This window comes from Chryseobacterium aahli (assembly GCF_022699665.1).
GTDB lineage: Bacteria > Bacteroidota > Bacteroidia > Flavobacteriales > Weeksellaceae > Chryseobacterium > Chryseobacterium aahli.
Window position 1 is genome coordinate 288357 of the sequence record NZ_JALDNB010000001.1, and the last position, 57671, is coordinate 346027.

42 protein-coding genes (2 of these 42 cut by a window edge) are annotated in these 57671 nt (G+C 36.1%); 31 read left to right on the forward strand and 11 right to left on the reverse strand.

Annotated elements, in window-relative coordinates; all coding sequences use genetic code 11:
• The 6 genes from MQX03_RS01250 to pgl all read left to right on the forward strand — a co-directional run.
• On the forward strand, positions 1 to 118 hold the end of the coding sequence (locus MQX03_RS01250) for a hypothetical protein (protein WP_242800787.1). 194 nt of this gene lie to the left of the window's left edge; only the last 118 of its 312 coding nucleotides appear in the window; its start codon lies off the left edge, out of view; it ends in the stop codon at positions 116 to 118.
• Between the two features lie 9 nt (positions 119 to 127).
• Complete coding sequence (locus tag MQX03_RS01255) at positions 128 to 712, forward strand: Crp/Fnr family transcriptional regulator (protein ID WP_242800812.1); 585 nt, start codon at positions 128 to 130, stop codon at positions 710 to 712.
• Between the two features lie 244 nt (positions 713 to 956).
• Complete coding sequence (locus tag MQX03_RS01260) at positions 957 to 1832, forward strand: pirin family protein (protein ID WP_242800814.1); 876 nt, start codon at positions 957 to 959, stop codon at positions 1830 to 1832.
• 146 nt (positions 1833 to 1978) lie between these two features.
• Positions 1979 to 3397: an NADP-dependent phosphogluconate dehydrogenase gene (gndA, locus tag MQX03_RS01265; RefSeq protein WP_242800816.1), complete on the forward strand. Its 1419-nt coding sequence runs from the start codon at positions 1979 to 1981 to the stop codon at positions 3395 to 3397.
• Between the two features lie 12 nt (positions 3398 to 3409).
• Entirely contained in the window at positions 3410 to 4891 is a 1482-nt protein-coding gene (zwf, locus tag MQX03_RS01270) for a glucose-6-phosphate dehydrogenase (RefSeq protein ID WP_242800818.1), read from the forward strand.
• Between the two features lie 27 nt (positions 4892 to 4918).
• Entirely contained in the window at positions 4919 to 5629 is a 711-nt protein-coding gene (gene pgl / locus MQX03_RS01275) for a 6-phosphogluconolactonase (protein WP_242800820.1), read from the forward strand.
• A 94-nt stretch (positions 5630 to 5723) separates the two neighbouring features.
• Here the strand turns inward: pgl and MQX03_RS01280 are convergent, their stop codons facing one another.
• Positions 5724 to 7259, reverse strand: coding sequence for a peroxidase, FMP-type (locus MQX03_RS01280; RefSeq protein WP_242800822.1), 1536 nt, complete (start codon positions 7257 to 7259; stop codon positions 5724 to 5726).
• A 578-nt stretch (positions 7260 to 7837) separates the two neighbouring features.
• Between MQX03_RS01280 and MQX03_RS01285 the strand changes: the two genes are divergently transcribed.
• The 17 genes from MQX03_RS01285 (at position 7838) to MQX03_RS01365 (ending at position 37361) form a co-directional block, all read left to right on the forward strand.
• Positions 7838 to 9217: a rhamnogalacturonidase gene (locus MQX03_RS01285; RefSeq protein WP_242800824.1), complete on the forward strand. Its 1380-nt coding sequence runs from the start codon at positions 7838 to 7840 to the stop codon at positions 9215 to 9217.
• The gene (locus MQX03_RS01290) at positions 9214 to 12069 is read left to right on the forward strand and encodes a glycoside hydrolase family 2 protein (RefSeq protein WP_242800826.1); all 2856 of its coding nucleotides are present in this window, start codon (positions 9214 to 9216) and stop codon (positions 12067 to 12069) included. The genes MQX03_RS01285 and MQX03_RS01290 overlap by 4 nt, the downstream gene beginning before the upstream one ends.
• Before the next feature lie 2 nt (positions 12070 to 12071).
• A complete protein-coding gene (locus MQX03_RS01295; protein WP_242800828.1) occupies positions 12072 to 13394 on the forward strand; it encodes a rhamnogalacturonan acetylesterase in 1323 nt (440 codons plus the stop codon).
• Between the two features lie 12 nt (positions 13395 to 13406).
• Entirely contained in the window at positions 13407 to 16184 is a 2778-nt protein-coding gene (locus MQX03_RS01300; protein WP_242800830.1) for a glycosyl hydrolase, read from the forward strand.
• 182 nt (positions 16185 to 16366) lie between these two features.
• Positions 16367 to 17173, forward strand: coding sequence for a DUF4350 domain-containing protein (locus MQX03_RS01305; RefSeq protein ID WP_242800832.1), 807 nt, complete (start codon positions 16367 to 16369; stop codon positions 17171 to 17173).
• 279 nt (positions 17174 to 17452) lie between these two features.
• Positions 17453 to 19333: a rhamnogalacturonan lyase gene (locus MQX03_RS01310; RefSeq protein ID WP_242800834.1), complete on the forward strand. Its 1881-nt coding sequence runs from the start codon at positions 17453 to 17455 to the stop codon at positions 19331 to 19333.
• A 9-nt stretch (positions 19334 to 19342) separates the two neighbouring features.
• Entirely contained in the window at positions 19343 to 20119 is a 777-nt protein-coding gene (locus MQX03_RS01315; RefSeq protein ID WP_242800836.1) for a rhamnogalacturonan acetylesterase, read from the forward strand.
• Positions 20120 to 20293: 174 nt separating this feature from the next.
• Positions 20294 to 21454 (forward strand): glycoside hydrolase family 88/105 protein, encoded by a 1161-nt coding sequence (locus MQX03_RS01320; RefSeq protein ID WP_242800838.1) that lies wholly within the window; start codon positions 20294 to 20296, stop codon positions 21452 to 21454.
• A gap of 30 nt (positions 21455 to 21484) precedes the next feature.
• A complete protein-coding gene (locus tag MQX03_RS01325; protein ID WP_242800840.1) occupies positions 21485 to 23299 on the forward strand; it encodes a hypothetical protein in 1815 nt (604 codons plus the stop codon).
• A 257-nt stretch (positions 23300 to 23556) separates the two neighbouring features.
• Positions 23557 to 24648 carry an L-rhamnose/proton symporter RhaT gene (rhaT, locus tag MQX03_RS01330; protein ID WP_242800842.1) on the forward strand — a complete coding sequence of 364 codons (1092 nt, stop codon included), beginning with the start codon at positions 23557 to 23559 and terminating at the stop codon, positions 24646 to 24648.
• Positions 24648 to 24965: an L-rhamnose mutarotase gene (gene rhaM, locus MQX03_RS01335; RefSeq protein ID WP_242800844.1), complete on the forward strand. Its 318-nt coding sequence runs from the start codon at positions 24648 to 24650 to the stop codon at positions 24963 to 24965. Before rhaT ends, rhaM begins: the two co-directional genes overlap by 1 nt.
• Positions 24966 to 25302: 337 nt before the next feature.
• Positions 25303 to 28350: a SusC/RagA family TonB-linked outer membrane protein gene (locus tag MQX03_RS01340; RefSeq protein ID WP_242800846.1), complete on the forward strand. Its 3048-nt coding sequence runs from the start codon at positions 25303 to 25305 to the stop codon at positions 28348 to 28350.
• A 10-nt stretch (positions 28351 to 28360) separates the two neighbouring features.
• Positions 28361 to 30421, forward strand: coding sequence for a RagB/SusD family nutrient uptake outer membrane protein (locus MQX03_RS01345; RefSeq protein WP_242800848.1), 2061 nt, complete (start codon positions 28361 to 28363; stop codon positions 30419 to 30421).
• 285 nt (positions 30422 to 30706) lie between these two features.
• Complete coding sequence (locus MQX03_RS01350) at positions 30707 to 32809, forward strand: bifunctional aldolase/short-chain dehydrogenase (protein ID WP_242800850.1); 2103 nt, start codon at positions 30707 to 30709, stop codon at positions 32807 to 32809.
• 256 nt (positions 32810 to 33065) lie between these two features.
• Positions 33066 to 34343 (forward strand): TIM barrel protein, encoded by a 1278-nt coding sequence (locus MQX03_RS01355; RefSeq protein ID WP_242800852.1) that lies wholly within the window; start codon positions 33066 to 33068, stop codon positions 34341 to 34343.
• A 384-nt stretch (positions 34344 to 34727) separates the two neighbouring features.
• Positions 34728 to 36113 carry an FGGY-family carbohydrate kinase gene (locus MQX03_RS01360; protein WP_056076491.1) on the forward strand — a complete coding sequence of 462 codons (1386 nt, stop codon included), beginning with the start codon at positions 34728 to 34730 and terminating at the stop codon, positions 36111 to 36113.
• Between the two features lie 96 nt (positions 36114 to 36209).
• Positions 36210 to 37361, forward strand: coding sequence for an alpha-hydroxy acid oxidase (locus MQX03_RS01365; RefSeq protein WP_242800854.1), 1152 nt, complete (start codon positions 36210 to 36212; stop codon positions 37359 to 37361).
• Positions 37362 to 37454: 93 nt separating this feature from the next.
• Here the strand turns inward: MQX03_RS01365 and MQX03_RS01370 are convergent, their stop codons facing one another.
• The 6 genes from MQX03_RS01370 to MQX03_RS01395 all read right to left on the reverse strand — a co-directional run bounded on the left by MQX03_RS01370 (position 37455) and on the right by MQX03_RS01395 (position 47603).
• Positions 37455 to 38081, reverse strand: coding sequence for a hypothetical protein (locus tag MQX03_RS01370; protein ID WP_129536761.1), 627 nt, complete (start codon positions 38079 to 38081; stop codon positions 37455 to 37457).
• Between the two features lie 58 nt (positions 38082 to 38139).
• Complete coding sequence (locus MQX03_RS01375) at positions 38140 to 38583, reverse strand: nuclear transport factor 2 family protein (RefSeq protein WP_242800856.1); 444 nt, start codon at positions 38581 to 38583, stop codon at positions 38140 to 38142.
• 344 nt (positions 38584 to 38927) lie between these two features.
• Positions 38928 to 39974 (reverse strand): GntR family transcriptional regulator, encoded by a 1047-nt coding sequence (locus MQX03_RS01380; RefSeq protein ID WP_242800858.1) that lies wholly within the window; start codon positions 39972 to 39974, stop codon positions 38928 to 38930.
• A gap of 340 nt (positions 39975 to 40314) precedes the next feature.
• Positions 40315 to 42450, reverse strand: coding sequence for a hypothetical protein (locus tag MQX03_RS01385; RefSeq protein WP_242800860.1), 2136 nt, complete (start codon positions 42448 to 42450; stop codon positions 40315 to 40317).
• Positions 42451 to 42589: 139 nt separating this feature from the next.
• Positions 42590 to 46198 carry a DUF4450 domain-containing protein gene (locus tag MQX03_RS01390; RefSeq protein ID WP_242800862.1) on the reverse strand — a complete coding sequence of 1203 codons (3609 nt, stop codon included), beginning with the start codon at positions 46196 to 46198 and terminating at the stop codon, positions 42590 to 42592.
• A gap of 4 nt (positions 46199 to 46202) precedes the next feature.
• A complete protein-coding gene (locus MQX03_RS01395) occupies positions 46203 to 47603 on the reverse strand; it encodes a glycoside hydrolase family 28 protein (protein ID WP_242800864.1) in 1401 nt (466 codons plus the stop codon).
• A gap of 538 nt (positions 47604 to 48141) precedes the next feature.
• On the opposite strand from MQX03_RS01395, the gene MQX03_RS01400 reads away from it, so the two are divergent.
• Positions 48142 to 48501, forward strand: a complete 360-nt coding sequence (locus MQX03_RS01400) for an RNA polymerase sigma factor (protein ID WP_242800866.1) — start codon at positions 48142 to 48144, stop codon at positions 48499 to 48501.
• A 159-nt stretch (positions 48502 to 48660) separates the two neighbouring features.
• Here the strand turns inward: MQX03_RS01400 and MQX03_RS01405 are convergent, their stop codons facing one another.
• A complete protein-coding gene (locus tag MQX03_RS01405; protein WP_242800868.1) occupies positions 48661 to 49251 on the reverse strand; it encodes a hypothetical protein in 591 nt (196 codons plus the stop codon).
• 152 nt (positions 49252 to 49403) lie between these two features.
• Here MQX03_RS01405 and MQX03_RS01410 point away from each other — a divergent pair, with 152 nt between their 5' ends.
• The gene (locus tag MQX03_RS01410; RefSeq protein WP_262916896.1) at positions 49404 to 50303 is read left to right on the forward strand and encodes an EamA family transporter; all 900 of its coding nucleotides are present in this window, start codon (positions 49404 to 49406) and stop codon (positions 50301 to 50303) included.
• Positions 50304 to 50360: 57 nt separating this feature from the next.
• Here MQX03_RS01410 and MQX03_RS01415 read toward each other — a convergent pair whose 3' ends face one another.
• Complete coding sequence (locus tag MQX03_RS01415; protein WP_242800870.1) at positions 50361 to 50987, reverse strand: CatA-like O-acetyltransferase; 627 nt, start codon at positions 50985 to 50987, stop codon at positions 50361 to 50363.
• Positions 50988 to 51112: 125 nt separating this feature from the next.
• Between MQX03_RS01415 and MQX03_RS01420 the strand changes: the two genes are divergently transcribed.
• The gene (locus MQX03_RS01420; RefSeq protein WP_242800872.1) at positions 51113 to 51685 is read left to right on the forward strand and encodes a Crp/Fnr family transcriptional regulator; all 573 of its coding nucleotides are present in this window, start codon (positions 51113 to 51115) and stop codon (positions 51683 to 51685) included.
• Between the two features lie 18 nt (positions 51686 to 51703).
• On the opposite strand, the gene MQX03_RS01425 is transcribed toward MQX03_RS01420, so the two are convergent.
• Positions 51704 to 52249 (reverse strand): GNAT family N-acetyltransferase, encoded by a 546-nt coding sequence (locus MQX03_RS01425; RefSeq protein WP_242800874.1) that lies wholly within the window; start codon positions 52247 to 52249, stop codon positions 51704 to 51706.
• Between the two features lie 206 nt (positions 52250 to 52455).
• Between MQX03_RS01425 and MQX03_RS01430 the strand changes: the two genes are divergently transcribed.
• Positions 52456 to 52632 (forward strand): histone H1, encoded by a 177-nt coding sequence (locus MQX03_RS01430; protein WP_047446385.1) that lies wholly within the window; start codon positions 52456 to 52458, stop codon positions 52630 to 52632.
• Between the two features lie 40 nt (positions 52633 to 52672).
• Here MQX03_RS01430 and MQX03_RS01435 read toward each other — a convergent pair whose 3' ends face one another.
• Entirely contained in the window at positions 52673 to 53485 is an 813-nt protein-coding gene (locus tag MQX03_RS01435; RefSeq protein WP_242800876.1) for a helix-turn-helix domain-containing protein, read from the reverse strand.
• Between the two features lie 68 nt (positions 53486 to 53553).
• On the opposite strand from MQX03_RS01435, the gene MQX03_RS01440 reads away from it, so the two are divergent.
• From MQX03_RS01440 to MQX03_RS01455, 4 genes are all read left to right on the forward strand, one after another.
• Complete coding sequence (locus MQX03_RS01440) at positions 53554 to 54696, forward strand: Atu1372/SO_1960 family protein (protein ID WP_242800878.1); 1143 nt, start codon at positions 53554 to 53556, stop codon at positions 54694 to 54696.
• A gap of 124 nt (positions 54697 to 54820) precedes the next feature.
• Entirely contained in the window at positions 54821 to 55969 is a 1149-nt protein-coding gene (locus MQX03_RS01445; protein WP_242800880.1) for a hypothetical protein, read from the forward strand.
• A gap of 6 nt (positions 55970 to 55975) precedes the next feature.
• Complete coding sequence (locus MQX03_RS01450; protein WP_242800882.1) at positions 55976 to 56809, forward strand: GLPGLI family protein; 834 nt, start codon at positions 55976 to 55978, stop codon at positions 56807 to 56809.
• 269 nt (positions 56810 to 57078) lie between these two features.
• A protein-coding gene (locus MQX03_RS01455) for a M20/M25/M40 family metallo-hydrolase (RefSeq protein ID WP_242800884.1) crosses the window boundary here: on the forward strand, positions 57079 to 57671 show its start. Its footprint extends 970 nt past the window's final position; 593 of the gene's 1563 nt are visible here — the first part of the coding sequence; it begins with the start codon at positions 57079 to 57081; the stop codon falls past the right edge of the window.

Below are 57671 nucleotides of genomic sequence, written 5' to 3' on the forward strand. Positions count from 1 at the left end.
AATTAAAGTATTTTGTAAAAATTTAGATAAAGAAATTAAGGTTATCGACCATTACGGCGGAGGAAGCGGACTTTTAAAGAATGAAGTTTACACACTTTTCCCTAATTTGCAGCCGTAAACTTATTTTATGTTTGAAAATATCATCAAGAACGTTACCCGTTTCATCGATCTTAACACTGTTGAAGAAAAATTCTTTACTGATTTATTAGTTTGTGAAACGATTCCCAAGAAAACAATTTTATTGCGTGAAGGAGAAGTTTGTCAGTTTGAAGGCTTCATTCACAAAGGTTGTTTAAGGGCTTACTATCTTGATGATAATGGTTTTGAAGTGACGATTTTGTTTGCCATCGAAGATTGGTGGATTAGTGATATCGCTTCATTCCAAGACCAAAAACCTTCCAATTTATATATAGAAACCATCGAAGATTCAGAGATTTTTATGCTGAATCCGACGACCAAAGAAAAGTTGTTGCAGGAAATTCCGAAATTCGAAAGAGTTTTCAGAATGTTGGTTCAGAGAAATCTTTTTACGCTTCAAAACCGTCTGGTGAATACCATTTCAAAAAGTGCATCAGACCGATACCTGGAATTTATAAAAGTATATCCAACGATTCCACAAAGAGTTGCGCAGTATTATATCGCTTCATATTTGGGCGTTTCTAAAGAATTTGTGAGTACAATTAGAAAGCGTCTGGCGACTAAAGAGAAATAAAATACACGAAATTCCCCTCCAATGGAGGGGGGCGAAAATTTGAAAAATTTTTGACGGGGTGGTTTATACAAAACGTGTAAACTACCCCGTCTTTTTGTTTCACAAAAATCCACCCCTTCAGAGAAGGGGAATTTAAGCTCCATATTTTTTTGCTTTAAATGCATTTATTAAACTAGTTAAATGCACAGCAATTCTCATCACCATAAATTTGTCTTATCAATAACGAATAAACAACAAAACAGATATGGACAGAAAAGATTTTTTAAAGAAAGGATTACTCGGCACAGGAATGTTCGTAGCAACCGCATCATTAGGCAATACAATGAAAAATGAGATTGACGAAATCGAGCCGCTAGAACCTATTGGATACAATCATTTGCCCAATACAGATTCAAAAATCAAAGATAATTCTGTGATTCACAAAGCGGATTCCAGAGGAAAAGCGGATCACGGCTGGTTGGTGAGCAATCATACATTCAGTTTTGCGAATTATCACAATCCTGAAAGAATGCATTTCGGAGTTTTGAGAGTTTTGAATGATGATAAAGTGGAGGCTGGAAGAGGTTTCGGAACGCACCCTCACGATAATATGGAAATCATCAGTATTCCGTTGGAAGGTGATTTGGAGCACAAGGACAGTATGGGGAATTCGGCGATTATCAAGAGTGGAGATATCCAAGTGATGAGCGCAGGAACTGGGATTATGCACAGCGAATTCAATAAAAATAACGACAGTTTGGTGAAGTTTCTTCAAATCTGGGTTTATCCAAACAAGAGAAACGTGACACCAAGATATGACCAGATTACTTTAGACAAATCAAAAGGTCAGAATAAATTTCAGCAAATATTGTCTCCAAATGCTGATGATGAAGGTGTTTGGATTCATCAGGATGCCTGGTTTCACTTAGGAAACTTTGAAAATAACTTCGAAACCAATTATCAAATCAAGAAAAAAGGAAACGGTGTATATGCTTTTATTTTAAAAGGAAGCGCAGAAATCGAAGGACAAATAGTTGAAACGAGAGACGGTTTTGGTGTATGGGATATTTCAGATTTAAATATCAAATCAACAACAGAAGATACAGAAATCTTATTGATGGAAGTTCCAATGACGATGTAAGGAAGTCTGAAGATATTTTGAGTGTTTACAGATTTTTAGTTGATTAAAACTACCATAACCATTGAAAGAAAATTTCGGATAATTTTTTTACTGGTTTGCATTTCCGTAAATTTGACCCGTAAAAATAAAATAAATCTTAAGTAAGAATGGAAAAGTATAATTACGGGGTCATTGGTCTCGGTGTAATGGGGCGAAATCTTCTTTATAATATTGCCGATAACGGCTTTTCAATTGCAGGATTTGATCTTGACGAAAAAAAAATAAAAGATTTACAGGACGGTGCTACTTCAGAAATGAAGGTAAAAGGTACCCAGACTTTACAAGATTTTGTAGCCGCATTAGAAGCTCCGAGGAAAATTATTCTGATGGTTCCTGCCGGAAAGCCCGTAGATGCTGTTTTAGGAAACATCACCCCACTTTTAAGCGGTGGAGACATCGTGATTGATGCAGGAAATTCTTATTTCAAAGATACTGAAAGACGTATTGCTGATTTAGCCTCAAAAAATCTTCACTTCATGGGAATTGGTGTTTCAGGAGGTGAGCAGGGTGCTAGAAGAGGACCTAGCATTATGCCCGGAGGAGATTTGGAAGCTTTCAAATTAATTCAGCCGATGTTGGAAGCCATTTCTGCGAAAGTGAATGGAGAAGCTTGTACAGCCTACATGGGAAAAAGTTCAGCCGGGAACTATGTGAAAATGGTTCACAACGGAATTGAATATGCCATCATGCAACTCATCAGCGAAGCTTACGATTTACTGAGAAAAGGAGCTAAACTGAATAACGATCAACTATACCAAGTTTTCAAAGAGTGGAACAACGGTGAGATGAATTCTTTCTTAATTGAAATCACAAGAGATATTTTCCAGCAAAAAGATGATTTGACAGACGGTTATCTTGTTGACCAGATTTTAGATAAAGCAGGAGCAAAAGGAACCGGAAAATGGACTTCCGAACAAGCCATGGAAATTGGTACTTCTATTCCAACCATTGATATTGCCGTGACTTCAAGAATTTTATCGGCTTACAAAGAAGAGCGAGTAAAAGCTTCTCAATTATATTCTAAAAATGAAATTGCAAGTCCTGAAAATACAGAACAGTTCATCAAAGAAGTTGGTGAAGCGCTTTATTTGGCAACATTAATCAGCTATGCACAAGGTTTGGCATTATTGGTAAAAGCGTCTGAGGAATATCAATTTGAAATTCCATTAAAAGATGTTGTCAAAATATGGAGAGGTGGATGTATTATCCGTTCTGTTTTATTGGAGAAGTTCTATTTGGCTTATACTCAAAATCCAAATTTATCTAATATTTTATTGGACAAAGATATTTCTGAAATCGTTAAAAATAAAATTTCTTCACTAAGAAAAACTGCAGCATTTGCCGCTTCAAACGGAATTTCAAGTTTAGGAATTCAAACCGCTTTAGGATATTTTGATGCGTACACAACAGAATCTCTACCGGTTAATTTAATTCAGGCTCAGCGTGATTATTTCGGAGCACATACGTATCAGAGAACAGACAGAGAAGGTGTTTTTCATGCATCTTGGCAAACTGCAAATAACTAATATTCGGAAAAAATGAGTGAAAATAAAATCCTGCAGCCAACAACAATCATTATTTTTGGTGCAACGGGAGATTTAGCCAAAAGAAAACTCTTTCCGGCGTTTTATAATTTATACATCGATGGCAGAATGCCGAAAGGCTTCAATATTCTGGCACTCGGAAGAGCAGATAACAGCGATGAATATTTTAAAAATTACATTAAAGAAAATCTCGAACAGTTCTCAAGAAAAAAGATTACTTCAGAAGATTGGGCCGGGTTTCAGGCACATATTACCTATTTCCAGCATCAGCTGGATGAGGAGAGTTCTTACAAAGATTTGTACCAGAAATTAGAAAAATTTGACACCGTCTACGGAAAAAGAGGAAACAGATTATTTTATTTATCGATTGGGCCAAATTTCGTTTCTACGATTTCCAATCATATCAAAAATACTTCATTAGCTTCTGATCCCCAGAAAGATCGTATTATTATTGAAAAACCTTTTGGACACGATAAACAATCGGCGATAGAGCTCAACAGTTTGCTGGCCGAGACTTTTGAAGAAGAACAGATTTACCGTATCGATCATTATTTAGGTAAAGAAACAGTACAGAATATATTGGCGTTCAGATTTGGAAATTCTATTTTTGAGCCATTATGGGACTGTAAACATATTGAATCGGTTCAAATTACGGTTGCTGAAGAAGTTGGTGTAGAAACGAGAGGAAGTTTTTACGAACAAACCGGAGCACTTCGTGATATGATTCAAAATCATTTGCTGCAAATCCTTTGTATGGTGGCGATGGAACCACCAGCTTCTTTGGAATCAGGCGAAATCAGAGACCGTAAAGTAGACGTTCTGAAATCGATCCGCAGAATTTCATCCGATAAAGTTGATCATTATGCAGTAAGAGGTCAATATGGAAAAGGTACTGTAAATGGGGTAAAAGCCAAAGGTTATCGTCAGGAAGACGGAATTGCTCCTGAGTCAAATACAGAAACTTTCGCAGCCGTAAAATTCTATCTGGATAACGAAAGATGGCAGGACGTTCCTTTTTACGTACGCACCGGTAAAAAAATGCAGGAAAAACATTCTTATATTACGATTCAGTTTAAACCGCTTCCACATTCTACATTTTCTGAAAGTTCACAATTATTGTCTGCCAACAGATTGATTATCAATATTCAGCCTTTGATGGATATCAGATTGCAGTTTATGGCAAAACAACCCGGGCTTTCTTTGGTTTTGAAGCCAGTAGAAATGATTTTCGATAATTTTGCTTGTCAGGAAGATACTCCGGAAGCTTACGAAACTTTATTGCTGGATGCACTTATTGGTGATCTTACTTTGTTTATGCGTTCGGATCAGGTAGAGGAAGCTTGGGATGTAGTCAAAACAATTCAGGAGACTTGGGAAGGTAGAAAAGATTCATCTTTTCCGGATTATGAAGCAGGAAGCTGGGGACCAGAAGACAGTTTTGCTTTGGTTGAAAGACAAGGCCACAGCTGGGTTTAGGATGATTTAAATTTAAATAAAAAGAAAATGAATATCACGGTATTTGACGATTTAGATATATTATATAAAAAAGCAGCCGATAGTTTTGTTGAATTATCAAAAAAATCGATTGAGAAACATGATCGTTTTACGGTTGCACTAAGCGGAGGATCTTCTCCCAAAGCTATTTTTAATTTATTGGCTACTCAGGAATATGCGGAAAAAATTGAATGGAATAAAGTTTACTTTTTCTGGGTTGACGAACGTTGGGTTTCTTTAAATGACGAAAAAAGCAATGCGAAAATGACTTTCGAAGCGCTTCTTGATAAAGTTCATGTCAATAAAAATCAGATTTTCCCGATGTACAAAGACGGAATTGAGCCTGAAAAGTATGCTAAAGAATATGAACAGGAAATCAGAAATGTTGTCGGTGATGAAGGTGTTTTTGATTTTATTCTTTTAGGAATGGGAGATGACGGTCATACGGCTTCTTTATTTCCTGGCGAAAATATTTTAGATGAAAAGGAAAAATGGGTTGATGCTTACTATCTGAAACCTCAGGAAATGTTCAGAATCACTTTAACTGCTCCGATTATTAACAAAGCGGAAAATATTTTAGTTGTTGCATTCGGAGAGAATAAAAAACATGCTTTGAATGAAGTTTTGAATGGGGAATACAATCCAAAAATGTATCCGTTACAATTAATTAAAAGAAAAGAAGGATTTGAGTTTTTTACGGATGAAAAAGCAATGAGCTGAAAATTATATTGACTAAAATCAATCCTAAGATAAAGCAAACAGCACCATTATAATTCTAGTGGTGCTGTTTTTATTTAAATTTCACAAAAAAGTTTTAACCTTTATGATATGGACAACCCGCTGGCGGATTAACCTCACTTGAAAAAGAATTAATATTTGCTTTCGGACCTTCAAAAAACTGCTCTTCTATCACACGTCTTTGATCTTCAGGAATATCTTCCAGTTTACGAAGAGTATTTACCTGAATGTGAGGCCAGCTTGTAGTACCACCATCATCCCCAAACATAAACTCAAAAAAGATGATTTGCTCATATTGTAACTGAAGGATTTCCTTTCCGTCTTCAATTACCGTTTCAATCCACATCCGCATGTTCATTTCAACCGTGGGCACAAAACGATTCACAAAAGGAACATTTAAAATACCTCCTTGCGCACCGGTTTTGTTTCTTGAAGACATCTGAACGAAAACGTAGTTGCTCACATTTTGCCCGCTTAAAGTATCTCTCAATCGCATATCTGGTCTTACGGAATACGGGTATAAATCGTGAGCTAAAATTCGTTGCGTATAGATTTTATTTTCACCGGGATCATTTTCGTCATTCAATTTTTCATGAACCCAAGCCGGTGCGGGTTGATCAAGATTAATTGGATTTTTAATACTCGCACCAGCTCCGCCCATAGTCGGTGAAATCGCAAGAAAATCAGGATTCCACGTTGCATCGCCTGTCGGAAATTTTGGTGATCCGTCAATCAGATAACCCGATTGATTGGGCACAATATCTCCTAGCAAAGTAATTGTGCTTCCGTGAGGAATAACCCCGCTTCTCGAAATAGAATAATCTGGAATAAAATAAGGGCCTTGATTGCCTGCACCAGGTTTCAACTCTTTTGCAGGGATGATTTCATAATATTCCTGACCTTCTTTTAGATCGCTTAAAAGAATGTACTGTTTGTTATTTTCATCCGATGAAATCTGAACCAAAGGCTCATTTCTGTATTCTCCTTTGTAACCGTAATCTTTAAAATCCTGTTCGTCAAAAGCATGAATTCCGCGGTCTCTTTCAATCGATTCTTTGGTCGCCGCATGATTGTAAACATCACTCAGCCATAGATACATGCCGTTTTCCTCATGAATTGGTGTATATTTTAAAGCAGATTGCCCTTCTACGGTATTCACACTTTGAATGCTTTGCTCGTATTTGATCGCTCCGCAAAACAATTCATTTCCGCCGCCACGATTACGAACGCCGCCGGGAACCAAAGAAAATGTAAGCTTTTCAATATATTCTTCACATTCAAAACTGAATTTTCCGGGAATGCTTCCTGAATTAGTACCCGGAGAAGGCATAATGGTCGTATGAATTCCGCTTCCGTTTAATTTTCTGTCAATATTAGAATTGTAATCAGCGTTGTAGCTTACCCAAGTACCATCCAATACTTTTAAAACACCATAATCTACGTCATTTCCTATTTCCTCAAGATTTTTTTCTTTAAACGGAAATAATGGGTCATCAATCGTAAGTTTAGAATATCCTGACATCAGTTCTTCTAAAACTCCTTTCTGAGTCTGAATAGATTTTTTTAGTAATAAATTTTCGTTTTCAGAACTTTCTTTTTTTCTTTTAAGCATAATGTGTTGTTTTTATGGTTATTAAAAATGTTTTTATCAGCTAAATATATCAGAAACTATTCTTTTCAGAAATGATTTTCTGGTTATTAAAGCGTTCATGGTTATTAGTTTTAGCTATCCAAAATTACTCAGATACCGTTAGAAAAAATTCAGTATTTCTACTTAAATTTTCATTTTTTCATGTCATGATATGGATGAAATATCATATACATATCCAAGATTTAGAAAATTTAAAATTGCAACCATAGTAGAAATCATCTTAAAATCCGCCAACATGAAAGAGCAGGATGCTGTAAGTACATAGAATGTATATTTTTATGAAGATGAAATGAACGAATGATTTTACTTTTGACTGTCCGAATCTATATATAATTAAAAGCCTTTGTACTCTTTGCTGAGTGAAACGCCTTTGTGAACCTTAAAGCATTAAGTAGTAAGAAAAATCTTTGCGAACTTTGCGTTAAAAATTAGCATTATAATAAACTAAAGACAGCCAAATTGAAAGTTATTTTACTGATTTTTGTGTTTTGTAAATAAGTATTCAGAAAAATCAGGTCATACAGCAATATAAATATATTATGAAATTTCAAAATACATCCAAATTCATTGGGTCTCTGTTGATTCTCGCTTTATGTTCGAATGGATTAAAAAGTCAGGACAAATTTCCCGACGGAACAACAATCCCAAAATGGTTTAAAGAAAACAAACCAACAGACATCAACAAATTAGGCAAAAAATACATCCTTACAGAAAATGGTGTGAAGAACGACAGTACAGTTCTTCAGACTAAACAACTTCAGGCAATCATTGATTTGGCAGCTAAAAATGGTGGAGGAGTTGTGGTAGTACCAAAAGGAACTTTTCTCATCAGCTCAGTTTTCTTCAAACAGGGAACGCATTTATATTTAGAAAATGGCGCAAAATTAAAAGGAAGCGACGATATCAATGATTTTCCTGTCGTAACAACAAGAATGGAAGGTCAGACGGTGAAATATTTTCCGGCTTTAATTAATGCTGACGGATTAGACGGTTTCACGATTTCAGGAAAAGGAACACTCGACGGAAACGGGCTTCGTTTCTGGAAATCATTCTGGAAAAGACGCGAGTGGAATCCTAAATGCACCAATATGGATGAAATGAGACCTAGAATTCTTTATGTCTCAAATTCTAAAAATATTCAGGTGGAGGGAATTACGATTAAAAATTCCCCTTTCTGGAGTACACATTACTACAAAAGTGATTTTGTTAAATTATTAAATCTGACCATTCTTGCTCCAAAAGTACCTGTGAAAGCCCCAAGTACAGATGCGGTTGACATCGATGCGTGTACCAATTTCCTGATTAAAAATTGCTATATGTCAGTCAATGACGACGCCATCGCTTTGAAAGGCGGAAAAGGTCCGAAGTCCGATAAAGACCCGAACAACGGCGAAAACAGAAATATTCTCATCGAAGACAACAGTTTCGGATTTTGCCACAGCGTTTTGACTTGCGGAAGCGAATCGATTCACAATTATAATGTGATTTTGCGTAATTCTAAAGTAAACGATGCATCAAGATTATTACATTTAAAAATGCGTCCGGACACGCCTCAACACTACGAATATCTTACAGTTGAAAACATCACCGGAAATGTCAAAACGTTCTTGTATGTAAAAGGCTGGAACCAGTTTTTTGATTTAAAAGGTGAAGAAAGACCGAGAAAAGGATTGGCCAACAATATCATGATAAAAAATATCGATATAAGTTGTGAAACGGCGTTTTCTATTGAAAAATCTGATTTATTCGACTTAAAAGATTTTACATTTGAAAACTTTAAAATAAAAGCTTTAAAACCTGAAATACAAAATTTGAATCACATTCAGAATTTAAAGCAAAAAAATATAAATGTAACGCAAGTTACTTCTCTCACGCAATCTTACGACAAAAAAGACGATTCCGATATTTCTGCTAAATGAGTTTTTATTCCAAGATATTCGTTCTTTTATGCTTTTACTCACAGTTTCTGCATTCTCAATCTAAGGAAATCCAATTCCTGAGCGGGACAGATTCTGAGCATACGAAAGAATGGGATTTCTGGATAACCGGCGGAAGAAAATCCGGAAGCTGGGATAAAATACAAGTTCCGTCACAATGGGAACAGCAGGGATTTGGCTCGTACAATTACGGAAGAGATTACGTCACCTACGGCAAAAATTTTAAATTCAATGATGAAGTAGGTCTTTACAAACACAAGTTTCAAGTTCCCAATTCCTGGAAAGGAAAATCAATCAACATCGTTTTCGAAGGTTCGATGACCGACACCGAAGTTAAAATCAACGGGAAATTGGCGGGAGAAATTCATCAGGGCGCTTTTTATGAATTTAAATATGATATTTCAGATAAATTAATTTTCGGAAAAGAAAATATTCTTGAGGTCAAAGTTTTTAAAATGTCGGCTGATAAATCGGTTAACAACGCAGAACGTCTGGCTGACTATTGGGTTCTGGGCGGTATTTTCAGGCCGGTTTATTTGGAAGCCAGTTCAAAAGAAAATATTTCGTCAACATCTATCGATGCCAAAGCAGATGGGACTTTCCGTTCGAATATTCATTTAAAAGGAATCAATTCTGTCAACAATGTAAAGGTTGAAATTTTTGATGCTAAAAATAATCTCGTTGGAGAATCTCAGATTCAAATTCAGAAAGGTGATACTTTAAAACAAATTCAATTCAATCTTAAAAATCCAAAACTCTGGACAGCAGAAACCCCGAACTTATACAAGGCGAAATTCAGATTAAATAAAAACAGAAAAAACATCTACCAAACCGAAGAAAAATTTGGTTTCCGAACCATTGAAATCCGAAAAAGCGACGGAATTTACGTCAACGGAACCAAAATCAAAATGAAAGGCATCAACCGTCACGTTTGGTGGCCTGAAACGGGAAGAGCAGTCAATGAAAATATAGATTTGATGGACGTTCAGCTCATTAAAGAAATGAATATGAATGCCGTTCGATGTGCTCATTATCCTCCAAATAAATCCTTTTTACAAATTTGCGATTCGTTAGGTTTATATGTTTTGGATGAACTCGCTGGCTGGCAAAAAAAATACAGCACTGAAGTTGGGAAAAAGCTCGTGAAAGAAATGGTGACGAGAGATGCCAATCATCCTTCAATCATTTTTTGGAGCAACGGAAATGAAGGCGGGCATAATTTTGATTTGGATGCAGAATATGCAAAATACGACTTGTCAGACCGTCCTGTAATTCACGCTCATCACAAACCTGGAAACGCTTTTAACGGAATCGACTGCAATCATTACGAAGATTATTACAGTACCAAAAAAATCCTTGAAGGAGAAAATATTTATATGCCGACCGAGTTTCTGCATGCTCAGGATGACGGCGGTGGCGGAACTTCTCTGGCAGATTACTGGGAACTTCACTGGAATTCCAAAAAAGGTGCAGGCGGTTTTCTGTGGGCGTTTGCGGATGAAGGTTTGGTGCGAACAGATTTCAATAATCAGATTGATGTGAACGCAATCAATGCTCCCGATGGAGTGGTGGGCCCACATCGGGAAAAGGAGGGAAGTTTTTATGCTATCAGAGAGATTTACAGTCCGGTAAAAATTGATTTGAAAACATTACCAAATGATTTTAATGGAATCATTCCTGTTGAAAATCGTTATCATTTTACCAATCTGAATGAATGCCAGTTTGAATGGAAATTAGTCAAATTTAAAACTCCATTTTCGTCTGAATCGGGATTTGATGTAATTCAAAAAGGAAAAGCAGAATCTCCGAATATTAAACCGACTGAAAAAGGAAATATTAATTTAAATCTTCCAATCAACTGGAAAGAAAGTGAAGGTTTATTATTAACCGCAACCGATTCTTTTGGTAAAGAAATTTACACTTGGACTTGGAAAATTAAGTCTAATGATGATATTTCAAAACAATTTTCGAAATCGTTAATCAAACAATTTCCGGTTTCAGTTATAGAAAATGATTCATTGTTTATTTTAAAATCAGACGAAAAAGAATTTTCGTTCGGAAAAAAAGACGGATTATTAAAATCAGTCATTTTAGATAAAAAAGGCAAGAAAATGACCTTCCGAAACGGACCGGTTTTCGTGAATGGAAAAACGGAATTATCATCTGTAAAAACTTTTGCAGAAGGACAAAATCAAGTCATTCAGATTTCCTACAAAGACGGGAAAAAAGCCGTTTGGAAATTGAACCCGAATGGAATTTTAGAATTGAATTATGAATATTCGCTTTCCGGAGATTACCAATTTGCAGGTGTAAGTTTTGACTATCCCGAAAATTATGTCATCGGCGCAAAATGGCTCGGCAAAGGTCCATATCACGTTTGGAAAAACAGAACTCAGGGACAGACTTACAACGTTTGGCAAAATCTCAAGAACTCAACCAGAACAGGTTTTTCACCTTGGATTTATCCTGAATTTAAAGGCTATTTCGACGATATTTCTTGGTTGCAACTGAACACTGCAGAAGGAAAAATTATAGTCGGAACGAAAGAAGAAAAAATGTTCGTCAGACTTTTTGATTTTTACGGAATTTACGGTGCAGAAGGTTTCCCGAAACTACCGACTGGAAATATTTCGTTTTTAGATGCGATTCCGCCGTTGGGAACTGTTTTGGCATTTAATATTAATAATGATACTTCCACTTTAGGCCCTGAAAGTGAACCGAATCATCCGAGTGGAAACTTTAAAAGAACATTGTATTTCTACTTTGGTCTTCCAGATTTGGGCGATGAAAATAAACAGTTTACAATGCCAAAAGAAAATATTCTAACAGATTAAAAATGCAGAACTGGATAAAATTTTTGACGCTTTTCTTAGGTTCGTTTTTATTCGCACAACAGACGAATTTTAAGTTTGATTTTGGTGCAGCCAGAACCGAAAAAGGATTTATTCCTATAATGTCAACCTCAAAATTTGACAAGAAAATCGGCTATGGATTTATGGATATTTCCGGTCTGAAATCTGTTGACAATGGCGGAAATGCTTTGACGGGAGATTATATTACCAGCGACAAACCTTTTTATTTTTCAGTCGCAGTTCCTGAGGGAAATTATAATATTACATTAAATCTTGGCGATTCCAAAGGACTTTCGGAAACGACCGTTCGTGTAGAAAACCGCCGTCTGATGCTGAATGATATTAAAACAAAAAAAGGCGAAATCCTAAAAAAACAAATTACGGTTTACGTCAAAGACAGCATCATCCGAAATCAGGACGGAACTCAAATCGGAATTGTAAAACTGAAACCAAGAGAACGAAAATATCTGCATTGGGACAATTTGCTAACTATTGAATTCAATGACAAAGCTCCGAAAGTTTGTTCGGTTCTTATTCAGCCCAATAAAACGGCAAAAACCATTTATCTGACCGGCGATTCCACGGTTGTAGATGCGCAGTACGAACCTTGGGCGTCGTGGGGACAGATGTTGCCGTATTTTTTTGTTCCGAATGAAGTCGTGATTGCCAATTATGCTGAAAGCGGAGAAACCCTGAAAGCCTTTGAAGACCGCCACAGAATCGATAAAATCTGGAGCAAAATAAAGCCTGGAGATTATCTGTTTATTCAGTTCGGACACAATGACCAAAAAGCCGGAAACAGTACAAAATCAGGTTACCGAAAGAGATTAAAAGAATGGATTTTAAAAGCCGAAGAATTGGGAGTAATTCCTGTTTTGGTTACCTCAATGAATCGCAGAGTTTTTGACGAAAATAGTAAAATCGTCAATACTTTAGATGATTTCCCTGATGCGATGCGTGCAATTGCAAAGGAAGAAAAAGTCGATTTAATCGATTTGAATGCATTGAGCAAAACCCTATTCGAAGCTATTGGACCGGAAGAAGCAAAGAAAGCATTCGTGCATTATCCCGCAAATTCTTATCCCAATCAGCCGACCGCTTTGGCGGATGATACGCACTTCAATACTTACGGGGCTTACGAATTGGCAAAATGTGTCGTGAAATCTATTGTAGACCAAAATTTACCTTTAAAGAAATATATTTCAAAAAATTATAAAAGTTTTAACCCCAATAAACCTGATAAAGTTGAAAACTTCCACTGGCCGGAATCCGTTTTTATGGAATCTTTGAAGCCTGATGGAAATTAATATAACAAGAAAATGAAAATTCAAAATATTGTCAAATTAAGTTTAATCTGTTTTGCCTTTGGAAATCTCACTGCGCAAAATCCGTGGCCAAAAACCACCGAGACTGCAAAACCGTGGACGCGCTGGTGGTGGATGGGAAATGGCGTCGACGAAAAAGGCTTGGATAAGCAACTGACAACTTTAAATAAAGCAGGTTTCGGAGGTGTGGAAATCGTACCCATATACGGTGCAAAAGGTTTTGAAAAACAATACATCAATTACCTTTCTCCTGAATGGATGAAAATGTTGCAATTCACGACCAGCAAGGCAAAAAGCCTGAATATGGGCGTTGATATGGCGGTCGGAACAGGTTGGCCAATCGGTGGACCGCAAGTTGATGAACAGAACGCTGCAACAAAAATGATTGTTCAGACCTACACTATTTCATCTGGTGAAAAATTTTCAGATAAAATCCTTTTGAAAGATGAGAAACAGAAGAATTTAAAAACAGTAAAACTCGACATTGTCACGGCTTACAATGAAAAAAATGAAGCTGTAGTTTTAACGGATAAAATCAATACTAATGGAACTTTAAACTGGAAGCCAAGTTCAGGAAAATGGACTATTTACGCAGTTTTTGTCGGTAAAACTTTACAAAAAGTGAAACGTGCTGCTCCTGGCGGCGAAGGTTACACTTTAGACCACTTTTCGCCGGACGCGACGAAGGATTATCTGAAAACTTTTGATAAGGCGTTTGGAAATTCCAACTACGGAATCAGGTCTTTTTTCAATGACAGTTACGAGGTTTACAACGCCGACTGGACGTCGGATTTTTTAAATGAATTCAAAAAAAGAAGAGGCTATGATTTAAGTCCGTTCATCAAATATCTCGTGAGTAACGAGGAAAATGAAACTGCAGGAAGAGTAAAATCGGATTATAGAGAAACTCTGAATGAACTGATTTTAAATAATTTTACCAAAGATTTTACCAACTGGGCGCATTCCAAAAACTCTAAAAATACCAATCAGGCACACGGTTCGCCGGGGAATTTGTTGGATTTATACGCAGCAGTTGACATTCCTGAATCTGAAACTTTTGGAAGTTCGATTTTTGAAATTCCAGGTTTGAAAAGAGATACTGCGGACATTCAGAAATCAGATATGCCGGATTTCAATATGCTGAAATTTGCTTCTTCGGCAGCAAATGTGACAGGCAAAAAATTAACTTCCAACGAAACTTTTACGTGGCTGACAGAGCATTTCAAAACCTCGTGGTCACAGGCCAAACCGGAAGTAGAGCAGGTGTTTTTATCGGGAATCAACCACGTTTTTTATCACGGTACGACTTATACTCCGGCTGATGTGAAGTTTCCTGGATGGTTGTTTTATGCGTCCGTAAATTTCGTTCCTGAAAACAGTTTATGGCCACATCTGAAAGGATTAAATTCTTATATTGAACGCACGCAATCTGTTTTGCAAAGCGGGAAATCGGATAACGAACTGTTGATGTACTGGCCTATTTATGACCAATGGGCGAGTCCGAAAGGGAAGGACGTGACGTTCAAAGTTCATAACGTGGAAAAATGGTTGGTGCCGACCCCGATGTACGAAAATATGAATAAGCTCAGTAAAATGGGGTATTCTCTCGATATGATTTCGGATAAAATGATTGACGAATCAAAGTCGGAAAATCAGAAAATTCAGGTTTCGAAAGAAGGCTCAGCTTATCAGGTTTTAATTATTCCTGAACTGACGTATCTGCCGGAATCTACTTTAAAAAGCATAATAGATTTAGCTCAAAACGGCGCATCAATCATCTTTCAAAACGAACCGAAAGATATTCCCGGAAACTTTGAAGTCGAAAAAAGAAGAACGCAGTTAAAGTCTTTATGGAATCAAATTTTGTTTCAAAACCAAGATGATAATTTGAAATTTGCTAACGTTGGTAAAGGAAAAATTGTTTTAAGTTCTGATGTTGCGAAAGCTTTGGAATATTTAAAAATTGAAAGAGAAAAACTGACCGATACTGGGTTGAAATTTGTGAGAAGACAATTTGACGGCGGAAAATATTATTACATCGTCAACCACACTTCAAAGGAAATCAATCAGAATATTCCTTTAAATTTTGTCGGTAAGCAAGTGACTTTGATGAATCCTGAAAATGGAAATTATGGACTTGCTCAGACTCAGAATAATTCAGTGAGAGTTCAGTTGAAATCAGGAGAATCCTTAATTATAAAAAATACCGAAAAAGTAGATGATTCAGTTCAAAAATGGCATTATACTGAAAAATTAGACGTACCAATTGTTTTAAACCAACCTTGGCAACTGAGTTTCAAAGAAGGCGGTCCCGAACTTCCGAAGACAAAAACTTTAGACAAACTTCAGCCTTGGACAAACTTCACAGAAGATGCTTCAACCCAAAGTTTTTCGGGAACCGGAGTGTACACGACGACTTTAAAATTAAAAAAGAAAAATGCCGACAACTATCTTCTGAAATTTGATAAACTCTACGAAAGTGCTAGAGTGATTGTCAACGGTCAGGATGCCGGAATTGTCTGGAGTCTGCCTTTTGAAATCAACATAGGAAAATATTTAAAGAAAGGCAAAAATACCATTCAGATTGAAGTTTGTAACCTGATGGCGAACAGGATCCGATATATGGATCAAAACAAGATCGTCTGGAGAAATTACAACGAGATCAATTTTGTTAACATCGATTACAAAGCTTTTGACGCATCCAATTGGAAAGTTCAACCTTCAGGTTTGGATGGAGAAATTCAAATAGTTCCAATACATTATTCAAAATAAATTTTAGAATTATAAGATTTGAAACTTTGTGTTCTTATTTAAGTGAAACGCCTTTATGTAATTTAAAAACATTTAGTAGTAAAAAAAAAACTTTGCGAACTTTGCGTTAAAAATTATTAAGAAAACAGATAAATAAAATATGAACTCTAAAATTCAAGAATTCAAAAAATAAAACATTAGAAATGAGTACTAAAAGTATCATAAAAACATTCGCATTAGGAACTTTGCTGACATTCAGTTTTTCTAATGCTCAGCAGAAACCCAAAGTCGTTTTAGATAATTTTTTTAACAACGAAAAAAGAGAACATAAAGAAACTAAAGAATTAGAATCTTGGCATTACACGTGGAACGACACGACCAATGGTGGATTTTCTTTGTTGGGTGAAATTTTTCAAAAGCAAGGCGCAGAAATCAGTACTTTGACCACTGCACCCACCAAAAAAGATTTGAAAAATGCCAATATTTACATCATCGTAGATGCCGATATTGACAAAGAAGCTTACGGCGGAAAGGCCAATCTGATTGACCCGACGAGCATCAAAAACCTGACAGATTGGGTGAAAAAAGGGGGAGTATTGGTCTTGATGAGCAACGATAATGGCAATTCAGAATTCGAACATTTCAATAAACTGGCTGGCGAATTTGGAATTCATTTCAACGATGACAGCTACAACCGCGTCCAGAAAAGAGAATTTGAACAGGGAAAAGTAATAGTTCCGGCTGGAAATGAGGTTTTTTCTGAACAGAAATTATATATGAAAGAAGTGAGTTCCATCGACGTAAAATCCCCTGCTAAAGCCATTTTGACTGCTGAAGGAAAAAACATTGGAGCTATTGCAAAATTCGGCAAAGGGACGGTTTTCGCTTTGGGTGATCCTTGGTGTTACAACGAGTACATCGATGGCAAAAAGTTACCCGCAGATTTTACCAATTATCAGGGAAGTGAGGAATGGGTGAAGTGGTTGTTGAAGCAGACTTCTAAGAAATAATTACAGATGTGCAATCGGTTGAAATTGAGTAAATGGAATAATTTGGGCAGCTTAATCCGCCTGTAATTTATCCTGAGCTTGTCGAAGGACTCCCGCTTTTTTGCTCGTCGTTCCTCCTCACAAAAAGAGCTCCGTTCAAGTCGGGCTGCGAGAGATTCTACGTTTTAAAGTGATTGCAAAGTTAATTTTTATCTTAAAATTATCAATCGGAGTGGGCTTTAGCCCGCTTAAAAAGGTTTTTCAAATCCGGCTTTAGCCAAAACTTATAAAATCAGAATTATGAATGTAAAATTCAGATTTATTTTAGCCGTAGTTCTCTTTTCAGAACTCCTGTCAGCACAAAGACAAATGGAATATCTGAAACGAGGAATCATTGCCATTCCAGCAGATTCAGGCGTTTTTGTGAGTTGGCGTTTGCTTGGCACAGAGGCTCAGAATACCCATTTTGATTTGTACCGAACTGAAAATAATTCAACTAAAAAGCTGAACGAAAAACCACTTTTGAACGAAACCACTTTTTTAGATAAAACAGCCGACAAAGCAAAGAATTACACCTATTTTGTAAAATCAAATACTCATGATAAATCGGTAGATATTGATTCTGCGAGATATGTGGCAAATCAAAAACCGTATTTTTCAATTCCTCTTAAAACACCTGCAGGTTATACTCCAAACGACACCTCAGTAGCCGATTTGGACGGAGATGGCGAATATGAAATCATCCTTCATCAAACCGGAAGGTCGAAAGACAACAGCCAAAAAGGAGAAACCGACCCGCCAATTATTCAGGCTTACAAAATGGATGGAAAGCTTTTGTGGGAAATTAATTTAGGCAAAAACATCAGAGAAGGAGCGCATTATACGCAGTTTTTAGTCTATGATTTAGACCAGGACGGCAAAGCTGAAATTGTAATGAAAACCGCCGACGGAAGCAAAGACGGAATAGGGAAATTTATTGGCGACCCGACTAAAAATTACGTCAACGAAAACGGAATGATTCTCTCCGGACCGGAATATCTGACAGTTTTTGATGGACAAACAGGAGCGGAAATCAATACTGTAAATTATCAAGTACCAAGGTTTACAGGCAGTTTGAACCCCACCAATGAACAAATGACCGAAACCTGGGGCGACGCCAAAGGAAACCGACTCGACCGATTTTTGGGAGCCGTTGCTTACTTAGACGGCAAAACGCCGAGCGTCATTATGTCAAGAGGTTATTACACCAAAACTGCAATTGCAGCTTGGGATTATAAAGATAAAAAATTGAGTCTACGTTGGCTTTTTGATACAGAAAGCTCAGAAGAAAATAAGAAATACCGTGGACAAGGAAATCACAACTTGACCATCGCTGATGTCGACAATGACGGAAAGGATGAAATTGTTTTTGGCGCAATGACTGTTGATGATGATGGGAAAGTGCTGAACAGTACAGGTTATGGTCACGGCGATGCGTTGCACGTCGGAGATCTAGATCCATCAAATCCGGGATTGGAAATTTTTGATATTCAGGAGAGATTTGATGATGCAGGTGTACATTTCAGAGACGGAAAAACGGGAAAAGTTTTATGGAAATTACCATCATTACAGTATAGTAAAAAAGGCAAATATCAAGGCCCTGGAAGAGGTTTATCTTTAAATATTGATCCTCGGTATGAAGGTTCAGAATCTTGGGCAGCCGGAGCCGGACTGAAAGGAATTTATAATACGAAAGGAAAAAAAATCAGCGAGAAAAACCCAATTGCAAATATGGGAATTTATTGGGATGGTGATTTTTTAAGTGAAATTTTAGACGGAACCAACGTCTCAAAATGGGATTGGAAAAACGAAAAGTCAAACGTGATTTTTGATGCTAAAAGTTTCCAGTGTGAATCAAATAACGGAACCAAGAAAAATCCGGCTTTGGTCGCTGATTTGTTTGGAGACTGGCGTGAAGAAGTGATGTACAGAACAGCCGATAATCAGGAATTGAGAATTTTTTCTACGACCATTCCGACACAACATAGATTGTACACTTTGATGCACAATCCTCAGTATCGTTTGAGCATCGTCTGGCAAAATGTGGGCTACAATCAGCCTCCGCATACCGATTATTATTTGGATGAATCTGTTAAAAGCCTGCCTCAACCTAAAGTGAAAAGCATTAAAGCAAAAAATTAAGCAAAAGTTATGAAAATTAAATATATCATTCCCATTATTGCTTTGGTCATCGTGATTGGTGCATCATTTCAAAAACTTCAGAACAAGCCGGTGCTTTACATTATTGGAGATTCGACAGTACAAAACGGTTCCGGGAAAGGCTCAGATTCCCTTTGGGGTTGGGGAAGTTTTATGAATCTTTTTTTAGATACTAACAAAATTGAAATTCATAATCATGCAAAAGGGGGTAGGAGCAGTAGGACGTTTTTGACGGAAGGTCGTTGGGATTCGATTATGAAAACCATCAAAAAAGGCGATTATGTTTTGATGCAGTTCGGTCATAATGATGGTGGTGCATTGGATGATACTTTGAGGGCAAGAGGTACGATAAAAGAAATTGGAGAAGAGTCAAAAGATATTTACAATCCGATTCGTAAAGTAAACGAAACAGTTTACACTTACGGTCATTACATGAGAAAATATGCGAATGAAGCAAAATCTAAAGGGGCGATTCCCATCATCGTTTCGCCAATTCCAAGAAATAAATTTGATGAGAAAGGCAAAATTGAAAAAGACCAGTACGGCATTTGGGCGCAAGAAGTTGCTCAACAAACCGGAGCTTATTTTTTAGATTTAAATACAATGGTTATCGAGAAATATGAGAAAATGGGAGCCGAAAAAGTAAAAGCCTTTTTCCCGAAAGACCACACGCATACCAATGAAGCAGGCGCAATTCTGAATGCAGAATTGGTTATGAAGGGAATCAAAGATTTAAAAGGTTGTCCATTAAAAAAATATGTTAAATAGTAAAAAGGTTTGATTACTTATAATAAAAATCTCTGAGTTCTTATACAAGTGAAACGGCTTTGTGAAACTTAAAAGCAGTTTTTAAAAAAAAAGAAACTTTGTGCACTTCGTGTTCAAATCTTATCAAAACCATTTACTCATCAATTAAAAATTAAATAAAAATATATAATACTTATGAAAAAGCTATTAACAACAGGTTTTTTTGCACTGATTATCGGAGGTCTCACTTCCTGCTCGGTACAGAAAAAAACTGCAGCAAACAAAGTTGAACTTCCCAACAAAAAAGAGGTTTTGGAAGTTTCAAGAAGAGCGAATCAATATTTTATGAACAAGTGGCCGGATACCAAAAAAGATATTGTCGGTAAAAAAGTTTGGCCAAGCAATCTTTGGACGAGAGCGGTTTACTACGAAGGTTTGATGGCGTTATATTCTGTAGACCCAAAAAAGGAATATTACGATTACGCAATGTCTTGGGCCAACAATCACAACTGGAATTTACAGCGCGGAACGTACACCCGAAATGCTGACCATCAGGCTTGCGGACAGACCTATCTTGACCTTTATGAAATCGACGGAAGAAAACATCCTGAAAGAATCAAAAATGTAAAAGCTGCTATGGATAGTATGATTGCGACTCCAAAAGTAGACGATTGGTGGTGGATTGATGCGTTACAAATGTCGATGCCGATTTTCACGAAATTGGGTAGAATCACAGGTGAGCAAAAGTATTTTGACAGAAATTACGAAATGTATGCCTACACCAAGTACAAGCACGGAGGGAACGGTTTGTACAATCAGGCTGATAAAATATGGTGGAGAGATAAAGATTTCGTGCCGCCTTACAAAGAGCCGAATGGTGAAGATTGCTACTGGAGCAGAGGAAACGGTTGGGTAGTCGCTGCTTTGGCGAAAACTTTACAGGATACACCAAAATCTGACCCTCATTATCAGGAATATTTACAGGATTATAAAGATTTATTGGCGGCGTTACTTCCAATCCAAAGAGAAGATGGTTTTTGGAATGTGAGTTTGCATGACCCAACCAATTTCGGTGGAAAGGAAATGACCGGAACGGCTCTTTTCGTTTACGGAATGGCTTATGGCGTGAATAACGGATTAATTGACAGAGAAACGTATTTACCGGTTTTAGTTAAGGCCTGGAACGCCATTGCAAAAGATTCTGTTCAGCCGAACGGATTCTTAGGTTGGGTACAAGGAACAGGGAAGGAACCGAAAGACGGACAGCCACTTTCTATAAGTAAAGAGCCAGATTTTGAAGATTACGGTTTAGGTTGCTTGTTGCTTGCGGGAAGCGAGGTTTATAAACTGAAATAAGCACAGAGCTATAATTAAAATAACTGCCCTATGAAAACAAAAGTAAGTTTAAAATATAATCACTTTTCTCCGAAAAAATTAAAAGTTTCGGATAGAAGTTATTTGAAAAACAAAGGTTTTTCAAACGTTTTAAAAAACATGTTTCTTGCGGCAGTTATTTTTTTATTTACTATTTGTCATTCGCAACAGTCCTCAAACTCAACCCTAATTATTCCTGCCTCAGATTTTTTAGATGAAATTCCGAAAGGCAACTATGTAACAACTGCTGCCGAACAAAAACAGGATTGGCTGTTTAACAATACCGGAATCATCCTCAATTCGGAAACAAACATCATGACGAAAATAAATACTCCGGAAGCGGGAGACTACCATTTATTTGTTCGCAGTAGCGGTAATGGAAAAAGTTCTTTCAAAGTAGCGGTCAACGATAAAGTGACGGATGTTTTCTTCGGTAAAAATGAATTGAGTTGGGTAAGTGGAGGCGTATTTAAACTTAAAAAGGGCATTAATGATATCAAAATTACCAGAATTGCGAAAGGTGCCGTGTTTGATGTTCTGGCGTTGAGTAAAAGTGCATCTCTCACTGAGAAAGACATTTATTCAAAGCAATTGCCTGATGATGTTCAGTTGCTTAAAGAATATAAAATTCCGGAATCTAATGCTGTAAAGTTTGGTGATGTAGATGGCGATGGTAAAACTGATTTTCTGGTATTGGAAAGAGATTTTTCTGCTCATGTTTTTAATCATGAAGGGAAAGAACTCTGGCAATGGAAAGCACCGGAAGAATATGCAAAGGAACGTTCGGAATTTGAAGCACCAGGCGTTATCTGGGATTTTAATCAGGATGGGAAAAGCGAAATTGCACATTGGCGTCTAATCGATGGCAAAGAATGGCTGGTGATTGCAGATGGAGAAACAGGAAAGATTAAAAATAAAACCGAATGGCCTACACAGCCGTTACCTCACGCATATAATAATTTTCGCTTAGCGATTGCCAAATTTAATGAGAATTCACCTAATCATTTAGCTGTATTTACAGACATGGGAAACACCATCAATGTGAACGTGTATGACAATAATCTAAAGCAGCTCTGGCAACACACCGAGACAAGAAAAAAAGACAATCTAGGTCATTACATTTATCCTGTTGATTTAAATAAAGATGGAATTGATGAAGTATTGGTCGGTTCACTGCTTTTAGATTTAAAAGGAAAAACCATATGGAATAAATTTGATTTGATTCCCGATAACCACGACCATGCCGACAGTTATAAGTTTGCGGACATTAATGGCGATGGTAAGTTGGATATTATTACGGCTAATAGTGAAGCAGGAGTCTTCATGTATGATGGCATGACAGGGAAAATTATCTGGCAAAATGTAGCAGAACACAGCCAACAGATACAGGTTGGTCATTTTTTAAAGGATAATTCAGGTTTGCAGGTTGTTGTTGGCGGCAGAACCTACGGCAATCGTCAGTTGGGTGAGCCTTATCTATCGAGTCAGCTGTATTGGTTCAATAAGTTAGGAGATTTTCTCTTCAAATGGCCAGGAAATCCCATCAACGGCAACCCCGATTTTGTAAAAGGTGCATGGAATGGGAAGGATGAACAGCTTTTCTGGTATAAATTTAAAATAGGAGACAACGGAAAGGGTAAACTTTATTTCCCGGACCCTGTTTTTCACATGTTCGATTTTATGGGTAAAGGAGCAGAGGAAGTCATAACGCTTAGCGGCGGTAGGCTGAAAGTTTGGGGTAGTAAAAGTGCTGTTTATACCAATAAAGACAGAAAAAAAGATGTGATGTATTTGAAAAATACGGTTGTTAATCATACGCATTATTAGAAGTTGTTTTAATTATTAAACCAGCGAAAAAAATAGTTTAAATCAAAAAATCAGAGCAATAGTTCTGATTTTCTGTTTTATAGAAACTTAGTGCAATTTTTTATCATTTAGAATTACAGCAAAAAAGAGAATACTAAAGATTGATTTGATACATTGCGAAAATGCCAATATCTTTGAGTTTTTGGTGTGCATGACACTACAAGATGCGCAGTTGCTCTCATATCTGTAATTTTCAGTTTCAACCAATACAATAAATTATGAATGCATTATTAGGAGTTTTATTTCATTTTTTGGGAGGCTTTTCTTCTGGAAGTTTTTATTTGCCTTACAAAAAAGTGAAAGGATGGCAGTGGGAAACGTTTTGGTTGATAGGAGGAACCCTCTCATGGATTATTGTTCCGCCATTGGCAGCATATCTTACCATTCCGGGATTTTGGGATATTATTCAGAATGCGAGTTCATCCATCATCGGACTGACCTTTTTATTCGGTGCTCTATGGGGGATTGGAGGCTTCATGTATGGCTTGGGCGTTCGTTATTTGGGCGTGGCATTGGGAAGCAGCATTATGTTGGGGCTTACGATGGTCATTGGCTCACTCGTTCCGTCTATTTTTTATGAATTTTCTCCGCAGGCCGGAAAAGATAATATAGGTTTAATGTTTTCAGAATCTTGGGGGCAATTTGTCTTGCTCGGACTTTTCGTTTGCGTAATCGGAATTGTCATCAGCGGAAAAGCCGGTGTAATGAAGGATAAAGAACTTCAAAGCGAAACCACAATAGACCCACACGGCGTAGCGGTGAAAACTGAATATAAATTTGGATTAGGTTTAACAGTAGCTATTATTTCCGGAGTTTTGAGCGCATGTTTCAATTTCGGGTTAGAAGCAGGAAAGCCAATGGCAATGGTTGCCAACGAAGCTTGGAAAGTTGCCAACCCAAATCAGGGAGAATTCCTTTTTCAGAATAACGTGACGTACATTGTTGTTTTATGGGGCGGTATGGCTTCTAACCTTATCGGTTGTCTTTATTTAGCTTTTAAAAATAAATCGTATACAGATTATACCAAAAAAAATGTACCTGTTGTAAAAAATATCATCTTTTGTGCATTGGCAGGAACGATGTGGTATTTGCAGTTTTTCTTCTACGGAATGGGAGAAAGCAAAATGGGGAACGGTGCTAGTTCGTGGATATTACACATGGCATTCATTATTTTAATTGCCAACCTTTGGGGGGTAATCATCAAAGAATGGAAAGGCGTTTCCAAAAAAACAATTATGACCATTTCTGCCGGAATGTTTGTTTTATTGATATCAATTTTAATTGTAGGTTACGGAAATTCATTGAGATAATGATGACAAGAAAAGCCTTCAAAATGTTCCTCAACAAAGGTTCTGGAGCTGAATATAAAAAGCGTCATGAGGAAACCTGGCCAGAAATCAAAGACCTTCTGAAAGATGCCGGTGTTGCCAATTATTCTATTTTTCATGATGAAGAAACAGGCGTTCTGTTTGGTGTTTTAGACTGTCATGATGAAATTAAATATCAAGATATTCCACTGCAGCCAATCATGCAAAAATGGTGGGATTATATGAAAGACCTGATGCACACCAATGAAGACAATTCTCCGGTAAGCATTCCTCTGACAGAAGTTTTTTATTTAAAATAAATAAGAATACATTTTTAAAAAAGCTAGAAGAGTTTAATCGAAAATTTTAAAGGCAGCTGATTTTTATCAGTTGCTTTTTTTGTTATGTGAGTTCAAGTTTTGAAATTTTGAAATGTTAGAATATGATAAATGTCAGTTTTGTATTAAATTGAGTATTTTAATAAATTTATCATTCTTTGTAATTAAATTGATAATATTTTCACTTTTTAGTGTAAAAATATATAAATTATTAAGAAAAATTATGAATTTTACAATGCAGGATAAGGCAGGATGCCAAAACATTTGCAACGATGTACTTTGGTAACAGAAATTAAGTAATGTAAATAAAAATTAATATATGTCTTTAATAATTAAACACAAGAATTTTAAGCCACTCATCGCACCGCTGTTTTTGCTTGCTTCTGGCTTTATGTTCGGACAGAAGGTAGCAAGTGATACTGCTAAAGTAGATACAAAAGATATCGAAGAGGTGGTGGTTATTGGTTACGGAACAGTGAAAAAATCTGACCTTACAGGATCTGTATCTTCAGTATCTGCAAAAGAGCTTGCTGCAACACCTGCAATGAATGCTTTGCAGGCATTACAGGGTAGAGCTGCCGGATTAAATATTGTCACGGCGGGTGGTGCTCCCGGAGCAGGAGCCAACGTTACTGTGCGTGGTGGTGCTTCTATCACTCAGGGTACAAGCCCTCTATATATTGTTGATGGTTTCCAATTAGATAATGCTTTGAACATCATTAACCCAAATGATATCGAAAGTATTGATGTTTTGAAAGGAGCTTCAGCAATTGCAATTTATGGTGCTCGTGGATCAAACGGTATTATTGTTATTAAAACAAAGAGTGGAAAAAAGGGAAAAACGACCATCAATTATAATTCTTTTATGGCATTTGACATGCTTTCTAAGAAACTGGATATGGTTTCAAATGCTGAGCAGTATGTCAAGTATCAGTATGAATTGGCACAACTTGGTGGAAAAGCATCACAATGGAGCAATGTTTTTGATAATGGTTTGGGAACAGATTCTCCGGGATTTTATACAGGGGCATTTAACAGAATCAGTAACCGTTACGCATCAGCAACTACCTTAGACTGGCAGGATAAAGTATTTGGCGGTACAGGTTTAACTCAAAATCAAAACTTCAATATTTCTGTAGGTAATGAGAAAACTCAGGCATTCGTAAGTTATAACTATAACAAACAATTAGGTATTCTTGCTAATCACGATGAAACCCGCAACTCATTGCGTGCTAATATTAAATCAGAACTTTATAAAGGTTTAAGAGTAGATTTTGGATCAATGTTTACTTCTAATTCTGTGAATGGAGGAGGATCGTATGGTGGAATGAAAAAAGTACTTCTACAGCCTATCACAGGGGGAACCAAATTTTCATTGGATCAGTTATATAATACACAAACGTTTGGTGATTTTTCAAGTTTAGATTCTAGTTTTGATACAGAAAATCCATATATAGAGAACAATGCCTCTACAGCTAACAGACGTTCTCGTTCATTTGTTGCCAATGCGGGGATCGAGTTTGACTTCCTGAAAAATTTTACACTCAGAACTTCAGGTCAATATACATGGAACAGTAGCAAATCTACTGCATTTTCTGATGAAAACTCCAGATCTTTCCTTACAGATCCTGTGAATACAGGAATTAACGGAAGTATAAGTAATAGCGAATCGTATAGTTACCAGATTACCAATACGGTGACTTATAATAAGACTTTTGCAGAAAAGCATAGAGTTAATGCTCTTATCGGTACAGAGACTATATATGGAGCATCTGAAAGCAATAATATTTCACTTATTAAATTTCCTGCATATGTAAATTTTGGTCTTGACCAAATTGATAACGCTACAGTAAGAGATAAAAGTGCAGACAGACCATCTCCGGTAACCATGCTTTCATACTTTGGACGAGTAAACTACAATTATGACGATCGTTACCTATTAACTGGTACAGTTCGTAGAGACGGAACTTCTAAGTTTTATAAAGATAACCGATGGGGAACTTTTCCTTCCGTAGCAGCTGCTTGGCGTGTATCTCAAGAGGGTTTCTGGAAAGATCATAAGATCAATGATATTGTCAACGAATTGAAATTCCGAGTTGAGTACGGTGAAACCGGAAATAATGATGTTCCAAGTAACTTGTGGAGAACCAATGTTATCCTGACAGACTATCCTTTGAATAATACGATAGGTAACCCAGCGTATGTAACCAGCTCAACTTATGGGAATATCGATCTTCGATGGGAAGCTATGAAAGCGACAAATATTGGGGTAGATTTAGCTTTATTTAATAATAGAATTAAACTAACTTCAGAATATTATAAAAATGATGTGACCAATATGCTTCTCTTAACCATACTTCCGGCTCATGCAGGTTATTCAAACCAGTACCAGAATATTGGTACTATGAGTAATAAAGGTTATGAATTCACTTTGAATACCATCAATTTTAGATCAGGTAACTTCAGATGGACGACAGATGCCAATATAGGTTTTAATAAGTCTAAAGTTACTTCTCTTGATAATGGAAGAGACTTTAGAACATTCTCTGTAGGAAGTAACAGAGGTGGTCAGGTAACTTATTATGCCACAGTAGGGGAAGAGTTGGGAGACATGTACGGATATGTTTACCAAGGTATATATACTACTGATGATTTTACACAGGCAGGAAACGGAACATTGACGTTAAAACCTGGTGTTGTGAAGCCAGCAACAGGAACTGCAAAGCCCGGAGATATGAAATTTGCTGCAGATAACGCTGCAGGTGATCAGTTTACGAGAAAATTGGTGAAAATAGGAAACGGTACTCCAGACTTTATTGGAGGTATTAGCAATAATTTTTCATACAAAGGTTTTGATTTAGCAATGTTTATGAAATTTAGCGTTGGTGGAGATATTTATAATGCTACCAAACAAAGTTTGAGCCCATATGCATTATATCAGAATGTTCCTACAGAGTTTGGAAACAATTATTATCATCTTATCGATCCGGCTACAGGGCAGGCAACGAATAATTTAGTAAGATTAAAAGAACTTAATCCAAATGAAGGTTCAAACCTTTGGAGCTTAAGCAATACCAATACTGCTAATATCACTTATCCTTCTTCATATTATGTGGAAGATGGCTCATATCTTAGAATTGCTCAGTTAACTCTTGGGTATAGTTTGAATAGAGAGTTTCTGGAAAAAATTTCAGTAGCTAATGCGCGTATTTATTTTACAGTTAATAACTTAGCTACGATTACAGGTTATTCTGGCTATGACCCGGAAGTCGCAGCAGCAAGTGGTGTTTCGGTAACACCAGGATATGATAGCTCTGCCTATCCGCGTTCAAGAAGTTATGTTCTTGGTATCAATTTAACTTTTTAATATTTAGATCATGAAAAATATAATTAATAAACACACACTTATAAAAGGCTTAATAATAATTCCATCATTCTTTATCGCCTCGTTGAGTGTAACTTCATGCAGTGAAGATTTTTTGGATCAGCCATCTACTAATACATCTGATACAGAATCAGTGTTTCAAAGTTTGGAAACTGCTGATATTTATGTTCAAGGCTGTTACAGAGGTATAGTTCCTACAGAGATGTATTATCAGTTAGGAGCGGGCGATACAGTGGTTCACTCTGCGGAAGATGGGACAACAAATAATTCCAAATACAATATTTGTAATTATTTCTATGATGCGAAAACACCTTATACACTTACAGGAGTCTATTCAGTAATGTACGCATCTATAGAGAGAACCAATATTGCAATCAGCGGATTAAGTAAGCTGCCGGAAAGTACAAAACGTAATGCTCTATTAGCAGAAGTAAAAGCTCTTCGTGCATTTTGTTATTATAATTTGATTAGAGTTTATGGAGATGTTCCTGCGGTTTGGGTTCCACTAGTGGAAGCAGACCCTAGTGATCCTAATACTTTATATCCAAAACGTTCGCCTCGTGATGGGATTTACGATCGTATTATCGCTGATATGCAGGAAACAGTAAATGATTTACCGACTACTGGAACAACTGAGCGTTTAAAAAAAGCGTCAGGCAATGCTTTGCTAGCAAGAATTGCTTTGTATGCAGCAGGATATTCTCTTCGTTGGGATCTGAATACTGGAGCAGCAGGGACTATGTCTCGTCGTCCGGACAATGCAAGAGTTCAGCAATTGTATCAAATTGCAGATGCAGCAGCAGCAGCTGTAATCAATGGTGGTACCAATACTTTAGTACAGGCTCAAGGAGGTAAAAGTGGCTTTGAAGCGATGTGGTTCAATTTCTGCCAGAGAAAATTTGGAGTGAGCGATCCGGAAATGCTTTGGCACATAGCGGAATACGGACCTAATACAAACTCAGCCTTCGGTGTCTATGCAATGGAAGGGTCTCGTGCCGGAACATATGGTTCTCGTAAAGCATTACAGTTCATACTTCCCACTTATTATTTGTCTTTTAGACCGGGTGACACACGTAGAGATGTTTCTTGTACTTCATACAGTATTTATTTTTTAAATACTGGTGCAGCAACGGATACTTGGGTTAATGCAGGAACTACCTACTCATGTATCCTGCCGGGTAAATTCAGAATGGGTTGGGGTATTGCACCACAATCAGCAAGTGAGCGTAATTTAAATATTCCTATTATCAGATATGCAGATGTTCTATTGATGTATGCAGAAACTCAAAATTATTTAAACGGAGGACCTACCGCTGCAGCATCTGCTGCTTTGATGCAGGTAAGAACCCGAGCGGGAATTGGTAGTTTTACGGCACCATCAGGCCAGCAAGCATTCAATGATGCCCTTGTACAAGAGCGCAAATGGGAGTTTGCAGGAGAATTTAATCTCCGTACAGATTTGATCAGAATGAACCGTATTGCTTCTGAAATAAATGCTACAAAACAAGCAATGAAAAACTTATCAAATCGTACCGGTTTGTATGCAAGTACCCCTATCTACCGTCTGTATAAACTTCAAAAAAATGCACAGGTTTACGGAGACCCAATCTTGCAGGTACCTTATGTTGATTTGACAAACCCTGCTCAGATTGCGGCAGTTCAGGCAGTTCCCACTACTGCAGCTGGTTATGCAGCCTATCAGACAACTTTAAGAGGTATTGCCACAGCAAACGGACTAACAGTTGCAACCGATGACAAATTCTATCCAACCAATATGTTTCAAGCTTATACAAGTACCTTTAATGGGAATGCAAGAAAAGCTGCTGGATTCGTAGGAGGATTTAATCAACTTCAGATTGGTGCAATTATTTATACCAAGCCAACAGGTGCTTTTGAAAATGGAGGAGTTTATCCTGATTGGATAGAAGGAAACGGAGATGGTCTTTTCTACGGATTTGTACCCAATAAAACAGAATTATTACCTTTTGCATCTGCTTCTGCAGGTCATCCAATGGTTGATAACCCTAGTTTAACACAGCTTCCTGGGTATTAATCAAACATATTTTTAAAATTTATTTTAAACATTAAGAAAGTTGAAAGATTGATGGTTTTCCCAATTCTCTTGTAAACTTTCTTAATGTTTATATTTTAACACATATCTAATCACAAATATCAATCGAAATTAAACTAAAATAAGTTGTTTTATAAGATCGGTAATTTAAAAATTATCAAACGTTAATTTATCTTTAAATAAAGCGTTTAGCAGTATAGTGCGGGATAGTCTAACGGGTAAAACAATCTAAATTTGAGTAAAATTCAGAAAACAAAAAGAAAACAAATGGAAAACGTAAAAACATTTAAATACGTAGATTATTTATGGGACGAAAGTAAGGCGGCTTCTCTTGGTGATGACCAGGTTGCTTTGTTTTTATACCGTTCAAACATATTAGGTGCAGATCTTAGAATTACCAATTACGGGGGTGGAAACACAAGCTGTAAAACGATTGAGAAAGATCCTTTAAACAATGAAGAAGTTGAGGTAATGTGGGTAAAAGGTTCAGGTGGCGACATCGGGACGTTGACAAGAAAAGGAATTGCAGGATTATATACGGAAAGACTGAGAAATCTTAAAAATGTTTACGGAGGTTTAGCAGACGAAGACAGAATGGTAGGATTATTTGACCACTGTATTTTCGATCTGGAAAGCAAAGCCCCTTCTATTGATACGCCTCTTCATGGTTTACTTCCATTTAAACATATCGATCACCTTCACCCGGATGCATTAATCGCCGTAGCTGCAGCAAAAGATAGTGAAGCAATTACCAAAGAAATCTGGGGTGATACAATGGGCTGGGTGCCTTGGCAGCGTCCTGGTTTTGATTTAGGTCTACAGTTAGAGAAATGTTTAGCGGATAATCCAGGAATTCGTGGAATCGTTTTAGGAAGCCACGGTTTATTCACATGGGGAGACACTTCTTACGAATCTTACATCAACAGTCTGGAAGTAATCGAAATGGCTTCTGAATATATCGCTAAAAAAATCGAAGAAAAAGGACAAGTTTTTGGTGGACAAAAAGTAGAATCTCTACCTGCTGAAGAACGTAAAAACAAAGCTGCTCAGATTATGCCTTTGTTAAGAGGTTTAGCTTCTTCTGAAAACAGAATGGTGGGTCATTTCACAGACAGCGATGTTGTTTTAGAATACATCAACAGTAATGATTTGGAAAGATTGGCTCCATTGGGAACTTCTTGTCCGGATCACTTCTTAAGAACAAAAATTCAGCCTTTGGTGTTGACTTTAGATAAAAACGAAGATTTAAGCGATTCTAAAGCAATTTTAGAAAAATTAAATCCACTTTTCGAACAGTACAGACAAGAATACAAAGACTATTACGAAATGTGTAAACATCCAAACAGTCCTGCAATGCGTGACCCGAATCCGGTAATTATCATTTATCCTGGAGTTGGAATGTTCAGTTTCTCAAAAGATAAGCAAACAACCCGTGTTGCTAACGAATTTTATGTGAATGCAATCAACGTAATGCGTGGAGCAGAAGCAATTTCTGAATACACTTCTTTACCAAGACAGGAAGCTTTCGATATCGAATATTGGTTGTTGGAAGAAGCAAAATTGCAGAGAATGCCTAAAGAAAAACCATTGTCAAGAAAAGTTGCTATTGTAACCGGAGCAGGAGGTGGAATCGGACAGGCAATTGCTGACAAAATGGTTCAGGAAGGCGCAGTGGTTGTTTTCACAGATCTTAATCAGGAAGCAGTAGAAGCTGTTACTGCAAAATACAGTAAAGATCAGGCAGTTGCAGTTAATTGTGATGTTACAAGCGAAGAGGCAATTGCAAATGCTTTTAAAGAAGCTGTTTTAGCATTCGGTGGAGTAGATATCATCGTGCATTCAGCGGGTTTGGCAATTTCTAAATCTTTGGAAGACACGACTACAAAAGATTGGGAATTACTTGAAAATGTATTGGTAAAAGGTCAGTTTTTAATGGCGAAAAGCGGTACTGAAATCATGAAAAAGCAAAATTTAGGTGGAGACATCGTGAATATTGCAAGTAAAAACGGATTGGTTGCTGGACCCAACAATGTAGCTTATGGAACTGCAAAAGCAGCACAACAGCACATGACAAGATTATTGGCAGCAGAATTAGCCGCTGATAAAATCAGAGTCAATGTGGTGAACCCGGACGGAGTAATTGTTGGAAGCAAGATCTGGGAAGGTTCTTGGGCAGAAGGCCGTGCAAAAGCAAACGGAATTTCTGTAGAAGAATTGCCAGCATTTTATGCAAAAAGAAACTTATTAAACGAAATTATCCTTCCTGAAGACATCGCAAACGGAGTTTTCGCATGTGTGGCAATCTTAGATAAAACAACAGGAAACATCATCAATGTAGATGGCGGAATGGCAAATGCTTTCCCAAGATAATGTTTTTGGTTGTCGGTTTTTAGTTGTCAGTTGTTAGTTTTTTAACTTTCAATTTATTTGGGCAGCTTAATCCGCCCTCCGTTCCCGCTTTTTTGCTCGTCGTACCTCCTCACAAAAAGAGCTCTACTCAGGTCGGGCTGCGAGGGATTCGAAAGTAATTGAAGGGGTCGAAATCAATATTTAATGCTAATTTTAGTCAATAAATTCAGCCTTGTCAAGGTTCAAAACCTTAACAAGGTTAATTAAAAATCAAACTATGATTATAGAAAAAGATATCATTGAACAACACAATAAAAACGAAGTCGAAAACTTTAATTCAGACTTTGATTTTCTACAAAATAAATTAACGAAATCAGGTTCAAACGTTGCTGAAATCGTTAACAAAATCGCTGATTTTCAGGTGGCAATTCCAAGCTGGGCTTTAGGTGCTGGCGGAACCCGTTTCGGAAGATTTTCTTACGGTGGCGAACCTGCTGTTTTGGAACAAAAACTAGATGACGTTGGATTGCTTCACGCGCTGACTCATTCTGCCGGAGCGGTTTCATTACACATTCCATGGGATATTCCAAGTGATGTAAGTGCTTTGAAGGAAAGCGCAGCGTCTCACGGATTGATCTTTGATGCGATGAATTCAAACACATTTCAGGATCAGCCGGATGCAAAACATTCGTACAAATTTGGTTCTTTAAATTCTGTAAACGAAGATTCCCGCGCGTACGCTGTTGAACATAACAAAGAAGTGATCAGAATCGGAAAAGAATTAGGTTCAAAAAGCTTAACCGTTTGGTTGGCTGACGGAGCAAGTTTCCCCGGACAGTTAAATTTCCAGACCGCTTTATCAAACACAGAAAAAAGCTTAAAAGAAATCTACGCAGGAATGCCGGAAGACTGGAAACTGTTTATTGAGTACAAACCTTACGAACCGAATTTCTACTCAACAACCATTCAGGATTGGGGAACTTCTTTCATGTTGGCAAGTGCTTGTGGTGAAAGAGCTTTTACATTAGTTGACCTTGGACATCATTTGCCTAATACCAATATTGAGCAGATCGTTGCAACGTTGATGTATAAAGGTAAATTAGGTGGTTTCCACTTCAACGACAGCAAGTATGGTGATGATGATTTGACGGTGGGTTCTATTAAACCTTATGCTTTGTTCCTGATCTTCAACGAATTGGTATATGGAATGGAAAACAACGCCAATAATCCTTATCCGGCTTGGATGATCGATGCAAGTCACAACATCAAAGATCCTTTGGAAGATTTATTACAGTCTTTGGAAGCGATCTTAATCGCTTATGCTCAGGCACTTTTGGTTGATCAGAAAGCTTTGAAAGCGGCACAACTTAATAATGACGTTGTTGCAGCTCAGGATATTTTGCAGAATGCTTACAGAACAGACGTTCGTCCGTTATTGAAAGCTGCAAGACTGCAGACTGGCGCAGCTTTAGACCCGATCGCTGCTTACAGAAGTTTAAAGGTAAGAGAAACCTTAATTTCTGAAAGAGGCTGGGCAAAAGCAACAGGATTATAAAAATCCGTTTTAATTTGATAATTACTTTCAGGTGCAATCGAAAGTTTAATTATATGTATCCTTATTTACCGTTGAGACCCGAGTGTTTAGAAAATTAATAATGAATTCTTTATTTAAGAAATCAGTGGATTTTTTTCTTAATTATTTTTAATCACTAAACACTCCTTGATGGTTTTAATTTTTTTAATTAAAGAAATAGCCAAAAAGATTTAATCTTTGAAGCCTTTGCTGAGTAGAACGCCTTTGCGAACTTAAAAATAATCAGCATTTTAAAAAGAAAAATCTTTGCGCACTTTGCGTTAAAAAATATTAGAACAATTCTAATTCACATTTGAAAAAAAACTAATAACCATTTTATAATAAATCATTAAATTCATCTCAGGAATGTCCAAAAAAAAGGTAACCATCGTATTTGATATTGGAAAAACCAACAAAAAGTTTTTTTTATTTGATAAAAATTACAAAGAAGTTGTGCGTGAATATACCGAACTTCCCCTTACCACCGATGAAGATGGTTATCCCACAGAAGATCTTGCAGCGCTCCAAAACTGGATCAAAGATAATTTCAATGCCATTCTCGATGATGAAAATTTTGAAGTAAAAGCCATTAATTTTTCTACGTACGGAGCAAGTTTTGTACACCTAGATCAGAAAGGAAATGTTTTGACACCTTTGTACAATTATACCAAACCGATGGATCAGGATATTCTTGATTTATTTTACGAAAAACATGGTAGCAAACTGAAAATTGCCCGCGAAACTGCATCTCCACAAACTGGAATGTTGAATTCAGGACTGCAGTTATTCTGGTTAAAATACAAACATCCGGAAGTTTTCAAAAAAATCCGTTATAGTCTTCATTTACCTCAATATCTATCATATTTGTTTACCGGAATTTGCGTTTCGGAATTTACGTCAATTGGCTGTCACACCAATTTGTGGGATTACGACAAAGCAGATTATCATGACTGGGTTTACGAAGAAGGAATCGATGCCTTATTAGGACCAATTGTTCCGACTTCTGCGAGCATCAACACTTCCTACAGAAACAAAAAAATTAAAATCGGTGTTGGAATTCACGACAGTTCTTCAGCGTTATTACCTTATATTTTAAGTAAAAAAGAACCGTTTTTATTGCTTTCAACAGGAACTTGGAGTATTTCTTTAAATCCATTCAACGATGAAAGTTTAACGGATGAAGATATCGAAAACAACTGTCTAAATTACATGAGAATCGACGGTAAACGTGTGAAAGCATCCCGTTTTTTTATGGGGAATGAATACAAGATTCAGGTTGAAAAATTGTGCGCTTATTATGGAAAAGAATACGGTTTCCACAGAGAAGTTCAGTTTGATCAGGATCTGTATCTGCGTTTAATGAAAAATAAAAATATCTATTTCCGTTTTGAAGGGATTATTTTAAAGCGAAAAATGATTACAGCAACAGATTTAAATTCATTTGCAACTTTTGAAGAAGCGTATCATCAGTTAATGATCGAATTGATGGATCTGCAGATTCATACCATTACCAATGCCATCGGAAATTCAGAGATCAAAAATATTTACATCGATGGAGGTTTCACAGACAATGACGTTTTTATGAAACTGATGTCACATCATTTTCAGCATTACAATGTGATGTCCACTCATTCTCCGTTGGGATCGGCTTTGGGAGCATCAATGGTGATTTCAAATAAAAAAATAGACGAAACATTTTTACAGCAGCATTATCAGATGAAAGTGCTTCAGCCTTTAATCTTAAATTTGTAAAGAATATAGTTGTTGGTTGACGGTTGTCAGTTGATGGCACTCTCAAAACAATCAACCAACAACTATCAACTGACAACCAAAAATAAACAACTATTTATGTCCTTTCCATTCGATACCAACTACGCTTCCCTCGAATTGCTGATCGAAAAAGCAAAAAAGAAAATGCCCCGTTTCGCTTTCGAATATCTGGATGGCGGCTGTAACGAAAATATCAACCGCGACAGAAATACAAGTGAATTGCGTGATGTACTTCTTCGTCCGCGCTACCTGAATAATAACTATTCGGAAGCCAATATGGAAACGGAATTATTCGGAGTGAAATATTCCGCACCGTTCGGAATTTCTCCTGTTGGTCTGCAGGGTTTGATGTGGCCGAATGCTCCGGAAATTTTAGCAAAAGCAGCTTTTAAACATAATATTCCTTTTATATTAAGTACTGTAACTACAAGCAGTATTGAAAGAATTGCTGAATTAACGGAAGGAAAAGCTTGGTATCAACTCTATCATCCAAGAGAAGAATGGTTGCGTGACGATATTCTTGACCGTTGTGAAGCTTCTGGCTATGACGTTTTATGTGTTTTGTCCGATGTTCCTACGTTCGGTTACCGTGCAAAAGAGATTAGAAACGGTTTGGCAATGCCTCCGCAACTTAATTTCAGAAATGTTTCCCAGGCATTGGCAAGACCTGAATGGTGTCTTGAAATTTTGAAACACGGCGTTCCAAGTTTCAAAACGATGGAAAAATACATGGACAAAAACATGAATGTGAAACAATTGGGACAGTTCATGAACTCTACTTTTTCCGGCAGACTAAATTCCGACAGAATCAAAGCCATTCGTGATAAGTGGAAAGGAAAACTGGTCATCAAAGGTGTGGCTTCCGATGAAGATGCAGCTGAAGCGGTACGTTTAGGTTTCGACGGAATGATTATTTCCAATCATGGCGGAAGACAGCTTGATGCAGGAGAATCAACGATTGCGGTGGTAAAAGAAATCAGTGAAAAATACAAAGGTCAGATAAAAATCATGATGGATAGTGGCGTAAGAACCGGTCCGGATGTTGCCCGTGCCTTGAGCTGTGGTGCAGAATTTACATTTATGGGAAGAACGTTTATGTACGCTGTCGGAGCTTTAGGCGACAAAGGTGGCGATCATATTATTGAGATGCTGAAAATGCAGTTCAGACAGGTGATGGAGCAGGTTTGTTGTGATACGCCGGAGGATTTGCAGAATTTTAGGGTGAGGTAGAAACCGAATAGTGAACTTGTTTTGATGTAAAATATTCTGAGAAATTAATAAAGAATAGACTGTTCCAAAAGACGGTCTATTTTTAAATATTAATTAGTTAATCAATAGATTACATAGTTCTGCAAATTCTGAATCACCATTATTTTTAGGGCTATTTCTGGTGACTAAATGATATTTTCCATCAATCAAAATTTCCAAAATCCACTCTTCTCCATCTAAAACTATCTTGGGATCATGTGTTCCTATGTTCCAAAAATTAACATCATTTGATTTTGAAATGAATCTATTCCATTTTTCTGCATTAATTTTCTTTGTGTACTCTTTTACTATTTTTCCTGTTTGATAACCGCCTAATCCATCGCTTTGGCTATAAGTTAAAAATATTTCTTCATTTCGATTTTCCATTTTATAAACAAAAGGATTTGACCACGTTCCTAAATTTGTATATCTAACAATCTTTAAATTTTCATTCTTTTTATCAAAAAGAGGTACTTCGTTTAGTGAATTCAAATGTTTTGAATACCATTTGTTTCTGAATAATGAAAGCGAATCATTTGGACCATTACTGATTGTATCTCTAGGATATTTATCTTCATCATAAGTCGCAAAATATAATTTTCCATCATATTGTCTTTCATCTTCTTTTGGCGAAACAATTTTTTTGCTCATACAATTGGTAATTAAAATTAAAGTTAGGAAAAGTAGTAATTGTTTTTTCATATTCAATTAAAATTAATATTTTAAAGTAAATTTTACAAATCGTTTTTATAGAGTTAAATCACTTTTTCTTCTCCGATTTCACCGCCTGTCTCGCCAACAACTTCCAATCCTTTTTAACCTTCGTCCAAACCAATAAAATATCCAAAGTTACATCGCCCGGTTCCTTCCCCAAATCAGCAGTCGTAGCATAAAAATGGTGACGGACAATCGCAGTATTTCCAACAATCTGTATGTTTTGGTTGCTTATATCAATGGTTAAAAAATCAGATTTTTTACTGACCAATTTTTCAACAAATTCCTTCGCATCATCGATATGACCTCCCGAATGTCCGTAAGTCAATTCCGGAAAAATCAAAGAGTCCAACGTAGATTTTTCACCACTAATCATCGCTAATCTTAGTTTTTCTGCTGCATCTGTCACAGCTTGGATATCATTTTTTTTCTGTCCGAAAACAGTGATTGCCACTAAAAAACTCATGGCAAAAATTAATTTCTTAATCATAATTATTAATATATTTTATAAAAGATTGTCGGTAATCTGTCATCATGGAATACTTTGTATTTCATTGTTAAGTTTACGTCTTTGTTTACCTTTAAAACAGTCAAGATTTAAAAATCTTTGTTTGACTTTGCATTAAATTGGGCATTATAATGAATAGCGAATATTCATTTATAATCTTTCTAATTATCGTTATCTATTAAAGTGTTATTTTAACACAAAGACCACAAAGTTTTTTCTATCTACTAAGCGTCTTGAAGGCTCACAAAGCCGTAAACTTATAAAAGCTCACGGAGTTTTTTAGTTATTATTAATTGCGGAAAACTAAAATAATTTTTAACAGATATTTATAGTGAATCTCTCTGAATAAATTTGAAAACATTATTCACCTGCTCCTTCTTATTTTTTAAAATCATATACGCAGCAGATTCTCCCATCGCCTTAAAATCAGTTGTAATCACCGTAATTCCCAGCAATTCTTTCAAAGGTGTTTCATTATAGGAAATAATTCCTATGTCTTCACCTAATTTCAGATTTTTCTGACGGATCTGTTTCACCAAATTGACCAGATCACGCTCACGAATCGTGATGAAAATATCTTTATCCTGCAATTCCATGTCAGGATAAATTTCATCAAGAATTTCATAATCCAATTTAAAATCACGGCAAAACTGTTCAAAACCGCGCACAATACGGAAAGGGTATGGATGAATTGATTTATCAGGATAAACCAGAATGATCTTTTCGTACTTTTTAATTTTATCTAAACCTTCCTTCAACGCATCGTAAATATCATGTTCAAAATCTTGAAAAATAGAACCATAATCTCCTGAAATATTAGGTTTTGTATTGTCTAAAAGCAATAATTTATTCTTCGGGATCTGTTCGATAACATCTAAAACTTCCTGTGTTGAACTCGTATGTTTCGACTGTTCATCACGGAAGTGAGGCATCACTACATAGTAATCAAAACCACCAAGATTTTTCTTCAAAGCATTGATGAAAAGTGTTTCGTCGCAATGGTAAATATACATTTCCACATTGCCTTTGGTACCGATTGCATTGACGAAATAATTGTAAATCATCATTTTATAAGTGCTCGGCTTATTGATCAGAAAGAAAATGTTGATGATGTCGTTCTTGTTGATTCGGGAAATGTAGTAGCCTTTTCCCTTTACAGATTCAATGATCTGCCTTTTGCGAAGCTCTTTGTAAGCTTTTTCCACAGTATCTCTGGAGAGAAAACAGGATTCGCTGAGTTCATTGATAGACGGAATTTTTTCTCCGATTTTTATTTGCCCTCCATCAATTCCGTTCAGAATAGAATCTACAATCTGTTTGTATTTCGGAACTCTGGAGTTTTCATTGATGTTGATTTCTAATGTTTCGGCCATGATTTTTACAGATAGGAAATGCAGTTCAGTTAAAAAAATAGCAATAATCAAAGCGATTAATAGCTGAAAACAAGATACAAAAATTCGAAGTAACAGATTCATGAATGTTTTTTATGATAATAATAGTTTAAAACTGTTAATTATCAGTTTATTATCGGTTTTCGGACGATTAGATTTAATTTATTTAAAATTCCCATTTATACCTTCAAGGTTTTTAAAATGTTAAAAGTTTCGGATGTTTTGAACTTTACAACCCTAAAACGCTCCGACTCAAAAACACTCAAAAAAAAGCCTGCCCTTTTCAGAACAGACTTTAAAAAACTATATGAATGTGAAATTTTTAAGGCATCTTTTTAAAACCCTCTGCTTTTATTTTCCAGGTTCCGTCTTTCGGAAAACCAGGGAATTCACCCGTCGAATTATCCCAACCTTCAAGCATCATCGCCACGGTCGTTAAAACACCGCCATTTCCGGGAAGGTAAATTCTAAGACGTTTATCCTGGAAATTGTGTCCGTTTTTCAGATATGTATTGGTTTGAATATCCATAAACAAAGCATCCAAAGCTTTACTTGGAAGTCCAAGTCTTGCTGCGTTCATCGCCGTCATCGGAAAATCCCAACCCCAGGTATGTTCCCAATTCCATCTTTCCCAGACGATATCCAACGTGTTTTTCATTATTTTTTTGTCCAGTTTCGGAGATTCAGGAACCATTCCCAATGCACCCAAAACAGCAGGATGGTCGGTCATCCATTTTGGAAAGGTAAATGAATCTTTTGCCGATTCTGTCGATAAATAAACACCGTTCTGAATCGGAAGCGGCGCTAATTTATTGATAACATCATCCCATTTTTTATCTCTTGGCTGTCCTAATCTTTCTTTCCAAAGTTGAGCGGTTTTCAGTGCCCAATCCCAATATGCCACCTCATAAGTTGGATTGTAAGTATCTTTCGCAGGGAAAACCTCTTGAGCAGGAATCACGCCTTTTCCAAGATTATAACGATTTTTCTCTTTGTCATAAGTCGCAAAATCTGCCATAAAATCAGCCGTTGCAAAAATTAAATCTTTATACTTTTCCAATACTTTTTTATCCTTGCTATTTCTATACAATAGTTCGGTCATGTAAATGATGTGCGGTTGCTCCCAAATCAAAAAAGCAGCAACAGAAGATGGACTTTCGTTCCCATCATTATCAGACATTTTAATCCAGCGAACACCTTTGTAGCCTTGTCTTTCGGCTAATTTTTTAGCTTTGTCAAAAGTTCTGAAATAATAATCCAGCTGTTTTTCCAAAATTTCTGGTCTTCCCCATAAAGCGTAATGAACGCCGTGCCACCAATGCATTTCCGTGTGCGGTTTTCCGTACCAGCTGTTAAATGTTAGACCAGTTTCCTGAGGTGGATTGTTTCCACCACACTGAACTTTCGTTAAATATTCAGATAAGACAACTCTTCGTTCAAGCTCATTGGCTCTTGGGTCTGTACTTCCTTCAAAATCAACGGCAGCGCCACTTTCCCAGAAAGATTTCCAGCCCGAAATACTTTCTTTTTCAGCATCAGCGAATAAAGTTCTAGTGGATTTTGGACTTTTAGCAGAAAACTCAACACTTAATTCCACGGTTTTATTTTTCGAAGAAGGCTCGTAAACGAAATAATGTTTTCCGGCCTCACGTAGTTTTCCTTCCGTAAAGTTTAATTGAGTATAATAATCCGTGCTTTGCAATTTGTGCTGAATCAAACCTTGCGTCGATTGTGACGAAACGATTTTCGTAGAATGGTCATTTTCATTTCCGTAAAAAGCTGCATCATCTAAGAATTGTCCGGTTGGAGAAGGGTAGTGTGCAAAGACTTTCAATCTGTTTTTAGAAATCAAATCAGATTCAATTTTCACTCCAATTTTATCTGAATTTTGAAAAGAAGCCGTCCAGACTTTTATCGGCGTTCCTTCTAAAGAAAATTCGCTCGTGATAATTCCTGTCCACAAATCAATTTTCTGATTGCTGTTTGTAAGGTCTGAAATTTTTGCTTTCTGACCATCTTTTTTAGTCAGTTCAATCCCAATATTTCCCAGCTGCAAACGATGTTGGTTCACACGGAAATATTCAACCGCACCTTTATTTCTTTCAGGTTCTTTGATTTGAACAGAGTACAAAGCTTTTCTACCATCGTTATTGAAATCATAAGGCTTTAAAGTTTCCTCAAACTTGTAATTTTCTTTATTCGGAAAACTATTCCAGCCCCATTCAGACTGCGTTCCGAGAGAAACTCCGTTTTTATAGTATTCGGGAAACGACTGCATTCCGGTAATGTCAACCGTGTAGGCAAATTTTCCGTTTCCAACCGTCAAAGTAGAAAGAGTATCGGCTTTTGTGTTGACCACATTATGTCGCTGAACGACTTTCTTCCGGTCGATTTTCTGTGCGTTTAAGGATGAAAATCCAACGCAGAAAATACTCAGATATATTGCAATTTTCTTCATTTTTAAATTTTATTTTATGCTTTTACGCCTGTCATTCTGAACGAAACGAAGTGGAGTGAAGAATCTCAATTTACCAATAGATTCCTCGTTCCTCGGAATGACAAACCGTCAATTATATTTTAGTTACTAATAATTATCACTATTTCAAAACCGTCGCACTCATCATTCCAATCACCACATCATTGCTCACGGCCGTTAGTTTTATCAATTTTAATTCTTTACTCGCATCAATCGGCAAATCCAAAATCGTGGCGACACCACCATCTACTTGGCGGTCTGTAAATCCTTTAATGCTTGAATATTTGCTCAACGTTCCGCCTTTGTACAATTCTCCCGTTTTCAGTTTCACACGATACGGAATTTTATCATCCGGAATTTCAAAAGCGAAATTATCATCAAACAAATCCTGCTCAATCGGCCACCAGTTCGTTGGATTTTTCAGTTCTAATTCTGTTGTAGAACCGTCAACATATTGAACTGTAATTTTTCCATTCACAATCTGCGACTGCATTGGATTCGTAGAACCAGCCATCAGAAAATAGATTTTCTTTCCTTTTCCTGAAATTGGAATTTCTAAAGCGTCTGAATAGTTATCCCACTGACTTACAAACGCGATATTTTTATCTGTTTTATCAATTAAAAATGGAATTCCAAAAAAATCAACCTTACCATTTTTTCTTTTGCTCATCAATCCGCTGTCATCGATTTGAGCAGTGATTAATGGGTAACACCAGTTTCCGATTCCCTGCCAAGGAAGCTGTAAAGTCGGAACTTCCAGTCTTGGCGAAAGGTATTTCTGATTAAAAATTTCAGTTACTTTTTCATTGTATTTTGAGGCTAATGAAATGTTGTTGAACTGCCCTTGGTTTTCGATTTCCCAGTCTGTGATTTCTATATTTTGTTTAATTCCGTTATAATCAAGGACGAGAGAATTTGTTCCTTTGCTTAAATAATTTGCAGGAATCTCAATAATTGTATTTTGATTTTTTTGAATCGAAAAAATTTTGTTTAAACCATTAACCGTCAGTTTTCCATTAATTGAATTGGATGATTTCGACTGAATCTGTAGTTTTTTATTTACCCATTTTGTTTCCAAAGGAAAACGGATGTCAAGGTTTATAGGTTGCCACCAACTTGTGCCGTTTTGCTCGACTTGTACGAAAAAAGTTCCTTTTCTTTCTTCTTTAATTAATACAATTCTTTGGTTAACTACCCCGTCTTCGCCCTTCGGTCGAATCAACCCCTCCAGAGGAGGGGAATTTTTAATTAATCCTTGTGGGTCGTAGATATTTTTAATTTTCTTTTTTGAATCAAAATTCAACTGAAGACTTTCCGATATATAATTGACGTAATCAGTTTGTTCATTTTTCAGTTCTTCTCCGGAATAATTGATTTCAATCTTAAAATCTTTTCCTTTTGGCGTTTCAAACTGAACAAATGGTTGTGAAATCGAATTGGGTTTAATCTTCCAATCCACTTTTTTACCATTTACTTTTACCGATTTGATGTTAGAATAATCCACAGGAATCTGCATTTCCAGCGCCACCGGATTTTGATATTTTGATTTAAATGAATATTCCGTCTTTTTTGAAGTCCTCGTAAATTGATATTCCCAATCCGGAAGTTTCAGCTCGGCAGAATTCCATTCTTTTGGGAAACCAGGTTTGATGCTGATTTTATTCTCCAATAAATTAGGATAAACTCCGAAAAGCCCTTCCGTCAAAGTTCTCGAAGCGACACCAATCGGGTCTGCAAAATCACGGTACAATTCTCCGCGAAACGCATCGTAATGAGAAAGCTGCTCAAAATTCCCAGGACTGATGCCGTAATACATCGATTCTACAAGATTTCCCTTCCAAAGTTGATACGCATCTTCAGTTCTTCCGGCTTGCCAATACGCCAAAGCGGTCTGTAAATTTTCCGCCAAAGCCACATTGTTAATCGACCAATCGTACGGTTGCCAGTTGGTGGTCGATAATGTGTAATAATCTTTATTTTGTGCACCTTTTATCGTTACCGGAATTTTAGGCGTATGATTATTGATGTATTGTAAGTTTTGATAATCCTCAAATTCATTCAGAATAAACGCATCGGAAACGTGATAAATCGACCAGATTCCCGGTTTATCGTGAACAATTTGATTACCCAAAGCATCCTTATATTCAGCAAAATAACCTTTTTCTTTAATCCAAAGCTGGTTTTTCATTGCTTTTAAAATTGCATCAGCTTCCTGTTCGTAAGGTTGAGGATTTTCGCCAATGATTTTCGCAAGCTTCGCCATTTCACGATTGGCTCTGTAATTGTAAGCCGAAGTATGCGTTACTTTTCCACCTGAATATTGAAGCGCATCACTTGCCCAAATCGCAGCATACGCATCATACAAATCACCACGCTTGAAATTCCGTTTTTCCCAATCCATATGACGAACCATCGTTGGCCACATTTTTTTCAGGAATTCTTTGTCACCAATATAATTGAAATGCGAAAACATTTGGTCAAAAAACACCAGATTCATATCGTAATGATGCGGTTTTGTGTTGTCATTTGGATTTCTGGAAATGTATCCGCTTGAGAAAACAGAAGTTCCCATTTTTTCTTCGTGTCGCGCAAGATGACGCATCGTATCCATTTCTACGGGTGCAAAATCGGGTTTCAAAACCTGCGAATTAGCATAACTTTCAAAATGTTCTTTCGCTCTGTCGTGCCAGTTCAATGCATCTGCTGCGTAAGCGCCACGCCACGCATTCAGTCGCATTCTCCAAGCCACTGCGCCGTGAAGAAAGGTTGGGCTTTCCCAGATTCCGTCTGCGGCAACGGCTAAATTGGCTCCGAAATTGTTTAAATCTGCATCCGGAGTTTTTAATTGAATCCGATTGGTTAATGTTAAACAGGATTTTTCCGCTTCATTAAAAATGTTTTTAAAATCTTCATCTGAAAAATTCTTACCTGATTTTCCTTTGGCAACCTGAATATAGACCGGTTGTTTTTGTGAAGAATACGAAGCGTAAACAATCGGAGATTTGTCTGTTTTATTTTGAGTAAACTCGGAAAGTTTTTCTAAAGTCGCCGCATCGGTTTGTTGTAATGAATTGACATTAGAAAAACTTCCGCTGACCGTTTGAGTTTCCTTTTTCTTATTTAAATAATTGAGCTGAAACTGATTTTTGTTTAATTGAAACTGATTGTTTAGACAGTATTCCGGCAATAAATAAAATCCTGATTCCGGGTCTGCACCGATGTCCCCGTTTCTGCTGAAAGTTGTTCCGCTGGCACCGCCGTAAATTGCATAGATTTTTGTTGAGGAATCTACATTTACAGTTTCCATTTTTAAAACCAAACCTTCTTCTTTAGCCTGTGCCAAAACGGTCAGTTTTAAAGTTCCGTTTCCAAGAATTGGGTCTTTGATTTCATACAGCATTGAACCCGGTCGGTAACGCGTTTCAATTTTATCAGCCTGAATTAATTTTTTAACCGAATTTCCTTTTTGGATAACGAACTGTAGATTGCCACCCATTCCCGGAAGATACAATGCAAATTCCGGCAAATCTCCCGCTTCAACTCTGGAAGCACGGTTATCGCCATACAACGCACGGTTGAATCTGTACTTTCCGTTGACCAATAAAAAATCGCCTTTGTCTTCCTTGTAATGCAATTCGCGCTCGTTATTCTGCCAATGTTTCGACTGGGAATAGGAAAGTGAGAATGCCGACAAAACCAGAAATCCGGCTAAAATGGATGTTCTTCTCATTTTATTATTTTAGCTCAGTTAAAGGTTGTCCGTTAACCGTTACATTTTTTAAAGTCACGTTTTTCAGATAGTCCACTTTGTAAGGAATCTGCACGCCAACCATTTTAGCATTAATCATTGTGAAATCAGTTACAGGAGAAGATTCATAGGCATCAGAAAAAACAGCATATTTTCCGCCTTTGTCAACCGTTAAATTCTCAACCCAGATATTTCTGATGGTCGGAATGTGATTTCCAGGTTTTTCATAGTGCATATTGAAACGAACAGCAGCTTCTTTGTAAGCGCCCACTTTTGTATTGTAGAAAAATACATTTTCAATCGTTCCCCCACGGCTTGAGCTGGTTTTAATTCTTAACGCACGGTCAAGATTCTTACTGTCCATAACGTTTCCGATGGCATAAATGTTTTTCGCTCCGCCTGCAATTTCACTTCCAATCACAACACCGCCGTGACCATCTTTCATTTCACAGTTTTCGATAATGTGGTTTTCGGCAGGTCTTCCGATGTCTCTTCCATCCTCATCTCTTCCGGATTTGATGGCGATACAGTCGTCTCCTGTGTCGAAATATGAATCTTTTATCCAGACATTTTTACAGGCTTCAGGGTCGAAACCGTCGTTGTTTGGTCCATGGCTGATTACTTTTACTCTTTCAATTAAAACATTTTCACATAAAACAGGATTCAGATTCCACATTGGAGAATTTTTCACTAAAACATCCGCCATATAGAAGTTTTTAGACTTGTAAGGCTGAACAAAATTGGGTCTCAAATACCATCCATCCCCGAAAATTCTTTCTCTGGCAGGTTTTCTTTGCGCCATATACTCGTGAAGTTTTGCACGGGCAGGGTTTTGTCTTCCCGGACGACTTGTGTTGTAACCATATTTTGTAGCACCACACCAGAACCACCAGTTGTCTAAATCTGAATTTCCATCCAAAGTGCCTTTTCCGGTCACTGCGATATTTTCTTCTTCGTAAGCATAAATTAATGATGAATAATTCATACATTCCATTCCTTCCCAACGCGTGAAAACGATAGGGTAGTCGTTGCTGTCTTGGCTGAATAGAATCGTAGAACCATCGCTTAAATGCAGATTCACATTAGATTCAAGATAAATAGCACCCGTTAAGAAAATGCCATTCGGAACAACAACTCTTCCACCACCTTCAGAACTGCATTTTTCAATCGCCTTTTTGAAAGCTTCTGTATTTTTTGTTTTTCCGTCACCAATTGCTCCGAAATCCGTTATCAGATAATCCACCTTTCTGAATTCTGGTTTTTTGATTTGCTTTTTTAAAGCTTTAATTTCTTTTAGAGGCTGTTTTGCGGAAGTCCACGGTTTATATTGAGCCGATAGCGAGATTGATATTAGAAATGCGAAGAGAATTAAGATTTGCTTTTTCATAATGTCTGCAAGTTGTTTAGTTTTAAAAGAAAGTTCTGTATTTTAATAATTTCCTTTTATTAATCGCAATCTAAAATAATTGAAATAATAAATTATCCTGCACTGTCGGTTTATTAAATTTTTTGTAATCGATTGCATAGATTCAAAGATAATTAAACTATTGAAGTTAAAATTTAATTTTAAAAAGCTACGTTTTGACTAAGAATTTGAGGTTTTCCGAATGCATTATTTTTTGGGTATAAACCGAAACAAAGATTGAATACATAAAAATTATGATCCAGATTTGATAGAAATATTTAATAATTTTTAAATATTAGATACCACGTCTGCTCATTTGAATTATGTTTAGCATACAATTTGTTTATAGACAAGTATCTAATAATTTTTTTTAAAACAGGATAGAAGATCAAAATTATTGTATACACGAGTCAGGCTGTTGTTAAGGAGCAATAATCTTTTTTAATCGTAAGTACATCCCTTTTTTAATTATGCATTAGTACCATGAAGAGGGATATTTATACAGATTATAAAATGCCTAATGAAAACAAAGAACTCAAAAAAGTATACAGATAATGAACTGTATCTTTTAATACAACAAAAAGATAAAAGAGGTTTTGATCAACTCTATAATCAATACTCTTGTATGCTATACGGATTAGCTCTGCAGTCTGTTCGCTCACGAGAATATGCTGAGGAAATCACGACATTAACTTTTGAGAATGCATGGAAATCTATACAATCTTACAATCATGAAAAAGTGAAGTTACAAATGTGGATGGTTTGTCTTTTGATCACAAGTACGAAAGATTATCTTTCTAAAAAAAGTTTGTCTTATACTTTCAATATTGATAATTTCCCTAATTTTTCTTTCGACATTATTCAGGAAAAAGCCTGTTAAGTTTCTATCTTAGTTAGATACTACCGAATTCAATATCGAAAATATTTCCGCTTGAAAGAAAATTTCAACTAAATAATAGAAAAAACTTATCATACTCACAGAAGATATTATTAAAACCTCAGATGTACTATATTGAATTTGTTTTTAGATTTATTAAGATTACTTCCACTGACTTTCAAGTGTTCTGAAATTTTGAATAGTAGGCAAAGGTTTTATAAGCAATTTTTTTTCTTCTTTTTTCAGAATATCTCCGGAACCCAAAGCTTGTGTAATTTCTGTTTTTATACCTTTTAAAAGGTCAAATTCTGCTTCAATGGTGTAGTCTTTACCATCCCAGATTACTGATGAAAAATTGACTAATTCAAAGTTTCCTTTGTTAAATTTAAATTTATCCTGATAGTGAAAATCTTTTATTTCAGAATAGATAACCAAATATCCATCCTCAATGAACGCATACGGAATTTGGTCTCCGCCATATTTTCCGTTTGGATATTGTGGATTGAAGATATTTGTGGAAGAAAAGAATAATTTGAATTTTCCGTCAGACTGTTGAAAGTAGATTTCTAATTTGAGTGGCTGATTAACATCAACGGTATCCATGGAAATCACGGTTTTATCTTGCAATCCGTCTTTATTGAGATCACCCAACTCTTCTCGTATCTGTATAGTAAAATGATCAGTATTTCCTTTTTGTTGAGCCATTGCAACAAAAGAAATAATGACGAATAAGATTAAAATTATTTTTCTCATTAATTAAGTTTACAAAATGTGATTAGCCTTGAAAAATTCAGAATATTTTTGGTTAGTACCTTATCAAAGGTAATATTTTATCTGTTTTGTCCGCTCTTTAATCTCTATTTTTGCACCATCATTTTATTTCAATTTAATACAGACAATTTCACTTGAATAATCTAAAATATTACTTAGCTGCAATACTTGCATTTTCTGTTTGGGGAACCTTTAGTTTGGTTTTAAAACCGCTGCATTCATACGCATCATTGGATATTCTTTTTTATCGTGTCTTCAGCTGTGCCATTATAATGACGGTAGTGTCTGTACTTTTCAAAAGAAAAAAAATACAAACTAATCTCAATTATTTTAAATCGCTACCCAAAAAGAGCAGAAGACAAATGATTGTCTTAAATGTTGGAAGCAGTATTTTGTTGACAGCAAATTGGTTTTCATTTATTTATGTGATGAATCATGTCAGTGTGCGGGCGACTTCTGTAGCTTATTTGGTTTGCCCGATTATTACGACCATACTTGCTTATTTTCTGTTACGTGATAAATTGTCAAAAATGCAATGGCTATCGGTATTTCTGAGTTGTATAGGTTGTGTGTTGCTTTCTTATGCCAATATGATTGATATGTTTTACAGCAGTCTGATTGGCTTTACTTACGCTGCATATTTGATCAGCCAAAACAAAAATACCAAGTTTGATAAATTTCTGGTTCTTAATTTTCATATTTTACTATCAGCGCTTATTTTACTGCCATTTTTTCCGGCTTTCTCTGGGCCGATTCCTACTGGTTTTAAATTTTATTTCTATGTTGAAATCATCGCTATACTTTACACCATTGTTCCATTATTGCTGAATTTATTTGCCTTAAGCGGAATAGCTTCGTCAAAAGTAGGAATGATTTTAAATATAAATCCCATAATCGCTTTTGTGTTGGCCGGAGTTGTTTATCATGAGCCTTTAGGTGTTTTGCAGATATTTTCTTATGCGCTTATTTTCTTGGCTGTGATTGTATTTAATGGTAATCAGATATTTAAAATAAAAGATTCAAACGTAAATTAATTTTGAGTATTTCTAAATCAATTCACGTTTGAATCGATAATAATTATTTTATTTAAATTAATCTTCATCCATCAACATCTGAAATCTTTCAGTAAAAAGCCCGACATGATAGCCATCCATTAAGGCATGATGCCCGTGGATAGAGATATTCATTGTTTTAATTCCATTGACATCCATCATTTTTCCAAATGAAATTTTAGGACAACTGTCTGAAATAGAAAATTTTCTTGCATGTGAAATCGAAGTGAAATTTAACCACGGAACGGCAGAAAAATGAATAACATTATCTCCTCCTTTTGCCGGAAGCAAGGTATTTGATGATTTCACCCTTTCAATTTCGTTTTTGGCTATGGTTTGAAAAACAGACTCATCAGACTCAAAATCAATGTATGAAAAACCGAAAGTGTTATTGGGTCGATTGATAGTTGCTGATGCATGAATAACATCATATAAGAATGGTTTATCTTCAACAATTCGATATCTGAAGTTCTCAATTTCGTTGGCAGCTTTTATGGCTCTGTACAGATAATAGAGGAAAAAAGATTGATTTTTTTCTTTGGCAGATTGGTAAGCTTTTGTACAATCTATGCTCACCGTTGTTCCGAAAAAAGGCTCTTCAAACTGAGAGAAAAAAAGGTATTGTTCTTTACGATCCCATTCGTTGATTGGTATTAATGTCTTCATTTTTAGTATTTATTATTGTTATTTCGAAAAACAAAATTGATTGTTTTTCTATATTTGTATGTTTTACAGCAGCAAAATTCTTAAATACCTAAAACAATAAAAAGGACATTTGTCCCTGACATCCAATGTTAAGAACCAATCAGTCATTTTTGGCTTATGTAAGCAATCTTTATGAGAAACAAAACCGCAAAGAAGATATTATTGTAAGATCTTTTGAGGAAGGTGAATTGCTGGTGTCTCAAAATGAAGAGGTCAACAAGGTAATGCTTTTGAGAGAAGGCATTGTAAAATGCAGCCTGACCGAGGGAAACGGAAAAGAATATATCCTTGAATTTTCCGGAAGTGGAGAGATTATTGGCGAGTTAGAAAGCATTCGAGAAGTAAAAGCATTATGTACGATTGAAGCACTAACAGCGGTAAAAGTTTATTCAATCTCGATTCCTTATTTCAGTAAACTTTTAAAAGAAGATATTGTTTTCAATGGGTTTTTGTTGAATGTTTTTGCAGAACGTATATCCAATACTTCATCGCGCGCTTCGTATCAGCAACTTTACACCGTCGAGGAAAGTCTAAACAGACTATTAGAACTTCAATCTGAGCAGGATATAAAAATTTCGAAAGAAAATATGGCCGCATATCTTGGAGTTTCGGTGAGAAGTTTAAACCGAAGCTTGAAGAGTTTATTGAATAAAGATTAATAGTATTTCAAAATAAAATTATTGCCTAATTTCATTAAATTCTTCCTTTGTAATTGCAAAAATATCCATTTCTTTATGATTGTAAATTACCTTTTTATTCAGCGTCATTCCGTTTTTTGCAGCCACTTTTTTCGATTTTTCATTTTCTGGAAAAATCATTGAAATTAATCTTTCATGAAAATTATTTTCAAAAGCAAATTCTTTACATTTCTTAGCACTTTCAAGCGCAAAACCCATTTTTCTGAAATTGGGAAGAATGGAGTAGGCAATTTCAAGTTCAAATTTATTTTCAACATCCCGTACCAAAAGTCCGCATTGACCGACTAACTGATTAGTTTCTTTGCAGATGAGAGCGTTTTGCCCGCCTAGATCATTTTCATAACGATGAAAAGTCCATTCAAACCATTTTTCACAACATTCTTCAGGATTTTTAAACTCAGACATTCCAAGAAGTTTTGTAGTTTCTTCATCTTTAAATAGTTCCATCCAAATTTTAAAATCAGAATGTTCCAATTTTCTGAATCTGAGTCTGCCGGTTTCCTGATGATTTAAAAGAAATTTCATTGTTGATGGTACTTAGAATGTTTATTAATCTACCAAATTTAGATTATAAATCACTAATTAATCCATTTATCAATGAGTTTTTATAGAAAAAAAGGATAATTTTTAGGATTTAAATTAAATAATTCATGTTTAACATTAAATTTTTTCATCAATGTTAGGCTGGATGCATCTGAAAACATATATTTGCACCCTAAATTTTTATAGACATGAAAGAACTTATTGAAAAAATCAACGCAGAATTCGAAGCGTTTGCAACTGAAGCAAACCAACAATCAGAAAAAGGAAACAAGGCAGCGGGTACTAGAGCTCGTAAATCAGCTTTAGAATTGAGCAAATTGTTCAAAGAATTCAGAAAAGTTTCTGTAGAAGAATCTAAAAAATAATACAGACTCGGCCGGCTTTTTTAGCCGGCTTTTTTTTTACTCAATTTTTCAAGTTTTTGTTTACTTTAGGTCTCAGCTTCATCACAGACAAATAAGATGATGTGAAAGCAGAAAGACTTTTGTAGCCTACTTTGAAGGCGATTTCGCTCAGTGTGAATTGTTTTGAATCAATCAGTTCTACACTTTTTACAATTCTGATCAGCTGTATATATTTCTTCAGGCTGATTCCCGTTTCAGATTTAAAAATTCTTTGCAGACTTCTTGCAGACATATTTCCTTTTTCAGCTAAATCTTCAATGCTTAAATGTTGTTTAAAATTGACATTGATGAAATTACAAACCGCCGTCAGTCTCGAATCTACAGGCGCAGGAATCTGAAGGAAATTAGTTTCATTGCAGAAATTAGGTAGACTTGTCAGAATTGCAGTCATAAATGTACTTTGTTCTGCATCTTTAGTTAGCAACTTATTCCATTTTGAAGCGTAACGCAGCATTTCTTTCAAAACAGAAGGTGCGGGAAACACATGTACCTCTTTGTAGAAATTATTCTCTAAATCTTTCTTAAATAAAACAACCATCAGCTTTACGGTTTCAGATTCTGAAGTAATTCGGTGTTTTTTTGAACCTGGAATCCAAATAACATGATTCTGAGGTACGAGATATATTTTTTGATCAATATGAAAATACTGATAACCTTCTTCTACAAAAGTAAGCTGAGAACGCTCATGGAAATGCTCGTAATCATCATGCTTCCAGTCTTGTTCGTACCAAACATAGATGTCTTTATCAACAGAATCAGAAAAATATCCCGGAATTTCTTCTGATAAACTGCATTGGGTTTTGGCGTTTTGCATATTGTTTTTGGCAAAATTAATGAAAATAGCATTCTTAATTTTGTATCATCAATTATTTTAAAATTTTTATGAAAAAGACAAAAGGAATTTTTACATTCATTCTTCTATTTTTAATCACAAATATTATGCTGGCACAAGACAATAAAACAAAAGTACTGGTTTTGATTCATTCAGATAATGGCGGAACTTACGAATTGGCAAAAGAGATTTCTAAAGGAATTGAAACTGATGGAAACACCAAAGCAACCATTAAGCTTGTAAAATCATCATCGCATGAAAAGTTGAAAGATATTCCGGTTGCAATGGTTGACGAGTTGGCTTCGTATGACGGAATCGCTTTTGGTTCGCCCGTTTACTTCGGAAATATAAGCACAGGAATGAGCGAATTTCTTGCTAAAACGGTTGATCTATGGACGCATCATAAGTTGGAAGGAATGCCTGCAACGGTTTTTATGTCTGCAGGAAGTGGAGCAGGAAACGAATTGGCTGTTCAGTCATTTTGGAACAGTCTTTCAGTTCACGGGATGGTCTTGGTCTCAAACGGGATTCGTGGTAATGATAAGATAGATTCTACAATCCCGCAAGGAAACACGGTATTGGGAATCACGAGTTTAGCTTCCATGAAAAATGTGCAGCGACCAAGCGAAAGTGAAAAATATTTAGCGAGAATTCAGGGTGAGAATTTTGCAAAAGTGGCATCAGCTTTAAAGGGTACTTTTCAAAAGAAAGTTTCAAAAGAAACTTTAAAAACAGAAACTGTTGATGCTGTTTTAAAAAAGAAAAACATCATGCTGCCCAGCGTTCCAAAGCCTGCAGGAAATTATCAACCTTATGTAAGATCAGGGAATCTGATTTTCATTAATCAGGTTGCTTTGAAAGATGGTAAGATTCTTAATCCCGGAAAATTAGGTGTTTCAGTTGATGAAAATCAGGTGAAAGAAGCTACAAAACAGACAATGCTGAATGTTCTTGCAGTTTTGAAAGATGCTGTAAACGGAGATTTAGATCAAGTGAAAAAAGTTGTTCAGCTCACCGGAATTTTTAATACAAAAGACGACTACACGAAACATGCAGATTTGATGAATGTAGCTTCAGATCTCGCAGTGGAAGTCTTTGGTGAAAAAGGAAAACATGCAAGAGCTACACTCGGAGCATCATCGATTCCTGTGAATTCTTCGGTAGAAATTCAGGCTATATTTGAAGTTGAATAAGTGTACAAAACCGTTAAAGAAAATTAAATATTCACAAATAATACTAAATATATCAAACTGCATTGAAATGTAACCTGTTTTGAATTTATATTTGCTCCGCTAATAACCAATAGCGGAGTTTATTATGAAACATATTTCCTTTCTATTTATCTTTTTATCAGCAGTTCTTTCTGCTCAGAAAATCCAGGTTGTAGATTCTGAAAACGGTCAGCCAATTGCCAATGCAAGGATTCTTTTATCAGACCAATTGCTTTATACCAACGAAGATGGTTTTGCACCTGTCGATGAGAATTCTAAAGATTTTGAAGTATCTGCATCGGGTTTCAAAAAAGAAAAGATTAAGAACTTTAGCTCTGTAATCAAGCTTCATCCTGCTTTTAAAGATATTGAAGAAGTGAAAATCGTCAGTGTAGATATCAAAAAGCTCTTTGAAGATGTTTTTAAAAATTATCACAAACGTTATTATGATGAGCCTTCGATATACGATGTGGTGATGAAGCAGAAGGCTTTTGATAATAACAAACTCCATTTTATGTCCATTTCTGAAGCTAAATTATGGAGTAAAACCAATTCGTACAACTACAAAGACGGATACAACAAAAAGTATGACGACATTCTGCAGTTACAGCTTAATAATGTAAAATACCTTAAAATAAATAAATCTGACAGTATTTTTTCTGCCAAAGTAGAAGAGTTTACACATGAATATATGGGGAATTATTTCTTCAATTATGAGCTGAACCGGACCCTTACGAACATAAGGTCTCATCAAGCAAAATATTCAGGAACATTAGTTTCAGAGGAAGATGGTGAGCAGTTGATCAGCTTTAAAATAAAAACCATAAGAGGTACTAAAATAGAAGGTAGCATGAAATATAATACAGCAGACAAAGTGATTACATTTTTTGAGACAAACTATGCGATGGATGATTTACCTGTCGAAAAAAAGGTTTCAACAGACGGAAGAACGTTTGATTATAAATATGGAAGCGCCATTCTTACCTTCGATTTTTATAAGAAAGATGGTCTTTATGTGCCCGCTTTAAATAGATTTGAAACTGATAATTACACGATGTTTTACAAAGACGAAACCCATGTGAAAAAGTCGATGCGTGAGATTGTGTACAACACATTTGCAAAATCTGATAAAAAAGGATTAGACCCAAAAGTAGATTTTGCTAAAAGCATTTGGGAAAATATTCCTGTAAAAGAAGACAAAGAATCCACGGTTTTACTCTCAAAAGAAGAGCAGGAATTTATCAACCAAAAATAATATACTATGAAAAATTTAGTTTTATCAGCTTTCATCTTATCTGGACTTTTGTCTAAAGCGCAAACGCACCGCTTCATTTATGATGTGGAATACAAAAAAGATTCGACGCAAAATACTACCGTTAAAGAAAATTATCATTTGGATATTGAATCTAAAACAGTGAAATATTATCCACGTGATTTCTTTATTGGAGATTCTTTAGTGACCAATAATCTACAAATTGCAAAGGGTACAAAATTTAATACGTCTCACATTATTGCACACCAAATTGGTTCAGCAGATTATGATTATTACGATGTTCTCGAAAATGTGGTGTTGAAACTTCCGTCAAAAAACATTCAAGATTGGAAGCTAACTAATGAAAAAAAGAAAGTAAAAGATCTCAATTTACAAAAAGCAACCACCAATTGGGGTGGAAGGAACTGGATTGCATGGTTTACTGCTGATATTCCGTTTCAGGAAGGGCCGTATAAATTTCACGGACTTCCCGGTTTGATTGTAGAATTGTTTGATGATAAAAATAATTACAAATTTGAACTCGTAAAAACTCAAAAGATTGCAACACCCAAAAGCAATATATACATCGATCATATGCTTAAAAGCAGTGTTGAAGTTGATGACAAAAAATACAGAGATTCTAAGTTGAAGTATTATGACTCGCCCGTTAATTATTTGAGGAATGCAACACAGCAAACCCGATCAAATGATGAATTTTATCTGAATGACGGCACCAAAGTGGGACAAGCCAATTCTCGTGAAGTCAATGAAAGATTAAAAGAATCAATAAGAAAATACAACAACCCCATTGAGCTCGATAAAGCGATAAAGTATCCTTTATAGTTTATGGGTAATGACTAATGTGTAATTAGTAATGATTTAAAGATTCATTATATTATCTATTAAAGTATGTTGTTAATCTGTGCAAATCTGCGCCATCTGTGGGAGAAATGAAATTCATTTCCCGCTCACTATACAGATTTGCACAGTTTTTTTATTGTTTAAAAATGGCGATTTAAAGATTGACAATCATGAGTTTTAAGCATTAATAGAATGTTAAGAATTTTAATTTTCATTAAATAACTTTATCTTTATGCCAATCAATAAAAAGTATGAAGATAAACACCTTTTTTGCAGTTCCTGTAGTAGTTTTGGCGAGCCAGTTTGGCCATGCGCAATCTAACGTTCAGAAATTAAATCCTATTGTTGAAAGTATTGTCAATGAAACGAATAATCATTCTCAGCTGGAAGATATGGCATTCGAATTATTAGACGGAATTGGTCCACGTTTGGTCGGAACTCCCGAAATGCTTAAATCGAATGAATGGACAGCCAATAAATTAAAATCATGGGGAATTGATGCAAAACTTCAGCAATTCGGAACCTGGAAAGGCTGGCAGAGAGGAACTACTCATGTGGATATGGTGTACCCAAGAATGAAGTCGCTTTCGGCAACACAGTTAGCGTGGAGTCCTTCCACCAAAAAAGCTGTGGAAGCAGAAGTTATCGTTCTTCCTAAAGTTTCTTCTAAAGCAGAATTCGATCAGTGGCTTCCTTCCGTAAAAGGTAAAATCGTTTTGATGGCGCAATATCAGAAAATCGGTCGTTCAGATGAGCAGATCAAAGAATTTGCAACTCCTGAATTATATGAAAAACTGAAAGCCGAAAAAGAACAGGCTTCAAAAGACTTCCGTGATTATGTAAA

Bases quoted from the DNA above. Each gene is read 5' to 3' on its own strand.
- MQX03_RS01255 (WP_242800812.1), top strand. From the start codon at position 128: ATGTTTGAAAATATCATCAAGAACGTTACCCGTTTCATCGATCTTAAC.
- MQX03_RS01260 (WP_242800814.1), top strand. From the start codon at position 957: ATGGACAGAAAAGATTTTTTAAAGAAAGGATTACTCGGCACAGGAATG.
- gndA (WP_242800816.1), top strand. From the start codon at position 1,979: ATGGAAAAGTATAATTACGGGGTCATTGGTCTCGGTGTAATGGGGCGA.
- zwf (WP_242800818.1), top strand. From the start codon at position 3,410: ATGAGTGAAAATAAAATCCTGCAGCCAACAACAATCATTATTTTTGGT.
- pgl (WP_242800820.1), top strand. From the start codon at position 4,919: ATGAATATCACGGTATTTGACGATTTAGATATATTATATAAAAAAGCA.
- MQX03_RS01280 (WP_242800822.1), bottom strand. From the start codon at position 7,259: ATGCTTAAAAGAAAAAAAGAAAGTTCTGAAAACGAAAATTTATTACTA.
- MQX03_RS01285 (WP_242800824.1), top strand. From the start codon at position 7,838: ATGAAATTTCAAAATACATCCAAATTCATTGGGTCTCTGTTGATTCTC.
- MQX03_RS01290 (WP_242800826.1), top strand. From the start codon at position 9,214: ATGAGTTTTTATTCCAAGATATTCGTTCTTTTATGCTTTTACTCACAG.
- MQX03_RS01295 (WP_242800828.1), top strand. From the start codon at position 12,072: ATGCAGAACTGGATAAAATTTTTGACGCTTTTCTTAGGTTCGTTTTTA.
- MQX03_RS01300 (WP_242800830.1), top strand. From the start codon at position 13,407: ATGAAAATTCAAAATATTGTCAAATTAAGTTTAATCTGTTTTGCCTTT.
- MQX03_RS01305 (WP_242800832.1), top strand. From the start codon at position 16,367: ATGAGTACTAAAAGTATCATAAAAACATTCGCATTAGGAACTTTGCTG.
- MQX03_RS01310 (WP_242800834.1), top strand. From the start codon at position 17,453: ATGAATGTAAAATTCAGATTTATTTTAGCCGTAGTTCTCTTTTCAGAA.
- MQX03_RS01315 (WP_242800836.1), top strand. From the start codon at position 19,343: ATGAAAATTAAATATATCATTCCCATTATTGCTTTGGTCATCGTGATT.
- MQX03_RS01320 (WP_242800838.1), top strand. From the start codon at position 20,294: ATGAAAAAGCTATTAACAACAGGTTTTTTTGCACTGATTATCGGAGGT.
- MQX03_RS01325 (WP_242800840.1), top strand. From the start codon at position 21,485: ATGAAAACAAAAGTAAGTTTAAAATATAATCACTTTTCTCCGAAAAAA.
- rhaT (WP_242800842.1), top strand. From the start codon at position 23,557: ATGAATGCATTATTAGGAGTTTTATTTCATTTTTTGGGAGGCTTTTCT.
- rhaM (WP_242800844.1), top strand. From the start codon at position 24,648: ATGATGACAAGAAAAGCCTTCAAAATGTTCCTCAACAAAGGTTCTGGA.
- MQX03_RS01340 (WP_242800846.1), top strand. From the start codon at position 25,303: ATGTCTTTAATAATTAAACACAAGAATTTTAAGCCACTCATCGCACCG.
- MQX03_RS01345 (WP_242800848.1), top strand. From the start codon at position 28,361: ATGAAAAATATAATTAATAAACACACACTTATAAAAGGCTTAATAATA.
- MQX03_RS01350 (WP_242800850.1), top strand. From the start codon at position 30,707: ATGGAAAACGTAAAAACATTTAAATACGTAGATTATTTATGGGACGAA.
- MQX03_RS01355 (WP_242800852.1), top strand. From the start codon at position 33,066: ATGATTATAGAAAAAGATATCATTGAACAACACAATAAAAACGAAGTC.
- MQX03_RS01360 (WP_056076491.1), top strand. From the start codon at position 34,728: ATGTCCAAAAAAAAGGTAACCATCGTATTTGATATTGGAAAAACCAAC.
- MQX03_RS01365 (WP_242800854.1), top strand. From the start codon at position 36,210: ATGTCCTTTCCATTCGATACCAACTACGCTTCCCTCGAATTGCTGATC.
- MQX03_RS01370 (WP_129536761.1), bottom strand. From the start codon at position 38,081: ATGAAAAAACAATTACTACTTTTCCTAACTTTAATTTTAATTACCAAT.
- MQX03_RS01375 (WP_242800856.1), bottom strand. From the start codon at position 38,583: ATGATTAAGAAATTAATTTTTGCCATGAGTTTTTTAGTGGCAATCACT.
- MQX03_RS01380 (WP_242800858.1), bottom strand. From the start codon at position 39,974: ATGGCCGAAACATTAGAAATCAACATCAATGAAAACTCCAGAGTTCCG.
- MQX03_RS01385 (WP_242800860.1), bottom strand. From the start codon at position 42,450: ATGAAGAAAATTGCAATATATCTGAGTATTTTCTGCGTTGGATTTTCA.
- MQX03_RS01390 (WP_242800862.1), bottom strand. From the start codon at position 46,198: ATGAGAAGAACATCCATTTTAGCCGGATTTCTGGTTTTGTCGGCATTC.
- MQX03_RS01395 (WP_242800864.1), bottom strand. From the start codon at position 47,603: ATGAAAAAGCAAATCTTAATTCTCTTCGCATTTCTAATATCAATCTCG.
- MQX03_RS01400 (WP_242800866.1), top strand. From the start codon at position 48,142: ATGAAAACAAAGAACTCAAAAAAGTATACAGATAATGAACTGTATCTT.
- MQX03_RS01405 (WP_242800868.1), bottom strand. From the start codon at position 49,251: ATGAGAAAAATAATTTTAATCTTATTCGTCATTATTTCTTTTGTTGCA.
- MQX03_RS01415 (WP_242800870.1), bottom strand. From the start codon at position 50,987: ATGAAGACATTAATACCAATCAACGAATGGGATCGTAAAGAACAATAC.
- MQX03_RS01420 (WP_242800872.1), top strand. From the start codon at position 51,113: ATGTTAAGAACCAATCAGTCATTTTTGGCTTATGTAAGCAATCTTTAT.
- MQX03_RS01425 (WP_242800874.1), bottom strand. From the start codon at position 52,249: ATGAAATTTCTTTTAAATCATCAGGAAACCGGCAGACTCAGATTCAGA.
- MQX03_RS01430 (WP_047446385.1), top strand. From the start codon at position 52,456: ATGAAAGAACTTATTGAAAAAATCAACGCAGAATTCGAAGCGTTTGCA.
- MQX03_RS01435 (WP_242800876.1), bottom strand. From the start codon at position 53,485: ATGCAAAACGCCAAAACCCAATGCAGTTTATCAGAAGAAATTCCGGGA.
- MQX03_RS01440 (WP_242800878.1), top strand. From the start codon at position 53,554: ATGAAAAAGACAAAAGGAATTTTTACATTCATTCTTCTATTTTTAATC.
- MQX03_RS01445 (WP_242800880.1), top strand. From the start codon at position 54,821: ATGAAACATATTTCCTTTCTATTTATCTTTTTATCAGCAGTTCTTTCT.
- MQX03_RS01450 (WP_242800882.1), top strand. From the start codon at position 55,976: ATGAAAAATTTAGTTTTATCAGCTTTCATCTTATCTGGACTTTTGTCT.